The 57316-nt window shown below is 44.5% G+C and carries 59 protein-coding genes, 3 tRNA genes, 1 other RNA gene and 1 pseudogene (2 of these 64 only partly in view); 61 read left to right on the top strand and 3 right to left on the bottom strand.

The window, feature by feature from the left end; translation table 11 throughout:
* From AC5SXE_RS07615 to argF, 6 genes are all read left to right on the top strand, one after another.
* Window positions 1-152, top strand: the end of a protein-coding gene (locus AC5SXE_RS07615) for a pyruvoyl-dependent arginine decarboxylase (RefSeq protein WP_303883844.1). 334 nt of this gene lie to the left of the window's left edge; the window shows 152 of its 486 coding nt (coding positions 335-486); the start codon falls outside the window, past its left edge; it ends in the stop codon at window positions 150-152.
* A 3-nt stretch (window positions 153-155) separates the two neighbouring features.
* Window positions 156-1031 (top strand): polyamine aminopropyltransferase, encoded by an 876-nt coding sequence (gene speE / locus AC5SXE_RS07610; protein ID WP_493917073.1) that lies wholly within the window; start codon window positions 156-158, stop codon window positions 1029-1031.
* Window positions 1028-1885 carry an agmatinase gene (gene speB / locus AC5SXE_RS07605; protein ID WP_303883842.1) on the top strand — a complete coding sequence of 286 codons (858 nt, stop codon included), beginning with the start codon at window positions 1028-1030 and terminating at the stop codon, window positions 1883-1885. The genes speE and speB overlap by 4 nt, the downstream gene beginning before the upstream one ends.
* A complete protein-coding gene (speD, locus tag AC5SXE_RS07600) occupies window positions 1875-2294 on the top strand; it encodes an adenosylmethionine decarboxylase (RefSeq protein WP_303883841.1) in 420 nt (139 codons plus the stop codon). Before speB ends, speD begins: the two co-directional genes overlap by 11 nt.
* Before the next feature lie 141 nt (window positions 2295-2435).
* Window positions 2436-3668, top strand: a complete 1233-nt coding sequence (locus AC5SXE_RS07595) for an arginine deiminase (RefSeq protein WP_433912442.1) — start codon at window positions 2436-2438, stop codon at window positions 3666-3668.
* 28 nt (window positions 3669-3696) lie between these two features.
* On the top strand, window positions 3697-4641 hold the full coding sequence (gene argF / locus AC5SXE_RS07590; protein WP_433912443.1) for an ornithine carbamoyltransferase: 945 nt from the start codon (window positions 3697-3699) through the stop codon (window positions 4639-4641).
* 88 nt (window positions 4642-4729) lie between these two features.
* On the opposite strand, the gene nikR is transcribed toward argF, so the two are convergent.
* Entirely contained in the window at window positions 4730-5134 is a 405-nt protein-coding gene (nikR, locus tag AC5SXE_RS07585; RefSeq protein ID WP_303883838.1) for a nickel-responsive transcriptional regulator NikR, read from the bottom strand.
* Window positions 5135-5173: 39 nt separating this feature from the next.
* On the opposite strand from nikR, the gene AC5SXE_RS07580 reads away from it, so the two are divergent.
* Window positions 5174-5722, top strand: coding sequence for a hypothetical protein (locus AC5SXE_RS07580; RefSeq protein WP_433912444.1), 549 nt, complete (start codon window positions 5174-5176; stop codon window positions 5720-5722).
* Here the strand turns inward: AC5SXE_RS07580 and AC5SXE_RS07575 are convergent.
* Window positions 5719-7443 (bottom strand): radical SAM protein, encoded by a 1725-nt coding sequence (locus AC5SXE_RS07575; RefSeq protein WP_433912445.1) that lies wholly within the window; start codon window positions 7441-7443, stop codon window positions 5719-5721. The two genes, AC5SXE_RS07580 and AC5SXE_RS07575, sit on opposite strands and share 4 nt — an antisense overlap.
* A 112-nt stretch (window positions 7444-7555) precedes the next feature.
* On the opposite strand from AC5SXE_RS07575, the gene nadE reads away from it, so the two are divergent.
* From nadE to AC5SXE_RS07385, 38 genes and pseudogenes are all read left to right on the top strand, one after another.
* The gene (gene nadE, locus AC5SXE_RS07570; RefSeq protein WP_303883832.1) at window positions 7556-8302 is read left to right on the top strand and encodes an NAD(+) synthase; all 747 of its coding nucleotides are present in this window, start codon (window positions 7556-7558) and stop codon (window positions 8300-8302) included.
* 54 nt (window positions 8303-8356) lie between these two features.
* A complete protein-coding gene (locus tag AC5SXE_RS07565; protein ID WP_303883830.1) occupies window positions 8357-9109 on the top strand; it encodes a YebC/PmpR family DNA-binding transcriptional regulator in 753 nt (250 codons plus the stop codon).
* Window positions 9110-9115: 6 nt separating this feature from the next.
* Entirely contained in the window at window positions 9116-9610 is a 495-nt protein-coding gene (ruvC, locus tag AC5SXE_RS07560) for a crossover junction endodeoxyribonuclease RuvC (RefSeq protein WP_303883828.1), read from the top strand.
* Between the two features lie 19 nt (window positions 9611-9629).
* Window positions 9630-10226, top strand: a complete 597-nt coding sequence (gene ruvA / locus AC5SXE_RS07555) for a Holliday junction branch migration protein RuvA (protein ID WP_303883825.1) — start codon at window positions 9630-9632, stop codon at window positions 10224-10226.
* A 19-nt stretch (window positions 10227-10245) separates the two neighbouring features.
* On the top strand, window positions 10246-11286 hold the full coding sequence (gene ruvB, locus AC5SXE_RS07550; RefSeq protein WP_303883823.1) for a Holliday junction branch migration DNA helicase RuvB: 1041 nt from the start codon (window positions 10246-10248) through the stop codon (window positions 11284-11286).
* 29 nt (window positions 11287-11315) lie between these two features.
* On the top strand, window positions 11316-11540 hold the full coding sequence (locus tag AC5SXE_RS07545; RefSeq protein WP_303883821.1) for a DUF2905 domain-containing protein: 225 nt from the start codon (window positions 11316-11318) through the stop codon (window positions 11538-11540).
* Window positions 11541-11565: 25 nt separating this feature from the next.
* Window positions 11566-12972 carry a SpoIID/LytB domain-containing protein gene (locus AC5SXE_RS07540; RefSeq protein ID WP_310849982.1) on the top strand — a complete coding sequence of 469 codons (1407 nt, stop codon included), beginning with the start codon at window positions 11566-11568 and terminating at the stop codon, window positions 12970-12972.
* A complete protein-coding gene (gene queA, locus AC5SXE_RS07535; protein WP_493917295.1) occupies window positions 12935-14038 on the top strand; it encodes a tRNA preQ1(34) S-adenosylmethionine ribosyltransferase-isomerase QueA in 1104 nt (367 codons plus the stop codon). Before AC5SXE_RS07540 ends, queA begins: the two co-directional genes overlap by 38 nt.
* A gap of 18 nt (window positions 14039-14056) precedes the next feature.
* Window positions 14057-14842, top strand: coding sequence for a class III extradiol dioxygenase subunit B-like domain-containing protein (locus tag AC5SXE_RS07530; RefSeq protein ID WP_493917072.1), 786 nt, complete (start codon window positions 14057-14059; stop codon window positions 14840-14842).
* Between the two features lie 19 nt (window positions 14843-14861).
* Window positions 14862-15419, top strand: a complete 558-nt coding sequence (gene amrA, locus AC5SXE_RS07525; protein WP_323721125.1) for an AmmeMemoRadiSam system protein A — start codon at window positions 14862-14864, stop codon at window positions 15417-15419.
* On the top strand, window positions 15416-16405 hold the full coding sequence (gene amrS, locus AC5SXE_RS07520) for an AmmeMemoRadiSam system radical SAM enzyme (RefSeq protein WP_493917071.1): 990 nt from the start codon (window positions 15416-15418) through the stop codon (window positions 16403-16405). The genes amrA and amrS overlap by 4 nt, the downstream gene beginning before the upstream one ends.
* A gap of 59 nt (window positions 16406-16464) precedes the next feature.
* Window positions 16465-17991: a histidine ammonia-lyase gene (hutH, locus tag AC5SXE_RS07515; protein WP_493917070.1), complete on the top strand. Its 1527-nt coding sequence runs from the start codon at window positions 16465-16467 to the stop codon at window positions 17989-17991.
* 78 nt (window positions 17992-18069) lie between these two features.
* Window positions 18070-18981 (top strand): glutamate formimidoyltransferase, encoded by a 912-nt coding sequence (gene ftcD, locus AC5SXE_RS07510; protein WP_493917069.1) that lies wholly within the window; start codon window positions 18070-18072, stop codon window positions 18979-18981.
* Between the two features lie 5 nt (window positions 18982-18986).
* Window positions 18987-20241: pseudogene (gene hutI, locus AC5SXE_RS07505) on the top strand (imidazolonepropionase).
* The gene (locus AC5SXE_RS07500) at window positions 20232-20858 is read left to right on the top strand and encodes a cyclodeaminase/cyclohydrolase family protein (RefSeq protein ID WP_493917068.1); all 627 of its coding nucleotides are present in this window, start codon (window positions 20232-20234) and stop codon (window positions 20856-20858) included. Before hutI ends, AC5SXE_RS07500 begins: the two are co-directional and overlap by 10 nt.
* 220 nt (window positions 20859-21078) lie before the next feature.
* Window positions 21079-21153: transfer RNA gene (locus AC5SXE_RS07495), tRNA-Val, on the top strand.
* A 77-nt stretch (window positions 21154-21230) separates the two neighbouring features.
* Window positions 21231-21599 (top strand): holo-ACP synthase, encoded by a 369-nt coding sequence (acpS, locus tag AC5SXE_RS07490; protein ID WP_493917067.1) that lies wholly within the window; start codon window positions 21231-21233, stop codon window positions 21597-21599.
* A 2-nt stretch (window positions 21600-21601) separates the two neighbouring features.
* Entirely contained in the window at window positions 21602-23215 is a 1614-nt protein-coding gene (locus tag AC5SXE_RS07485) for an NAD(P)H-hydrate dehydratase (protein ID WP_493917066.1), read from the top strand.
* A gap of 166 nt (window positions 23216-23381) precedes the next feature.
* The gene (tsaE, locus tag AC5SXE_RS07480) at window positions 23382-23873 is read left to right on the top strand and encodes a tRNA (adenosine(37)-N6)-threonylcarbamoyltransferase complex ATPase subunit type 1 TsaE (protein WP_323721579.1); all 492 of its coding nucleotides are present in this window, start codon (window positions 23382-23384) and stop codon (window positions 23871-23873) included.
* The gene (gene tsaB, locus AC5SXE_RS07475) at window positions 23861-24544 is read left to right on the top strand and encodes a tRNA (adenosine(37)-N6)-threonylcarbamoyltransferase complex dimerization subunit type 1 TsaB (RefSeq protein WP_493917065.1); all 684 of its coding nucleotides are present in this window, start codon (window positions 23861-23863) and stop codon (window positions 24542-24544) included. The genes tsaE and tsaB overlap by 13 nt, the downstream gene beginning before the upstream one ends.
* Window positions 24545-24819: 275 nt before the next feature.
* On the top strand, window positions 24820-25026 hold the full coding sequence (locus AC5SXE_RS07470; RefSeq protein WP_303883567.1) for a 4Fe-4S dicluster domain-containing protein: 207 nt from the start codon (window positions 24820-24822) through the stop codon (window positions 25024-25026).
* Window positions 25019-26152, top strand: coding sequence for a 2-oxoacid:acceptor oxidoreductase subunit alpha (locus tag AC5SXE_RS07465; RefSeq protein WP_323721577.1), 1134 nt, complete (start codon window positions 25019-25021; stop codon window positions 26150-26152). The genes AC5SXE_RS07470 and AC5SXE_RS07465 overlap by 8 nt, the downstream gene beginning before the upstream one ends.
* 1 nt (window position 26153) lies before the next feature.
* Window positions 26154-26975: a 2-oxoacid:ferredoxin oxidoreductase subunit beta gene (locus AC5SXE_RS07460; RefSeq protein WP_323721576.1), complete on the top strand. Its 822-nt coding sequence runs from the start codon at window positions 26154-26156 to the stop codon at window positions 26973-26975.
* The gene (locus tag AC5SXE_RS07455; RefSeq protein ID WP_323721575.1) at window positions 26975-27535 is read left to right on the top strand and encodes a 2-oxoacid:acceptor oxidoreductase family protein; all 561 of its coding nucleotides are present in this window, start codon (window positions 26975-26977) and stop codon (window positions 27533-27535) included. The genes AC5SXE_RS07460 and AC5SXE_RS07455 overlap by 1 nt, the downstream gene beginning before the upstream one ends.
* A 23-nt stretch (window positions 27536-27558) precedes the next feature.
* Window positions 27559-27753, top strand: a complete 195-nt coding sequence (locus AC5SXE_RS07450) for a TRAM domain-containing protein (protein WP_493917064.1) — start codon at window positions 27559-27561, stop codon at window positions 27751-27753.
* 851 nt (window positions 27754-28604) lie between these two features.
* Entirely contained in the window at window positions 28605-28733 is a 129-nt protein-coding gene (locus tag AC5SXE_RS07445; RefSeq protein WP_493917063.1) for a hypothetical protein, read from the top strand.
* A 378-nt stretch (window positions 28734-29111) separates the two neighbouring features.
* Window positions 29112-29474: a radical SAM protein gene (locus AC5SXE_RS07440; RefSeq protein WP_493917062.1), complete on the top strand. Its 363-nt coding sequence runs from the start codon at window positions 29112-29114 to the stop codon at window positions 29472-29474.
* A 104-nt stretch (window positions 29475-29578) separates the two neighbouring features.
* Window positions 29579-29654: transfer RNA gene (locus tag AC5SXE_RS07435), tRNA-Gly, on the top strand.
* 149 nt (window positions 29655-29803) lie between these two features.
* Window positions 29804-29874, top strand: a tRNA-Lys gene (locus AC5SXE_RS07430).
* 159 nt (window positions 29875-30033) lie between these two features.
* Window positions 30034-30360: a hypothetical protein gene (locus AC5SXE_RS07425; protein ID WP_323721573.1), complete on the top strand. Its 327-nt coding sequence runs from the start codon at window positions 30034-30036 to the stop codon at window positions 30358-30360.
* Entirely contained in the window at window positions 30347-32380 is a 2034-nt protein-coding gene (locus AC5SXE_RS07420; protein WP_493917061.1) for a V-type ATP synthase subunit I, read from the top strand. The genes AC5SXE_RS07425 and AC5SXE_RS07420 overlap by 14 nt, the downstream gene beginning before the upstream one ends.
* Window positions 32381-32447: 67 nt before the next feature.
* Window positions 32448-32921: a V-type ATP synthase subunit K gene (locus AC5SXE_RS07415; RefSeq protein WP_303883581.1), complete on the top strand. Its 474-nt coding sequence runs from the start codon at window positions 32448-32450 to the stop codon at window positions 32919-32921.
* A gap of 11 nt (window positions 32922-32932) precedes the next feature.
* Window positions 32933-33523, top strand: coding sequence for a V-type ATP synthase subunit E (locus AC5SXE_RS07410; protein WP_332636119.1), 591 nt, complete (start codon window positions 32933-32935; stop codon window positions 33521-33523).
* Between the two features lie 86 nt (window positions 33524-33609).
* Window positions 33610-34626, top strand: coding sequence for a V-type ATPase subunit (locus AC5SXE_RS07405; protein WP_493917060.1), 1017 nt, complete (start codon window positions 33610-33612; stop codon window positions 34624-34626).
* Window positions 34616-34954, top strand: coding sequence for a V-type ATP synthase subunit F (locus AC5SXE_RS07400; RefSeq protein WP_303883548.1), 339 nt, complete (start codon window positions 34616-34618; stop codon window positions 34952-34954). The genes AC5SXE_RS07405 and AC5SXE_RS07400 overlap by 11 nt, the downstream gene beginning before the upstream one ends.
* A 33-nt stretch (window positions 34955-34987) precedes the next feature.
* The gene (locus AC5SXE_RS07395) at window positions 34988-36793 is read left to right on the top strand and encodes a V-type ATP synthase subunit A (RefSeq protein WP_493917059.1); all 1806 of its coding nucleotides are present in this window, start codon (window positions 34988-34990) and stop codon (window positions 36791-36793) included.
* Window positions 36783-38204, top strand: a complete 1422-nt coding sequence (locus AC5SXE_RS07390; RefSeq protein WP_323721567.1) for a V-type ATP synthase subunit B — start codon at window positions 36783-36785, stop codon at window positions 38202-38204. Before AC5SXE_RS07395 ends, AC5SXE_RS07390 begins: the two co-directional genes overlap by 11 nt.
* The gene (locus AC5SXE_RS07385) at window positions 38197-38829 is read left to right on the top strand and encodes a V-type ATP synthase subunit D (protein WP_323721566.1); all 633 of its coding nucleotides are present in this window, start codon (window positions 38197-38199) and stop codon (window positions 38827-38829) included. The genes AC5SXE_RS07390 and AC5SXE_RS07385 overlap by 8 nt, the downstream gene beginning before the upstream one ends.
* Before the next feature lie 186 nt (window positions 38830-39015).
* Here AC5SXE_RS07385 and AC5SXE_RS07380 read toward each other — a convergent pair whose 3' ends face one another.
* Window positions 39016-39876 (bottom strand): CheR family methyltransferase, encoded by an 861-nt coding sequence (locus AC5SXE_RS07380; RefSeq protein ID WP_493917058.1) that lies wholly within the window; start codon window positions 39874-39876, stop codon window positions 39016-39018.
* A 39-nt stretch (window positions 39877-39915) separates the two neighbouring features.
* Here AC5SXE_RS07380 and rnpB point away from each other — a divergent pair.
* From rnpB to AC5SXE_RS07300, 16 genes are all read left to right on the top strand, one after another.
* Window positions 39916-40250: RNase P RNA component class A (gene rnpB / locus AC5SXE_RS07375), an RNA gene on the top strand.
* A 121-nt stretch (window positions 40251-40371) separates the two neighbouring features.
* Window positions 40372-40800 (top strand): division/cell wall cluster transcriptional repressor MraZ, encoded by a 429-nt coding sequence (gene mraZ, locus AC5SXE_RS07370; protein ID WP_303882941.1) that lies wholly within the window; start codon window positions 40372-40374, stop codon window positions 40798-40800.
* The gene (rsmH, locus tag AC5SXE_RS07365) at window positions 40788-41693 is read left to right on the top strand and encodes a 16S rRNA (cytosine(1402)-N(4))-methyltransferase RsmH (protein ID WP_303882942.1); all 906 of its coding nucleotides are present in this window, start codon (window positions 40788-40790) and stop codon (window positions 41691-41693) included. The genes mraZ and rsmH overlap by 13 nt, the downstream gene beginning before the upstream one ends.
* A 25-nt stretch (window positions 41694-41718) precedes the next feature.
* Window positions 41719-42117, top strand: a complete 399-nt coding sequence (locus AC5SXE_RS07360; RefSeq protein ID WP_303882943.1) for a cell division protein — start codon at window positions 41719-41721, stop codon at window positions 42115-42117.
* Complete coding sequence (locus AC5SXE_RS07355; protein ID WP_303882944.1) at window positions 42114-43775, top strand: peptidoglycan D,D-transpeptidase FtsI family protein; 1662 nt, start codon at window positions 42114-42116, stop codon at window positions 43773-43775. The genes AC5SXE_RS07360 and AC5SXE_RS07355 overlap by 4 nt, the downstream gene beginning before the upstream one ends.
* 19 nt (window positions 43776-43794) lie before the next feature.
* On the top strand, window positions 43795-45312 hold the full coding sequence (locus AC5SXE_RS07350; protein ID WP_303882945.1) for a UDP-N-acetylmuramoyl-L-alanyl-D-glutamate--2,6-diaminopimelate ligase: 1518 nt from the start codon (window positions 43795-43797) through the stop codon (window positions 45310-45312).
* Entirely contained in the window at window positions 45309-46721 is a 1413-nt protein-coding gene (locus AC5SXE_RS07345; RefSeq protein WP_303882946.1) for a UDP-N-acetylmuramoyl-tripeptide--D-alanyl-D-alanine ligase, read from the top strand. Before AC5SXE_RS07350 ends, AC5SXE_RS07345 begins: the two co-directional genes overlap by 4 nt.
* Before the next feature lie 84 nt (window positions 46722-46805).
* Window positions 46806-47669, top strand: a complete 864-nt coding sequence (mraY, locus tag AC5SXE_RS07340; protein WP_493917057.1) for a phospho-N-acetylmuramoyl-pentapeptide-transferase — start codon at window positions 46806-46808, stop codon at window positions 47667-47669.
* A gap of 3 nt (window positions 47670-47672) precedes the next feature.
* Entirely contained in the window at window positions 47673-49049 is a 1377-nt protein-coding gene (gene murD / locus AC5SXE_RS07335) for a UDP-N-acetylmuramoyl-L-alanine--D-glutamate ligase (RefSeq protein ID WP_303882948.1), read from the top strand.
* Between the two features lie 19 nt (window positions 49050-49068).
* Window positions 49069-50142, top strand: a complete 1074-nt coding sequence (locus AC5SXE_RS07330) for an FtsW/RodA/SpoVE family cell cycle protein (RefSeq protein ID WP_303882949.1) — start codon at window positions 49069-49071, stop codon at window positions 50140-50142.
* A gap of 30 nt (window positions 50143-50172) precedes the next feature.
* Complete coding sequence (locus AC5SXE_RS07325; RefSeq protein ID WP_493917056.1) at window positions 50173-51273, top strand: UDP-N-acetylglucosamine--N-acetylmuramyl-(pentapeptide) pyrophosphoryl-undecaprenol N-acetylglucosamine transferase; 1101 nt, start codon at window positions 50173-50175, stop codon at window positions 51271-51273.
* Between the two features lie 7 nt (window positions 51274-51280).
* Complete coding sequence (gene murC, locus AC5SXE_RS07320) at window positions 51281-52699, top strand: UDP-N-acetylmuramate--L-alanine ligase (protein ID WP_433912456.1); 1419 nt, start codon at window positions 51281-51283, stop codon at window positions 52697-52699.
* Between the two features lie 30 nt (window positions 52700-52729).
* Window positions 52730-53515 (top strand): hypothetical protein, encoded by a 786-nt coding sequence (locus tag AC5SXE_RS07315; RefSeq protein ID WP_303882952.1) that lies wholly within the window; start codon window positions 52730-52732, stop codon window positions 53513-53515.
* A gap of 53 nt (window positions 53516-53568) precedes the next feature.
* Window positions 53569-54876 (top strand): cell division protein FtsA, encoded by a 1308-nt coding sequence (gene ftsA, locus AC5SXE_RS07310; protein WP_310849940.1) that lies wholly within the window; start codon window positions 53569-53571, stop codon window positions 54874-54876.
* Between the two features lie 24 nt (window positions 54877-54900).
* Window positions 54901-56052, top strand: coding sequence for a cell division protein FtsZ (ftsZ, locus tag AC5SXE_RS07305; RefSeq protein WP_493917055.1), 1152 nt, complete (start codon window positions 54901-54903; stop codon window positions 56050-56052).
* A 3-nt stretch (window positions 56053-56055) separates the two neighbouring features.
* Window positions 56056-57316, top strand: the 5' portion of a protein-coding gene (locus tag AC5SXE_RS07300) for a B12-binding domain-containing radical SAM protein (protein WP_493917054.1). It continues 227 nt past the right edge of the window; 1261 of the gene's 1488 nt are visible here — the first part of the coding sequence; the start codon lies at window positions 56056-56058; its stop codon lies beyond the right edge, outside the window.

Raw genomic sequence — 57316 nt, 5'->3', positions numbered from 1 at the left:
AGGTCGAAGAGATGGTTCGTGAAGCTTTCGCAATGCGCAATCTTCCACTTAAAGAAGTTAAAGTGAAATCAATAGAGCACAAGGTTGAACGCTGCGGTTCGGTAATCGCGGCTTGCCCTCTCTTTTACGAAGTTTCTGATAAGGGATGTTAAGCGATGAAGGGAATAGAACGCAGGGTCCCAGATCTTTGGTTTACCGAATATCAGACACCTAATTTGAGACTCGGTCTCAGGATAAAAGATGTCCTTTTGAATAAGCGGTCATCATATCAACATATCTTGGTTGTAGATACTATGGAATATGGCAGAGTTCTGGTTTTGGATGGCGCGATTCAACTCACCGAAAAGGATGAATTTTGTTACCATGAAATGATGGCTCATTTGCTACTGTGCGCACATCCGAATCCAGAAGAAGTGCTTGTCATAGGAGGCGGAGATGGTGGCGTTGTGCGTGAGGTGCTTAAACACGAGACCGTAAAAAAGGTGACGCTAGTCGACATAGATGAAGAGGTCATAAAAGCGTCAAAAACTTTCTTCCCGGCGGTGTCCTGTGCACTTGATGATAAATGCGTGGAGATAAGGCCAATGGATGCCCTTTTGTTCGTAAAGGGACATTTTAATGAGTTTGATGTGGTTATAATAGACAGCACTGACCCTGTGGATTTTGCCAAGGGTCTGTTTGAACCGGCCTTTTTCAAGGACGTATACGTTGCTTTGAAGGAAGAGGGCATGATGGTGGCCCAAACAGAATCACCTTTCTCAGAACCCGATTTGTTGCGCGATGCTGTTAGGGGGCTGAGAATGGCCTTTGAAAAGGTGTTTTTGGCGTGGGGTGTGGTGCCAACCTATCCAACGGGCCTTTGGACCTATGCGATTGGAAGCAAGAAATTAGATCCAAGGATGCAAAAGAGGCCGGCGCCACAGAGGACTAAATATTATAGCGATGCAATGCATTCTTTAGCCTTTGAATTGCCTCCTTTTATCAATGAAATCATAAATGGAGGCAATTTGGAGGAGGCAAAAGGGGATTGACGCGCTTTTTAAAAAGTGGTCCAAGTTTTGCAGAGGCAAGATGGGTTCTTTTTGGTGCGCCCTGTGATACCACCGTATCAAGAAAGGGTGGCACTCGTTATGCTCCTGATGCCGTAAGAAGCGAGTCCCATCATATCGAAAGCTATTCTCCTTACCTGAGTGAGGATTTGGAGAAGGTTTCCTTTTTCGATATGGGGGATCTTTTTTTTGCCCCTGGGGACGTGCGAGGTTCACTGTTGAAGATAGAAAAGATGTCGTCTTCACTTGCAAATAAGGGCAAGCGAATTTTGATGCTCGGGGGAGAACATCTGGTTAGTTTGGGCACGATCAGAGGATTGCTTTCGAGGTTCCCCGACTTGCACGTCCTTCACTTCGACGCTCATGCGGATCTACGGGACTTTTACCAAGGGAGCAAATATAGTCACGCCACGGTAATGCGAAGGGTAGCAGAAACTCTAGCGAGTAGTAAGCAATTACATCAGTATGCCATTAGATCTGGATCGCGGGAAGAGATCGAATGGGGAAGCAAGAACACCGATTTTCATCTGATCGAGTTGTTTGAGCCTTTGAGAAGGCTTTTGAACGAAATCGGGGGATGTTCCATATATGTGAGCTTAGACATCGATGTGGTAGATCCTTCCTTTGCTCCGGGTACGGGTACCCCGGAACCGGGAGGCATTAGCGTTTCAGACCTTTTTAGGGCATTGAGCTTGTTAAGAGGCTTTAATATCGTTGGGTTTGACTTGGTGGAAATATCTCCGCCTAACGATGTCAATGCCATCACATCTTTACTGGGTGCCAAAATTATACGAGAGGTTTTAATCATGTTGGGAGGTGACAGCGTTGACCAATAATCAAGCGCTCGGGAGGCACATTTTAGTGGAAGCCTACGACTGTGGGTACAATATTCTCGACAATATGAGAGGAATTCAAGGAGCTATGATCGAGGCAGCCGAACGGACTGGTGCCACTGTGGTAGACGTGGCCTTTAGAAAGTTTGAGCCCTACGGAGTTAGCGGTGTCGTAGTGATATCGGAGTCACATTTAGCCATTCATACATGGCCTGAGTATGGTTACGCTGCTATAGACCTCTTTACATGCGGAGATAAGGCGGACCCCTGGAAGGCCTTTGAGTATTTATTGGATTATTTTAAACCCAAAAGGATCACAACTATGGAGATAAAAAGGGGCAATTTAATTACGACCGAAAATAAAAATTACATAGCCATTGATTCAGCCGGGGAGGCCATCGTGGACGAGTAATTTTACGGTGTCTTTAAAAGCCTTGAATTGTTTTTGCAGAAGTTGTCGATCCGAACAGGGTATCCTTTTAAGCCATGATCAAATATGGTAAACTCATGGATAGGTTTTGTTTATTCTATCTATGCTGTGGTGGTGAGGGAAGTGGATGATGACGACAAAAAATTGTATGTAGGCTCGGAAATAGGCAAGCTTAGAAGAGTACTTCTTCATAGACCAGGGTTAGAGTTGTCCCGTTTAACCATCGATAACAAAGATGAATTGCTCTTTGACGATATTCTTTGGGTGGAAGAGGCTCAAAAAGAACATGATGCCTTTGCCGATTTGCTCAGAGATAATGGCGTAGAAGTTGTGTACTTCCGTAATTGTTTAGCGCATATATTAAAGGAAGACGAAATACGCAAGAATTTATTGGAAGAGGCGCTTGCCTTGGAAGCATTGGATCATCAGTTGAAGGATGCCCTGGCTCATGCGTTTTACGATATGCCTCCCGCTGATTTGTCGGAAGTCCTCATAGCTGGTTTGACAGCTTTGGAGGCCAAAGAACTTGTCGGCAACATCAAAAGCCTTTGTTTGCTCACTTCAGAAAGAACAGACTTTCTCATAAAGCCTCTTCCCAACATACTGTTTCAACGTGATCCCTTCTCCTTCGTAAAAGACGGAGTCATCATAAGTGTTATGCGGTTTGAAGCACGTCGCAAGGAGCCTTTATACGCAAAATATATATTTAATCATCATCCTTACTTTTCTGGTTTAAAAATTATATATGGAGAAGAAACGGCCAATGTTCATCCCTACTTTATTGAAGGCGGAGATATATTAGTCCTGTCCGATGAAGTGGTGGCCATTGGCATAAGCCAAAGAACCACGGCAGGTGCAATACAGGTGGTGGGCAGAAAGCTTGCAAAAGAATTGGGAATAAAAAAATTGCTCGCAGTTGATATTCCCAAAATGCGGGTTTATATGCATTTGGACACGGTCTTCACCATGGTAGATCGCAATTGCTTCGTAATTTACCCTGGCATAAGGGGCAGCGTTCGCCTTTGGGAGATTGCTTATGAAGAGGACGGGTCCGTGGTGGATATAACCGAATCAACCGACTTGGTTGGGACGATGAAACGTAACTTAATGCTAGACACTATCGCCTTCGTTGAAACGGGTGGAGGAGATCCCATAGCCGCTGCGAGGGAGCAATGGAACGATGGTACCAATACTTTTGCCATAGCGCCCGGAGTTGTAGTGACTTATCGTCGAAATGCGATAACAAACCAAGAACTTAGGGCCCATGGCATAAAAGTGTACGAGATCAAAGGAGCAGAGCTAGGTCGTGGGCGTGGAGGCCCCAGGTGCATGTCCATGCCACTGCTTCGGAATTAATTTAATTTTTGCGAGGGGAGAGATTAAAGTGCCTGTAAACTTGCGGGGACGTCATTTATTATGGCTAAAGGATTATAAGCCCGAGGAGATAAAATATCTTTTAAATCTGGCCATCTCGTTGAAGGCAAAAAAAAGGGCGGGCATAAAGGGGAACTTGCTGAATGGTAAAAATATCGCGTTGATATTTGAAAAACCCTCGACGCGCACCCGGTGCGCTTTTACCGTGGCTTGCCTGGACGAAGGAGGACATGCCGAGTTTTTGGGCAAAAGCGATATTCAATTGGGCCATAAAGAAGACGTCAAAGATACTGCAAGGGTGTTAGGCAGGATGTTTGACGGTATTCAATTTCGAGGTTTTAAGCAATCAGTGGTGGAAGAACTCGCTATGTATGCCGGAGTCCCCGTCTGGAACGGCCTTACAGATAGTTATCACCCTACTCAGGCGTTGGCGGATGTGATGACTATGCAGGAATGTTTTGGTGACGTAAAGGGGTTGAAGTTGGTATATGTCGGTGACGGAAGAAATAATGTGGCTAACTCACTAATGATCATTTCCTCCAAGTTGGGCATACACTACGTGACGGCAGCTCCAAAGGAATTGCATCCCGACGAGTCATTGCTCGAGGAGTGTAGGAGTGAGGGAGCCAAACACGGTGCCATTATAGAAGTCATGGAAGATCCTTATGAGGCTGTGAAGGGAGCGCAAGCGGTCTATACCGATGTATGGGCATCCATGGGCGAGGAAGAAAAACTTGCAGAACGCGTTAAGTTGTTGAAACCCTATCAGGTAAACAGATCTCTCATGAATCTTGCCGACAAGGATGCCATATTTTTACATTGCTTGCCTGCAGTAAAGGGTAACGAAGTTACAGAAGAGGTATTTGAATCGTCTCAATCCAAGGTCTTTGAAGAGGCTGAAAATAGGCTTCATACGATTAAAGCGGTGATAGTAGCTACCATAGGCAACCTGTAACGAGACCTTTATGGTAAGTAAAAATTTTTAGACGTAAGAGGACTTGCGGCCTTCTAGGAGTAGCCTAACATACCTCCCTTGCGGGTGTTTAGATATTTACTATAGAGGCCCGGGTTTCTTTAATGCCCTTTAGGGAGTTCAAGTCTATCAAGAACTTTTTTATCTCGTTTATTTCGCCCATCAAGATGATGGCTTCCAGGCAATTAAAGTGATCTATGTGAACATGGGTGGTGCAGACTATTATATCCCCGTAATTGTGTTGGATGGCAGTTATTTCGGACACTGCGTCGTGTCTGTGATGATCGTATATTATCGTAACAGTGCCGCATACCATGCCTTCTTGGGATTCCCATTTAGATTGGGCAATGAAGGATCGCATAATTTGCCTCAAGGCCTCGGAGCGATTGGCCATCCCGTGACTTCGTAGCCATTTATCGAACTCGTCTAACAGAGATTTTGGCATAGAAACGCTAAACCTTACTACCTCTTCCATGGTGATTTTGCCTCCTTCGAAAGGGTGATAACGAGAAAAATGGGGAACAACGTAAGTGTAGCATTAACGACCTTGTCTGTCGAAGAACTCGAAAAAAGAGATATGAGTTCAACAAACCTCCTTTTTTTACCTCCACAGGGCAATGAAGGCGAGCCTGTGAAAGTATTGGCCTTTGCATCACGGAATATATGCTATATTGCCAGCAGCAGAATCGACAATAAAGGAACAACGAAGTTATTTTTATGCGATGATTCCGGACAGTTAGAAAATGAAGACTTCGGTCTTTACCTTTTTTATTTATATGGAATCAGGGTTCTTTTTATCTCACGAGATGCCTTTGATGACGTCCCGGCCCGATACGAAGCTTACAGGATGCGACCCGATTTGGTATTGTTGTTTTATCCCTTAAGCCATGATGATGAAGATTCGAAGTTAAAGGTGAGGTTAAATGCCTTGTCGTTAGAAGGGAACGTTAAAGCCGCCTCCATTTATGGCATTGTTGGAAGGAAATATAATTTTGTGGCCTTTTCAGATGAGGGCGAAGAGGTATCCACTGGCGAGTCATTGTACTGGCAATGGCGAATCTAGTCATCGTGCTCAGCCCTGTTTTGGCATGTAAGGAATTTATTAAAGGGCGCAAAAAGTTCCAAAACATTCAATATAATCTCATCGTCTACTGCCTCTTTTAGTTTTTCAAGAGAGGCATAAGGTCGTTTTTGTGCTATCCTAGTAGCTCGGGCTTTACCTATGCCAGGTATAGCTGTGAGGGAGCTTAGAGGACAATTGTTGATGTCTAAGGGGAAAGGAACCCCTGTAATTGAACGCCTTCCATAGTCAGTTACGGCCACCGTTAAGATCGCGCCCACGGGCAAAGTTTCATCAACAACCCCGACTAAAAGCGGGTAAGTCGCGAGTTGTCGTCCGAAGGCTAATTTCCCTACCTTTTCCTCGATCCGCAAGTCCCTTATGACGCATCCCAATGGAGCAATACGGCGTAACATGGGTTGATCTATCTCGCTTCTCACCCATTCCTTCCATTTTCTGTAACGGCTTTCCTTTACTTTACTTGGATACATAGTTAAGAGCGTCTTTAAAGGGGTTTTTTCAAATACCATGGGCTTTCTTATATTTATTCTGCGCACGGCGAGCCCCTCTTCCAGAATGCTTCTTAGAAACTTAGCATGTATTTCCAGTGATTCATTGCTGTCTCCTGCAAGTCCAACGATAAAATTAAGACCTGGCAAAATCTTTGGGAGGCTTCTTTTGGTTGGCCGCCATCCGCCCACTTCGTTTACCAACCTTACCGCGAAAAGAGCCTCCTCAAAATCGACCTTTAAGTTGTTAATATTTCTCACCCTGGGATTAAGGTTTTCAATGCCGAAGGAAAGCACGTCCCCTTCAGTATTGTACTTGGAGATTATCTCTATGGCCTCGGCCGACTCTTCGGGAAAATCTACAATGGTTTTCGGGTTTGCGTTGTCGGTATGCAGCACCGATAATTTTGGGCATGACTCCAAGGCATTTTTATAAAGTTCCTCCAAAGCCTTTGGGTTCGGCCTTCTTCCTTTACTTGAAAGCGTGCCCTGGTAGGTCAGTATATTGGCGCATTTGCCAAACCTGAAGGCTTTGACGCCTGCTTTATATAAAGCCTTCATCTCTTCTATAACGTCTGATATCGGCCTTTCTTCAAATTCGCCGGAAGTGCCTTCAGTGCAAAAGGAGCAAGGAGCGCCCACTTGGTCGCAACCTCTGGACAATTCTATTTCAGCCATTATCCAAGGGTACCACGGGTGTAGCTTTACCACTTCGCTGCCCAGTCTGCTCCAAATGTTTACGTTGCCGTATCCGCGCCTTAAGTGCGAGATAATTTCACGTCTTGAAAGGTAATGGTACAAAACCTCATCTATGTCCCCCGTGACTAGACAGTCAACTTCATTGAGATAGATCGTAAGTGCGTCCATACCGCCTCGCAAGACATAACCGGAAGCTATGGGGCCTCCTAAAAAGAGCAGCCCCCTTCTGTTCAAATTGGCGATCTTTTGCAGTTCGCTCAACAACAAAGGAGAACCGCCCCTGTAGCGACCGGGGACAGAAAGCCCAGCTATTATTGCGATGATATCCGCTTCTGCCAGAGCCTCTTCAACGGATTTTGGATCTTTTCTCCATTGGTCGCAAGTATAGTAAGCTACATCGTAATCAAAATATCTTAAAACGCCAGCACAGTATCGAACATAGGGGGAAACGTAGGGAGGTACGCCAAGACATGCGGGCTCATCGACGTATCCGTCGAAAATGAGTCCAAGTGGCATAAATGCACCCCTTTCCCGTTTTATTTATCGATGGATTTCTCAAGGATTTTCTAAGATTATGTTAAAATTTATATCAATGCTAAGTATAGCCTAATCTTTAGGAGGTGCCAACTTGGAGAGCATTTATAGAGACCCGCTTTCTTTGAAGGAGTGCATAGTGACGTGGATCAGGGAAAAAGTGAAAGAGGCGGGTGCCAAAGGAGTGGTCTTCGGATTAAGTGGTGGTTTGGATTCCGCTGTTCTTGCTTTATTGGCTAAGGAAGCCCTCGGGTATGATAATATATTAGGTGTCATAATGCCTTGTGAAAGTCAACCTGAAGACAGCATGTATGCCCTTTTATTAGCGGACAGCTGTAATGTACCTGTTCAGGAAGTGGACTTAACATCAACTTTTCATGTCCTTTTAGATGCCTTGCCCTTCAAAAAAGATGATATGAAAGCTTTAGCTGTAGCGAACATCAAACCTAGATTAAGAATGACAACGCTTTATTTCTTCGCTCAAAATTTCGGTTTTCTCGTGTGTGGCGCCAGCAATAAAGACGAACTAGAAATTGGTTACTTTACAAAACACGGAGACAGCGGCGTCGATATGCTTCCCATGGGCGACCTTTTAAAGGGCGAGGTAAGGCTTCTTGCTGAGCACCTTGGAGTGCCAGCCTCGATAATAGAGAGGCCGCCATCCGCTGGTTTATGGCCTGGACAGACCGATGAGGAGGAAATAGGCGCGACCTATGACGAAATTGACAGGTATTTGCGTACGAGGGAGGGGGATGAGAGAGTGAGAGATATCGTCGAAGGAGCCAGAAAGCGAAGTGAGCATAAGCGAAGAATGCCTCCTATATGTGTGTGTGAAATTTAAAGAACGCAAATATTCCAAAAGAGGTAAACTTGATTTATTAGAGGTGATAATTGAATGGCTGGCCATTCGAAATGGGCAAATATAAAGTATAGAAAAGCCGCACAAGATTCAAAGCGGGGCAAGTTATTTCAAAAGTTGGTTAGGGCCATAATTATGGCTGCCAGAGAAGGAGGAGGGGATCCCTCTTATAACGTTGCCTTGAGAAATGCCATTGAAAAGGCCAAAGCAGCCAATGTACCCATGGAAAACATCCAGAAGGCCATAAAGCGTGGTACTGGAGAACTCGAGGGTGCTTCCTATGAACATGTAATATATGAAGGCTACGGTCCAGGAGGAGTTGCCATACTCGTTGAAGCAACCACCGATAACCGCAACCGTACCGCCTCAGAGATGCGTTTCATCTTCACTCGACATGGCGGATCCCTTGGAGAAGTAGGTTGTGTTTCCTGGTTATTTGAAAAGCGAGGGGCGATTTATATAACTTCTAAAGTTGACGAGGATGAGTTGCTTTTGACGGCAGCCGAGGCAGGGGCACTAGATATTGAAAACGAAGATTCTTCTTTCATAGTGTACACTGAGCCAACTGATTTGAGCAAAGTTAGTGAGTTTTTGGCACAAAAAGGATACCCAATTGATCGTTGCGAAATAGTCATGGTACCAAAGACAACCGTCCCAGTGACAAACTCAAATGAAGCTTCGAAACTCTTAAAACTTTTGGATACTTTAGAAGAACATGAGGATGTTCAAAACGTGTACGCGAACTTTGATATCCCCGATGAGATCTTTGAACAGGTTGAAAGCGCGTAAAATATCATGTTGTGCCTCGGTATAGATCCTGGCATCGGACGAGTGGGGTTTGGTTTTGTCAAAGAAGAAGATAGCGTTTTATCAAGTTTGACCTTCGGGTGTATCGATACGGATCCAGGTCTTTCCGTTCAAGACCGGTTGAATCTGATTTATGATGAGCTAAAAAGCTATATTGAAAGGACAGTGCCCGATGTTTTGGCGATGGAAAGGCTGTTTTTCGGACAGAATTTGACCACTGCCGAAAACGTTTGGCAAGCTAGGGGCGTTATCTTACTCGTTGCTGCTCAGAAAAGACTTCCTATCGTGGAGCTCACTCCATCGGAGGTAAAGATGGCCGTTTGCGGATATGGGAGAGCTAGCAAGGTTCAAGTCCAGGAGATGGTAAGATTTCTGCTATCCCTGAAGTCCGTTCCCAAACCTGACGATGCAGCTGACGCCTTGGCCGTGGCAATTGCTGGCTTATCCGTCTGGAGACTCAGGCGATTGCAGGAAAGTATCTAATGAAGGTACGTGTTAAAGGATGATCAGATTTATCTCAGGTGTAGTTGTGGATGTCAAAGGAAATGTTGTAGTACTTAACGTCGCTGGATTTGGTCTGGAGGTTACATGCTCGCGGGAAGCCCTGTCTCTGTGCAGAGTGGGAGAAAGGGTGACTTTGTCAGTTTATTTATCGGTGAGCGAAAGCGGCCCGTCGCTTTTTGGCTTTGGCAATGATGGGGAAAGAGAATTTTTTTTATTGTTGATAAATGTCAAGGGCATGGGTGCCAAGACAGCTATATCAGTATTAAGATGGTTGTCAGCGCGAGAGATGATCGAGATCATTCGGGAAAGAAATTTGGAAAAGCTCAAGAAAGTGCCTGGAATAGGCCGTAAAACAGCAGAAAGGATTTGTTTTGAGCTTAAAGACAAAGTAAAAGGGTACCCTGCGAGCAGCGAAGAAGCGGGTTGGTCTAAACTCAACGACAAGCTTCAAGTGGTTCGCTTGGCTTTGAAAGAACTTTATTTTAGCGATATGGAAATAGATAGGGCAATCAAATACCTAGAAAGTCTAAGTGATGGCGTTGAGAGGTCGGAGGAAAGATTATTGCACGAAGCCCTGAAGATCTTGAGCGGATGACGATCTGGAGTGGTGTGTTATGAAGAGGAATTCAGCTAGATTGGTGAGCGAGCAACCTCTATCCATGGAAGAGGACGTCTTCATCAGGCCTCAAAGGCTTGACGAGTTCATCGGTCAGGCCAGAGTAATAAATAAACTGAGCATGTTTATAAAGGCGGCTAAAGCTAGAGGCGAGCCCCTAGACCACACCCTTTTTTGTGGTCCTCCCGGTTTGGGAAAAACCACCCTGGCTGGGGTGGTTGCCCATGAGATGGGAGGAGAACTCAAGACTACTACGGGACCCGCTATTTCTCGAACAGGTGATCTAGCGGCGATCCTATCTTCCCTTAAACCAAAGGACGTGTTTTTTATCGACGAGATACACAGGCTTTCTCCTCAAGTTGAAGAGGTACTCTATTCGGCCATGGAAGATTTTTTCTTGAACATTATTATCGGGAAGGGGCCAATGGCTAGGAGCATTAGACTCACCTTGCCGAAATTTACATTGATAGGGGCTACTACGAAGCCAACTCTTCTTTCAGCTCCCTTAAGGGGCAGGTTTGGCATCATTGAGCAGCTGGAATATTACTCGGTGGATGAGTTAACCGAGATAGTGATTAGGGGGGCTTCAGTCTTGTCAATAGCGATTGAAGAACGAGAAGCCGCTTTAGAAATAGCCAAAAGATCGAGGGGAACTCCTCGCGTTGCATTGCGTTTATTAAAAAGAGTGAGAGACATCGCTGAAGCTCAAAAAAAAGAAAAAGTGGATTTGAGGATTGCCAAACGTGCTTTAGACATATTGGGCATCGATGACGAAGGGATAGACGAGCAGGAAAGAAGGCTTTTGAGTGTGCTAATTGAGCTTTTCGAGGGAGGTCCTGTTGGGTTATCGACCTTAGCTGCAGCCATGAGTGAGGAGGAAAGAACCATAGAGGAGATTTATGAGCCCTTTTTGTTGAGGAATGGCTTGCTCGAACGAACGAAGGTAGGTAGGATCGCGACTAAAAAGGCATACGAACGACTCGGCCTTCCTTATTTTAAAGGCGCTAGAGAGGGAGAGGAAAATTTGCGCCTCTTTTGATGATTCTTTATAAATTGGGGTGATCCCTTATGCATGATGTGGGTAAATTATTGATACTTTCGGGACTCTTGATCTTGATCATCGGAGTAGCTTTTTATTTCACCGGCAAAGGTGGAATTCCCTTTGGGCGTTTACCCGGAGACATAGTAATACGCAGGAAAAACGTCATGATCATGTTTCCCATAGTCAGTATGTTGATTTTAAGTGTGATACTTACCATTGTGCTCAATTTGCTGAGCCGATGGTTTAGATAAATGTATTAAGAAAGGAGACATGGCCATGAAGTTTTGGTTCAAGATGTCCCTTGTGTTGTTTTTGCTTTTGGTCCCTTTTTGCGTTCAGGGAATCTCAAAGGAGCCCGCCATATCCGTGGGATTGGCACAAGGTGTTTCTTCTTGTGCAATTCGCTCAAATAATATGACATTTTATGACGCTTCAGGTAAACAGGTAAACATGAAAGGGACCGTTACAGTCAAATCTGGAGGCCGTGCCAGCGTCATCGTTGGTGGCAAGTCACTCGCTCTTCCCGTGACCGTGAGATCAAAGGGATTGTTGTATTTAAACGATAAACCCTACAGAGGAGTTTTTGTGCTGGTTGCAAGCAGCGGTTCCTTTACAGTCGTAAATGAGTTACCCTTAGAAGATTACTTAAAGGGAGTCTTGAAAATGGAGGTTAATCCCAGTTGGCCAGCGGAGGTCTTAAGAGCTCAAGCTATTACGGCCAGGACTTATGCGTTAGCCGAAAAGGGCCGACATGGCAGTGCCGGCTTTGATCTCTGTGCGACGGATCATTGCATTCCCTATAGGGGCGTTAACGCCGAAGATCCAAAGCTGACGCACGCCATTGAAAGTACGAGGGGCATGGTCTTGCTCTATCAAGGCAAGCCAGCGAGGACCTTCTTCCACTCCGATAGTGGTGGCTGGACGACGGATGTACAGTCCGTGTGGGGGGCGGATATACCCTACCTCAAGCCTGTGCAAGAACCCTTCCAATATCAGTCGCCCTATTCGTCATGGTCCTTTAAAATTAGTGGAGATGAACTTGGTCGGAGGCTATCTCAGGCAGGCATCAACGTGGGATCGGTTTTTGAGATTATCCCTGTCAAGATCGGTCCTGGCGATAGGGTTGAGATGGTTGAGGTAGTTGGTACAAAGGGAAGAAAGACGATTAAATCCCACGAGCTTAGGATGGCTTTGGGCGCAAAGGAATTGAAGAGCACCGTTTTTTCTTTAGATGGCGATGGTGGCACGACGAGGCGCGATGTACTGGCCGCTTCTGAAGATTTTATAGATGAATCGCAATCCGATAGCGCGACTTTGATATCTTTGACTCAGGAGGGGGCTTTTACTTCCGAAGAACTCATGGACATGCTCCTTCATCCCGAAAAAAGGGGTGAATATCTAAAAAAAGCCTTGGCCCGCAGGGGAAAATCGACTGCCAAGACATCGAAAAAATCACAGAAAAAGGATCCGAAACTTTTATGGCCACAGTGGGATACGTCCGCTGACGATGAAGTCAAGACGAGAGGAGTGCGTGGTACGACCTTTTTATTTCAAGGGAAGGGTTGGGGTCATGGAGTAGGAATGTCTCAGTGGGGAGCTAAAGCCATGGCTGAAAATGGCTGGCCAGCCGAGAAGATTGTGAGGTATTACTATCCTGGAACTGAGTTGCGAAAACTTTATTGAGCATACATTCAAGGAGTGGTCAATTACGATCGACCTTTTTGATATTTCTGCCTACGATTACGAACTCCACGAAGGATTTATAGCCCAACATCCCGTCGAGCCTCGCGATCAATCAAGGCTCATGGTTGTAGAAAAATCTACGGGCAAGCTCGAGCATAGGCGTTTCTATGAGATACTTGACTACCTCAAACGAGGCGACGTCTTGGTATTAAATGACACAAAAGTCATACCAGCGCGTCTTTTGGGTCGGAAGGACCGAACAGGGGGCAAGGCAGAGGTCTTGTTAGTCAAACCATTGGATGCTGGATGGGAATATTGGGAGGCCATGGTGCGTCCCGGAAGAAGATTGAAGACCGGTGACAAAATAGTTATAGATTCTGAGTCTTTGGTTTTGGTGTTAGATAGGCTTACTCAGGGCATGAGGAAGGTCCAAATAATTGGCAGAGATTTGCCTCACAACATAATAAAAAAGAAGGGCCAAGTTCCCCTGCCGCCCTATATAAATGAAAATGATGTAGCTTTAAAAAGTTATCAAACGGTATATGCGCGCATTAATGGCTCGATTGCTGCTCCGACGGCTGGATTTCATTTTACTGAAGAATTACTAAAAAGGCTGGCTTCAGCAGGGATCGAGTTAGCTTATGTGACCCTTCACGTTGGACCCGGCACTTTTAGGCCCGTCAAGGCAAAAGACATAAGGAAACACGATATGCATCGAGAAGACTATCACCTTTCACCAGAAACGGCTGAATTAATAAATCGAGCCAGAGAAGAGGGCAGGCGAGTTATAGCTGTAGGAACGACAGTGGTAAGGTGCTTAGAATCTTCGGCTACAAAGAAGGGATTGGTGATGCCTAGTCAAGGGAGTACAGAACTTTTTATATTTCCAGGCTATAAATTTAGGATCATCGATGGGATGGTCACGAACTTTCATCTTCCTAAGAGTACCTTATTAATGTTGGTCTCCGCTTTTGCTGGTTATGAATTGATAATGCGGGCATATAGAGAAGCGATAAAAGAAAGATACAGGTTTTATTCCTTTGGGGATGCTATGCTGATAATTTAATCAGTGGAGGGGATAACAGTGTGGAAATGGGCCATCTTCGTGCCGCACCCGCCCATCATAATACCGGAAGTTGGAAGAGGAGAGGAAGCGGGGGCAGCTAAAACAGTGGAAGGCATGAAAAAGATAGGCGAGATGTTAAAGGATGAAATGCCCGATTCTTTAATTATATTAACGCCCCATCACGCTATGGCTAGGGGTCTAAATGTGATAAGTGCCGAGCACTTTAGCGGCGATATGGGAATGTTTCGTGCCAGAGAGTGCAAGTTGCAGGCAGATGGCGATGTTGAACTTGCCGCTGAACTTGTAAATTATTTCAAAGCTAATGGTTTGTCTGTAACTTACTCCATGAGAAAGGCTGTTGAACTGGATCACGGTTCTTTTATACCTCTTTATTATCTTAACAAAGCCTGGAGGAAGTTGCCAAAAGTTGTCTTGGCAAATCCTTTGGGGCTTAGCTACGAGGAAAGCCATACCCTAGGAAAGTTATTGAGACTCTTCGATGTAAAAGACAAGAAGGTAGGAGCGATATTTAGTGGAGATCTTTCACACAGGCTTACTCCAACAGCGCCTGCTGGCTATTATCCCCGCGCTAAGGATTTTGATGCCGCAATCGTGAGGGCCTTTAAAACCTCAAATGCCGACGTGCTCCTTTCATTATCGGAAGACGAGATTGAAAGAGCAGGGGAATGCGGATTGCGCTCCGCTCTTGCATTTCTTGGCATGGTAAGAGGAGAGGCCATTACAGTTCTTTCTTACGAGGGGCCTTTTGGAGTAGGTTATTGCACGGCCCTCTGGAGGTCCTAGATGGGGAGGTGATACGGTAGTGAACGCTGATGATTTACATCCTTATGTTAAGTTAGCAAGACGTGCCGTAGAGTATTATTTTGAGACACGAAAGATATTGGATCCCTCGGAGGCGCTTTCCTTGTCCCCCAAAAGGGAGCTTTGGGATAAAAGACTTGCGTGTTTTGTATCGATCAAGACTTTAAACGGAAATCTGAGGGGATGCATAGGCACTATTCGCCCGGTAAGGGAGAATCTAGCCTCCGAAATCATATATAATGCTTTAGCTGCAGCATTTGAGGATCCGAGATTCATGCCTTTAAAAGAGGAAGAGCTCCCAGGCGTTATATTTTCTGTGGATGTATTGAGTGAGCCGGAGCGTGTTACCTCGATAGAAGAACTTGAACCTAAAAAATATGGTGTCGTTTTAGAAAAAGGCTTCAAGAAAGGTGTTTTGCTCCCCGATTTAGAGGGCATCGACACCGTAAAAGAACAGCTTGATATCGTTGCCAGAAAAGCTGGCATAAGTTCGTTGAAAGGGGCTAGAATCTATAGATTTACAGTAAAGCGTTACGAGGAAGTGAGAAAAGATAGATGAAAGCTCTTTACTGGCATTGGGAAGATGGCAATGTGAAGTGTGAGCTATGTCCCCATAACTGTCTTGTCCCCAGTGGCAAAAGAGGGTTTTGTCGCGTACGTGAACATGTACCGGGCGAGGGATTGGTAGCTGTGACCTACGGCTTGTTTTCGAGCGTGGCGTCAGACCCCGTGGAAAAAAAGCCCCTTTATCACTTTTTGCCCGGAGATAACGTCCTCTCGCTAGGTTCTGTTGGGTGCAATATGAGTTGTCCTTTCTGTCAAAATTGGCACATCTCTACTTGGGGAACCCAAGTAGAGATGTCGCGCATCGATGTAAATGATTTACTTTCTTTGGTTAAGCGATATCGCTCTAAGGCAGTTGCCTTCACTTACAACGAGCCTTTAATATCCTATGAATATCTTTTAAACTCCGCGCCGGTCTTGGAAAAAGAGGGAATAAAGGTGGTTTTAGTGACTAACGGCCTGATAAACCCTTCGCCCTTAAGCGAGCTTGTTCCGCATATAAGCGCAGCCAATGTCGATTTAAAAACCTTTGACGAATCAACTTATAAAAAACTGGGTGGCGATCTTAGGACTGTTCAAAATACTTTAAAAACCCTAATTGGTTCCGGAGTACACGTTGAAATTACGCATCTTCTAGTTACTGGAATAAACGATAATCTAGCGGAATTTGAAGATATGTGCACCTGGATTTCTAAGACATTGGGAGAATTAATACCTTTTCACATTTCAAGATATTTCCCGGTATATAAATGGACCAAGCCTTCCACGAACATGACATTGCTCAAAAAAGCTAAAGAAGTGGCCTCGAAATATCTAAAGTTCGTCTATCTCGGCAATGTGCCTGGAGACTCTGATACAGAGTGTCCTGGTTGCGGTAGATTGGCAATAAAAAGACGCGGCTATCACGTCAGTTTATTGGATGTAACCCCCGATGGCAAGTGCCCTGCCTGTGGATTCAATTTAGGTATTGTGCTTTTTTAATTTTATGGCATACTTTAAATAGCAAATTTCTGTTTTTAGAAATTAAGGGAGGGGCAAACATGGGAACAGTTCACCTTAACGGTCATTCTTTAACGTTGGATGATGTCATCAAGGTCGCCCGTTGCGGTTACAAGGTGGACCTGGATCCGGCCGCAAAGGCCTTCGTCAAACGAGGAGCTTCCGCTGTAGAAGAGTGGGTGAAGGAAGGCAAGATAGTCTACGGGATCACCACGGGGTTTGGAGACCTGGCTTCCGTCACCATACCTCCCGAGCAAAGTGAAATCCTCCAGGAAAACTTGTTGAAAAGCCACGCTTCCGGCGTGGGCGAACCCTTCGCCGAAGACGTGGTGAGGGCCATCATGTTACTTCGCATCAATACCTTGATCAGGGGCTTTTCCGGCATCACCCTGGAGACCTTGTCCCTATTGGTGGATCTGCTAAACAACGGAATCCATCCCGTCATACCCTCTCAAGGTTCGGTGGGCGCCAGTGGAGACCTGTGTCCCCTCTCCCACCTTGCCCTTGCCCTTTTGGGCTTAAATGACGTCTTCTATAGGGGTCAAAGGATGCCTGCCGCCGAAGCCTTGGAACAAGCCTGTCTTAAACCCGTCAAATTAAAGCCCAAGGAAGGGCTTGCCCTAAACAATGGCACGGCCGCCACAACGGCCATCGCTTCGCTGGTCCTTTGCGATGCCTTAAACTTATCCAAGGTAGCCGACATAGCAGGTGCCATGTCCTTAGAGGCCCTTCACGGCGTCCCCTATGCCTTTGACTCGAGGACGCACGACTTGAGGCCCCATTTCGGCCAAAGGTCGAGCGCATCGAACATTAGGCGCCTCATCGAAGGAAGCGAGATCATAGAGGCTTTCAGGGGCTCGCGAGTGCAGGATGCCTACTCCCTTAGGTGCATCCCCCAGGTACATGGGGCAAGCCGCGATGCCTTGGACTTCGTCCGCCAGAAAATTGACATAGAGATTAACTCCGTCACCGACAACCCTCTGATCTTTCCCGCCGACGGCGAGGCCTTGAGTGGGGGCAACTTCCACGCTCAACCCATAGCCTTGGCCATGGACTTTTTGGGCATTGCAGTTGCAGAGCTTGCCTGCATATCGGAAAGGCGAGTGGCAAGGCTCATCGACCACAAATTATCCGGCCTTCCGGCCTTTTTGATGGAAAATAGCGGAGTCAACAGCGGCTTCATGATACCTCAATATGTCTGTGCCGCCCTTGTCTCCGAAAACAAGGTCCTTGCACACCCTTCCTCGGTGGATTCCATTCCTACCTCGGCAAATCAGGAAGATCACGTCTCCATGGGAGCTTACGCCGCAAGGAAGGGACGCACCATACTATCAAATACACAGAAAGTCATCGCTATAGAGCTGCTGGCGGCAGCTCAGGCCCTGGACTTCAGTTCGCCCCTCAAACCCGGCAAAGGCGTTTATGGAGCCTACAGGCTCATCAGAAAAAAGGTCCCCTTTTTAGAAGAAGATGTCTTCATGGCTCCCCTGATAGAGGAAGTAATGAGTCTCGTAGAAAGCGGTGAAATCATAAAGGCAGTGGAAGAGGAGATAGGTGAACTGGATTAAACATAAATGGCGCTTGAAAACTGCAAGTAGGCTTGTCATGAATAGCGAAAATAACTGTTACAGGAGGTATTGTAACTTATGGTCAAGTTAATAGAATGTGTTCCTAATTACAGCGAAGGCAGGCGCACTGATGTAATAGAGGCCATTGTAAGGCCATTTAAAGATGTAAAAGGTTGCTATTTGCTGGATTATAGGGCTGATCCTGATCACAACCGTTTGGTAGTTAGTTTGGTGGGGGAGCCCGAAGCACTAGAGGAGGCACTGATAAAATCAGCTAGGATTGCCATAGAAAACATAGATCTAAACAACCATCAAGGTGCTCACCCAAGGATAGGTGCGATAGATGTAATCCCCTTTGTACCTTTGAGGAATATCTCCATGGAAGAATGCGTGGAGTTTTCTCGAAAATTTGCTGATTTATTTCACAAGGAAACGGGAGTGCCGGTGTACTTTTACGAGGAATCGGCTTTAAGGGCCGAGAGACGCAATTTGGAAGTGATAAGAAGGGGACAATATGAAGCCCTAAAAAAAGAAATCACAAAACCGGAAAGGCATCCAGATATTGGTGCTCCCGAATTGCACCCGACCGCCGGTGCTACAGTAATTGGGGCAAGAAAGTTTTTGATTGCCTTCAACGTTAACCTGCGTACTAAAGACGTAAGTGTGGCTAAGGCCATCGCTAGGGCTGTCAGGGCTTCAAGCGGAGGATTTTCTGCAGTCAAAGCTATTGGGCTCGAGCTTAGGGAAAAGGGCATGACGCAAGTGAGCATGAACATCGTGGACTTTGAGAAAAATGCAATGTATCGTGTTTTGGAGTTAATCAAGGCAGAGGCAAAACGTTGGGGTGTTTTAGTGGCCGAGACTGAGGTATATGGAATAGTTCCGGCTGCTGCTTTGCTTGAAAGCACTTCTTATTACATGCAAATTGCCGAATTTGATCCAAATCAAGTCATAGAGCTGAGGCTCTTAGATCTTTTAGGAAGGGATTAGGGGTCATGACTAGAATTTTTAGAAATGCTCACATATATACACCTATTGATAAGGGCAGACCTTTGAAAGGCGAGGAGATGGGGCGTGTTTTAGTTATAGAAGATGGGGCGATAGCAACCAAGGAAGGCTATATCGTTGATATAGGCCGAGAATCTGACGTCATGAAGCGTGCTCCAAAGAAAGCCGAGGAAATAGACATGGGCGGCAGATGTGTAATTCCTGGGTTCATTGATCCTCATACGCATGCTTGTTTTATAGGAACACGGGAAAAGGAATTTATAATGCGTCTTCAAGGTGCTACCTATCTTGAAATCCTTGAAAAGGGCGGTGGAATCCTTTCTACTGTTGATAACGTAAGATCGGCCAGTAAGGAGGAACTTTACAACAACACCAAAAAGATCGTCATGAGGGCCTTAAAAAACGGTGTTACGACGATGGAGATAAAAAGTGGCTACGGACTTTCTTTGGAACATGAAGTGAAGATGTTAGAGGTCATAAAGCAATTAGATGGCAAGCCACTCGATGTAGTTCCCACCTTTATGGGAGCTCACGCCAGTTCCCCGAGAATACAAGGACAACCCACAAGCTTACGTAGATCTTATAATCGAGGAAATGATACCGTACGTTGCGACAAAAGGACTTGCCAAATATTGCGATGTCTTTTGTGAGGAAGGCGTCTTTTCCATTGAAGATTCGAGAAGGATTTTAAGCGCAGCTAAAGATCATGGGTTGGGTTTAAAGCTTCATGCTGACGAGGTTTGTGATTTAGGCGGGGCTAAGTTGGCAGCTGAATTAAAGGTGGATTCAGCTGAACACTTACTAGCAGCAAACGATGAGGGATTAAAGGCCATGGCAGAGAGCAATGTGACTGCAGTGCTTTTGCCGGCAACGGCTCTCAGTTTAAGAAAGCCTTATGCCCCTGCGAAAAAAATGATTGAGTTGGGTGTTCCAGTAGCTTTGGCCACTGATTGTAATCCCGGTTCTTGTTATTGCGAATCAATGGAGGTCGTCTTTAGGCTCGCCGTCTTGGGCATGGGTTTATCGGTAGAAGAAGCATTGGTAGCTTCGACAATTAACGCCGCTTATGCAATAGGTATGGCTTCCCTTGTCGGAAGCCTTGAAAAGGGTAAAAAAGCGGACTTTGTGGTATTGGAAGGAGAAACTCCGGGTGTCATTGCCTATCACTTAGGATGGTTTAATGTAAAGGAAGTATATAAAATGGGCCAAGAGGTTTCGTTGGGGGTGGGAACATGTCTATGATGGAAATGACCATTGAACAATTTTTAAGGGAGTTAGCCTCAGATTCTCCAGCACCGGGAGGAGGAAGCGTAGCTGCTCTGGGCGGAGCTTTAGGAGCAGCCTTAGTTTCCATGGTGGCGAGGCTTACTATGGGAAAGGAAAAATACAAAGAAGAATGGGTATTGATGGAGGAATTGGCAGAAAAGGCTGACAAGTTACGCGATGAATTTCTTGCTTTGATGGACGAAGACGTATTGGCCTTCAATGAGTTCATGCAGGCCATGCGCCTCCCAAAAGATACAGATGAAAATAAGGCCAAAAGAAGCGTTGCCATGCAGGAAGCCCTTAAAAAGGCTGCACTTGTGCCGATGGAGACGCTGAGAGACTGTCTTGAACTTTCAAAGCAAGCTGTGCTTGTGGTTGAGAAAGGAAACGTCAATGCAATTACTGATAGTGGTACAGCTCTGCTGCTTTCTTCTAGTGCTGCAAAAGCAGCTGCCTACAATGTGAGGATAAACTTAGGAGGCATCAAGGATCAAAAGTTCTGTGACGATCTAAGGGCCGATTTAAAGGATCTTCTGAAAGAAATTGATGGGCGGGTGATCGAGGGACTGAAAAAGGTTGAGAGGAATTTATGATCCGAAGACTCCGACGAAGCACGAGATCGCTCCTATTTATAAGACCATCGGCAAGCTATGTTGACAACGCTGATTGGGTTTGATAAAGTCTAATTGACGGTTGCACGATTAACGTTAAAATTGAGCTTGCGCCTCGGTGTTTTTGAGCGAGTTAGTCGCAATGGCCAAAGCAGCATTTATCTCATGTTGACAATTTAAGTCCGTGTACGTTTTGTCCCAAGGGTGGTTAGTTCAGAGGGAGAACGCTTCCTTGACGCGGAAGAGGTCGCAGGTTCGAGTCCTGCACCACCCACCAAAAGGTCATAAAGGGAGTCTGGTCAAAATGCTGGACTCCCTTTTTTATAAGTTTACGGAAAGAGAGTTGGTAATGTAGTGATAAAAGGGATCGGGGTGGATTTGTGCAACATATCCAGGATAAGTGTTCGTATGAAATCAAAAAAGTTTCTAGAAAAGATATTTGTGGAGACCGAAATAGCATTTGCCTTTTCCAAAGCCTGTCCAGAACAACATCTCGCTGGTTTTTATGCAGCTAGGGAGGCTCTCTCTAAAGCCTTGACGCTGGGTTTGTGGCGCATGGGGTTAAAAAATGCCTGGGTTGTTCACAACGAGGAAGGCGATCCGCGATTCTGTTTTAACGATAAATTGGCTAAAATACTGGAAGATAGAGGGATAAGTAAAGTTTGGCTTTCGATCAGTCACGAAAATAATATGGCTATAGCTTTTGTGATATTGGAGGCATGAGGATGATTCCACTTTATACCGCCGAGATAGCAAAAAAGATCGACAGATGGATTATGGACGAGTTTTCTCTGCCTGGACTTGTTTTGATGGAAAATGCCGGCAGAACCGTTGCATCGTACGTATCGCAATTTTTAGCCCAAGAAAAAGGAGGAAAAGGAAGGGTTTTAATATTTTCGGGCCCTGGGAATAACGGTGGAGATGGCTTTGTGGCAGGGCGACATCTCCTTAACGAAGGCCTAGACGTCAAGTTGATCAGTTCGGTGTCTATGCTTGAACGCTATAAAGGAGACGCTTTCACCAACGCTAATGCTTTCATGAAAGTTGGAGGCAAAATTGCCTTTTCCGATGAACTTTCCGACTCGCAGCTTGTAAATGAGATAAAAGAAGCCGATATATGTGTAGATGCGCTCTTGGGGGTGGGTTTTAAGGGGGTTCCGGAAGGCGAAATTGCAAGGTTGATCAAAGCGTTGCGCAAAGCTTCTTTCGTGGTTTCTGTGGATGTCCCGAGCGGGGTTGAGTCTTCGACCGGGTGTGTTCCAGGTGCGGCGGTAATGGCTGATGTGACTATAACGATGCATGTCTATAAATTAGGACTTTATATAGCTCCTGGCGCTTTTTACTCTGGAAGGGTTTTATTGGCTGATATAGGCGTACATCCCATGTTAGGGGCGTTGACCTTTGAGACGAACTGTTTTTTGTGGGACAAAGAGTCCTCACTTGATGTCTTGCCTGATAGGCCCTTAGGCTTGCATAAAGGCAATAGGGGCTGTGTAGCCATTCTGGGAGGGTCTGATCTTTATAGGGGAGCGCCGATGCTTTCTGCCCTGGGTGCCTTAAGAGCCGGGGCGGGCATAGTGTATATAATCCTTCCAGAAGATGTTTACTCACAATCAGGCCAATTTATTCCCGAAGCTATTTGCCTTCCGGTAAGGACCGATAGAAGGACGTTGTCCGCAGGCGCGCTTGAAGTGTTACTTCCTCTCAAAGAGAAAATAGATGTTTTAATAGTGGGCCCAGGCGTGGGCCGAGAAAGCGAGACAATTGAACTAGCTTTAAAGCTTTGGGAAAAATGGCCAAAAATGATGGTCTACGATGCTGACGCATTATATGCTCTTTCGGTTGCTTCGTCGATACTGAGAAGAAGAAGCGATGTAGTCTTAACTCCACATGAGGGAGAGACAGCTAGGTTATTAGGTTGTGAACCAGCGTGGGTTCGGGCGAATCGCTTGGAGGCAATACAAAAGCTTTCTCTTAGATTTGGCCCCTCCGTGCTTAAAGGGTTTCGTAGCATAATTAGTGACGGATCCCAGTTTCGAATTTGCGATGCTGGAAGCCCCGCTCTTTCTGTCCCTGGATCAGGCGATGTGTTAAGTGGTATCATTGGGACTTTCTTGGCCTCAGGTCTTGATTTAACTGATGGAGCGAGCTTGGCTGTGTGGTTACACGCAAAGGCTGGGGAAGAATTGGAGTTAAAGAAAGGTCTTGATGGAGTATTATCGAGGGAAATTGCTGATGAAATTAGGAATGTAATAGGAGATATTCGGTATGCCAAGAAAAAGGGTAGACTGGGAAGAGGAATTGAAAAAGACGGAAAGGACGCGCTTACACGGCTTTAAAATTACAGTTCTATCGCTCGCTTTTATAGGGCTTTTTTTTATGTGGTCTAAATTTCAAAGCCCTCGCTTTTCTCTTCCTTTCTACGTTATTGTGATATTATTCGGGCTTTTAGGTGTCGTTTTGCTATTTGGCCTGAGAAAAAGATGATTGGTGGTGTAATTGCTCATGGTTTTCCCTTACTCTTACGTTGTTAGATCTCCTAAGATGATGCTGGATCTTGGAAAGGAAATGGGAACTGTCGCATTTCCAGGATTGGTCATTTACCTCGATGGCGAGCTCGGAACGGGCAAGACGACCTTAGTAAGAGGAATCGCAGCGGCTTTTGATTGGCATGAAGTAAGAAGTCCTTCCTTTACATTGATCAATGAATATCCTACCGATCCGCCAATAGCTCATATTGATCTTTACCGCTTGAAAGCATCAGAGTTAGCAGAGATGGGTATTGAAGAGTATATAGATAACGGTTATTTAGTGATAATTGAATGGGGCAAGCCCGACTATTTTTCCTTTACAACCGAGTGGTGGCATGTCATGATTTTATACGACGATGATTCAGTTAAAAGTGAGCATAGAATGGTCAAAATGCGGGCTTCGGGGGTTAATGCAATCGAAGCATTAAGACGTTTAAATAGGAAGGTGTCGCCATGGGGTGCTTAGAATCCAAGGATTGCTTGATTCTGGGAATCGATTGTTCTACGAGATATACGGCCGTAGGTTACGCAAAGGGTGATAGAGTAATTGGGGAAATGGCCTTGGATATCGGTAGGTATCAATCTTCACTTCTCCCAGGCTTGGTGGAGAAACTTTTAGGCTTCGTGGGTTTTACTTTGACCGATATAGATGCCGTGGCTACCACCATTGGGCCTGGTTATTTTACCGGTGTGCGTGTGGGATTGTCTTATGCCATGACACTTGCCTTTGGTTTGGAAGTACCCGTTATCCCGATACTTTCCCTGAAAGCCTTAGCGTGCGATTTTCTTTTCGTAAAGAATGTTGTAGTTATTCCTGTGATTTGGGCCAGAGGCCATGAATATTATGCCTCAGCCTTTGAAAGTAATGGAAATGATTTCATCGAAATAATAGAACCTAAGGTCATTGACGAGAAAGAGCTTCACTCGATGATAAATGATATATCAAAGAGGAGAAGTGAGCAGATATTTGTGATTGGCGATGATGTGGTTCGGTTCCGTGCTAAGCCTGAAGGAGCATGCCTCGTGCCCAACAGTACACGAGGCAGTAACGTGGCAAAACTCGGCTTCAGGTTTAGAAGCGAGGCTAAATGTCCTTCGAAAATCAGGGCGCTGTATCTGAGAGAACCTTACAGTTGAGAAACATATTGTACATGCTGTGCAAAGGCGTGAAAGGGGGCATACTGGGGGTAGGTTCCCAAATTGTTTCAACCCCTTTGAGATGTTTACTGGATCTGTTTGGTGATACATGTTGTTTTTAGCAAATATTGGATCGTAAACATACTTGTCCTCTAATGTCAGAATATTCGCAATAGTAAAATCATGTTTATATTTGCATGATATTTCCATTATCGTCATAATTGACTTTGTAATTACTAAATAATCATTAGATTCTGTGGAGGGTGGTGTCTCCTTTGGCAAAGTTTATCGTAAGCATTGACGAAGATTGGTGTAAGGGGTGTGGGCTTTGCATAGACATATGTCCTAAAAAAGTGTTGGAATTTAACGAAAAAGTCAAGGCGGAGCCCACAAGGTTGGACGATTGCATTGGGTGTCATCAATGTGAAAATATCTGTCCTGATTTTGCAGTCACAGTTAGGGAGGCGAAATCTGATGCCTGAAATCCGATTTTGGCAGGGTAATACAGCTGTCGCAATGGGTGCAATAGCTGCGGGGTGCCGTTTTTTTGGGGGCTACCCCATAACTCCTTCATCTGAGATAGCTGAGATAATGGCAGTTGAGCTGCCCAAAGTTGGCGGAAAGTTTATTCAGATGGAGGACGAAATTGGTAGCGTTGCTGCCGTTATTGGTGCTTCCATCGCTGGGTACAAAGCGATGACGGCCACTTCTGGTCCGGGATTTTCGCTAAAACAGGAGAATATTGGATTTGCCTATATGACGGAAGTTCCAATAGTGGTGGTAAATGTTATGAGGGGGGGACCTTCCACGGGCCTACCCACTAAGGTTTCTCAACAAGACGTTATGCAAGCTAGGTGGGGTACACATGGAGATCATGAAACGATCGCGTTGGCTCCCGCCTCGGTTCAAGAGTGTTACGAACTTACGATAGATGCTTTTAACCTTTCCGAGCGCTTTCGACAACCCGTCATTTTGTTGAGCGATGAAGTCGTCGGTCATATGAGAGAAAAGGTAGTTATTCCCGAAGGGGAGTCAATTCCCATCGTAAACCGTAAAAAGCCTAAGGTGAAGCCTGAGGAATACATACCCTATAAGCCCGATCCCGAAGACGACATTCCCCCTATGGCCTCTTTTGGAGATGGTTATAGATGGCATGTTACTGGTTTGACCCATAACGAATGGGGTTTCCCAACCAACGATCCAGACGTGACTGAGAGCAAGATTTGGCGATTGGTGCGAAAGGTGGACCGCTTTAAAGGCGAGATCGTTAAATGCGATACTTATGAGACTCAAGATGCTGATATGATCGTGGTGGCTTATGGTTCCGTCTCCCGTACTGCTCTCAGTGCGGTGCGAGAGGCAAGAAGCAGGGGCATAAAAGTCGGGTTTTTCAGACCTATAACGCTTTGGCCCTTTCCTGTGGATGAACTACAAGTCCTTTTGGATGGCGTTAAGGCAGTGCTAGTCCCAGAACTTAACTGTGGACAGATGGTCCTGGAGGTGCAAAGGGCTGTGGAAGGCAAGGCCAAAGTTTTTGGGAAGGGTTTGGTTAATGGTGATCTCTTTAGGCCTTCAGAAATTTTTGAGTTTATCAAGGAGGTAGCGTAAGATGCCTAGCCCGGAAGTACTTGGTTGGTTGCGCCAGCGCTTTTTTCCTCATATTTGGTGCCCTGGGTGCGGCCATGGGATCATAATGCATGCTTTGTTAAGGGCTCTTGTAGATTTGGAGAAAAAGAAAGAAGAGACAGTTATCGCTTCTGGCATTGGTTGCTCTAGCAGGATGCCCGGTTATATTGATGCCTGTACGATGCATACAACTCACGGCAGATCTTTGGCATTTGCCACAGGGGTAAAATTGGCAAATCCTGAGTTGACCGTAGTTGATGTAATGGGTGATGGAGACTGCACTGCTATAGGGGGCAATCACTTCATACACGCTTGCAGGCGTAACATTGACATCACCGCTATCGTCATGAACAATAACATTTATGGAATGACGGGAGGGCAAGCATCTCCAACAACTCCTGTGGGCGCTTATGCCACTACGGCACCCTACGGTGTGCTCGATGTTCCTTTTGATATATGCAAGCTTGCCGTCGGGGCTGGGGCTTCTTATGTGGCAAGAGCGACGGTAGCTCACCCGTTACTTGTTGAGAAGTATATTAAGACTGCTATTTCAAAAAAGGGTTTTGCGGTGGTCGAGGTCATGACTCACTGTCATACTCAGTTTGGTCGAAAGAACAAGAGGCCGAGGCCGATTGATAATATCAATTTCTTCAAGGACAACAGCATTATGTACAACAAGGCTGCGACTATGCCACCCGAGCAATTGGAAGGAAAGATAGTGATCGGTGAGTTTGCAAACGTAGAGCTGCCTGAATATGTAGAACAATATTTGAATTTGATTGAACGCGTAGGAGGTAATAGTTGATGGGCGATCAACGCTATGAAATTCGTATAGCTGGGTCAGGTGGTCAGGGCGTTATCTTGGCGGCCGTCATAGTTGGAGAAGCCCTAGCTTTATACGAAGAAGGTTTAAATGTCGTACAGACTCAAGCTTACGGTCCTGAAGCAAGAGGAGGAGCCTCCAAGGCCGAGGTCGTCGTGTCACGGAGCAGGATAGATTATCCTAAGGTCACAAGCCCAAACTTGCAGGTTATTTTAACTCAGAAGGCTTGTGATAAATACGTTCATGATGCTCTTCCTGGCAGTGTTGTTATAGTTGACGATTTCTTCGTTACGGAGCCACCAAAAGTGGATGCAAAAGTATATTCCCTTCCAATTGTAAAGACTGCCAGGGAGGAAGTTGGAAGAGAGATAGTTACGAATATGGTTGCCTTAGGAGCTGTAGCACGGGTCTTGGAAAGTTGGGAGTTGGCTAAGCCAGAATCCATACGCAAGGCCATATTGGACCGGGTGCCGAAGGGAACAGAAGAATTAAACCTGAAAGCCTTTGAGCTTGGATATGGCCTCATGAAGGAGAAGCTGTAATTCAAGTTTGATGTTGAAATGGCATGAACCAGTTCTCTGATGAAAGGATTATCCTAACAATAGAAGGGATAGACAGCAAAGCTCGTGGCATCGCGAGAGCCGAGGGTCAGGTGATTTTTGTTCCAGGCGCATTGCTGGGCGAAGTCGTTTTAGCTGAAATTGTTGACCGTAGAAGGCATTACGCCATTGCAACGGTGAAATCCATACTCAAAGGCTAGTTCATATCGTGTGGAACCCAATATGCGAGTATTATGAGGCGTGCGGAGGGTGCGACCTTCAGCACGCCTCATATGATTATCAGCTTAGTGCGAAAGAACACTTAATTGGAGAAGCTATCACGAGGATAGGAAAATGGCCGAATGTGATCATTGAGCCGAGTAGTCCCCAGTCCGCAAGTGTGGGGGTACAGAAATAAAGCCATAATCCATGCGCGTTATCAGAAAAATCGGAAGAAGTTAGGCTATTTTGCCCGAGGCACACATGAAGTCATCGACATTAAAAGATGTCTCATCCTTGATCCCTTTGATAAACAGCGTTTATAACCGGTTGTCTTACATCATAAAGCAAGATGACATTACCTTTTATGATGAGCGCAGCAGCGAGGGTCTTCTCCGCCATATCGTTATTAGATCATCATTGGCAAATCGAAAGAGCATCTGATGGCTTGGATTTTAAGCCGTAATCCTCGAACGCTCTGAGTTAAACGAAATTAAAGCGTATATCTCAACTCAGTTTCATCGACAGAGCTATCGTCCCTTTCTGCAGGGCGTTTTGGTCAATATAAACACATCTAGCGGTAACTTTCGTGTGGGGCACATGAAACGTTTCTTTTAGCTGGAGACGATGACGAGCTTACGAGGAATTTATCGGGGCTTTTGAGTTACAGTTACGACGATTAAGCGATTTTTTTCAAGTTAATGTTAGCCTCAGGCTTACAATATATGCAAAACTGTATCAGAATGCATATAGCAGACAAGCAGGCAGGGTCTTAGAGCTTTACTGCTGGAGTAGGCAGCAATAACGTGTATTTTTGGCCTCTATACTGCGAAAACGTGGTAGCGGTGGAGGAATGGCAGCCTGCTTGCAAGTCGTTGATCGCTTGAATATTGCTAAAAACGGCCTCTCGAATGTGCTTGCTTGCTCTGTGGCAAAGGCTGAAGATGTGGTCTTTGGAACAAGAATTGACGGCGACCTTTGATGTGATAGTCCTGGATCCACCGCGAGGACGGGTTGTCATAAGGATGTTTTGACGTTTCTATAGGCACGATTAGGACCAACTAAGAATAGTATATGTGTCATGCAATCCGGTTACACTGGCAAGGGACGGCAAAGTCTTTGCTGGACATTTGGGATATCAACCCGTCAAGCCTACTGCCCTTTCGATATGTTTCCTCAGACAAGCCACGTAGAGTGCGTGACCTTGATGACGAGGACTTCGCAGACAACTGATGGTCAATCTTTGAGCTTTAAGTTATCGAGAGCACCTGGCTCAGACAATTTTTAAGGAGTTTTTGTATTCCGGGTGTTGTATGTAATCCCGCATTTGTGTTGATATTTGCTAGGTAGAAGTGAATATATGAAAATTGCCAATAGTTGCGATGAAGTTGTAGGTGAGATAAAGGGATTATCGGAAGAGGACTTTCAAAAGCTCCAAAGACCTATCGAAGGGTATACTTTAGCTGAATATATCTCAAACATGGCCACTTTTAGGAGGCAATACTCAGGGAAATTTATATTCGAAATTACCATCATCAAGGGTCGTAGCGATGATCCGGGATCAATTGATAAGTTGAAAAACATAATCCGCGAAATTTCTCCCGACAAGATTATCGTTGCAAAAGTTAACGACAAAAGATTCGAGAAAAAATTCAGCATAACTGACGAGAAGCTTGAGGAGATATCGAAGGCCCTTCTTAACAATCAGCATTACAATTGTTAGTTGTTTGCTTGCTTTAATGAAGATCTTGTGCCCATAAAAGTTACATCTTGAGGAAGATCGGATCCTTGCAAAAGGAACACCTTCCCGATATAATTTATGCGCAGGCGGACATAGCTCAGCTGGTAGAGCATCGGCTTCCCAAGCCGAGGGTCGCGGGTTCGAATCCCGTTGTCCGCTCCAGACTTTAGTTCCTGACTGGCTTTTTGGCCTGTCAGGAATTTTTTTATATCGAGTTAGGAGCGTCGGCCTCTATCGAATTTGTATGAATCTTTAAAAAAGTCATTGAATAAGAAGCCCTATCTGTGCTAATATTATTTGGAGCGCGATCGGGACATAGCTCAGAAGGTAGAGCATCGGCTTTTTAGGCCGAGGGTCGCGGGTTCTAGTCCCGGTGTCCGCTCCGTTTTTTTGTGCATATTGCATATAACCGGAGTAATTTGACATTGCTTGTCAAAATTAGTAGACTGTACTTCAATTGTGGCAATCATAACTTGTTCCTTATATATATTTTAGATATTTTAGGTGTGTTTTACATAATTTCGGCAAAGGAGTGAGTAGGATGCCATCTGATATTGCGCAAGAGTTAAAAGAAGCCGAAGAAACCGCTAAGAAGTTGGTGGATGACTCGAAAGTCAAAGCTCACAGCATTCTCGAAGAAGCCCGCGCAAAAGCAGAGGAAATACTCAGAGAAGCAAAAGCCAAAGCTCGGGCTCAGTATAGGGAAGTAATTCAAAAGGCCGAAGAGGAAGCAGAGAAGAAGGCCCTCTCATCGATAGAGGAGGGAAGAAAGAAAATCACTTCTCAAAAGGAGCTATATGCAGCCAAGGTTGATCAAGTTGCTGCTTTAGTCGTGGAAGAGGTGATGAAGAAGTATGGCTATAGCTAAGTTCTGCAAGCTCGATTTGGTGGTTCATGAGTCCGTGAGGGATGAGGTGATAAGTGATCTACAAAAGCTTGGATGTTGTGAGATCATCAAGACTCAACGGACAGAGGGAGATATGCGGCAGCTTGAGGGTTTAAAGAATCTTGATGAAAAATTGTCCGAAGCGAGGTTCGTGATAAGGTTTCTTGAACCATACTACGAGGACGAGGTAAATAAGATTGCGAAGTTACTGGGAAATAAACCAAAGGTTTCCTTGAATGAGATGGCCAAATTAGAGGAATCACTTGATTTAGTAGATTATTCTTCGAAACTCAGGGAAATGGAGAAAAAACTATCAGAAATTGGGACCGAACTTTCAAAACTTAAAGCTGCAGAAGAGATTCTTGTGAAAATAAAAGACTTTTCGTTGCCTTTGTCTTTATTGACAGAAGGCACGGAGTACATAACTGGTTTGATTGCCACTGTTCCTGTGGAACAAGTCGGTGTCCTGAAAACAGAATTAGGTGGGTTTCTCAAGCCAGATGAAGGGGAATTTCACATTTCTATGCCTGCCGAAAAAGATAAGGAAGTCTATGCGATTGCGATCTTTATTAGAAAGAAGAATGAAGAGATCAGAAGTATTTTTAACAATAGTGGAGCGTCTATAGTTGAACTCGATCGAAGGTTATCTGGGACACCTGCCGAAGAATTAGGCAAACTTGCTAATCATAAGGAAGAGTTGAAATCTCAAGAAGAGCGGTTTTTAGAGCAAATTGCCGAAGAAGCTCAAGAGAATTTCTCAAAGGTTCAGCTGCTTCACGATTATTACAATCTTACCAAAAAAAGGATTGAGGCTCTTTGCTCGGGCTTATCTACGGAGCATGCAACGTGGATGCAAATGTGGATTCCTCGGGTAGTGATAGATGTTATCAGTGAAGCGTTATCTTGCTACGATAAGTTAGTGCATATGGAAATTTCAGACCCGGAGGAGGAAGAAGAACCTCCAATTTTTTTGGTTTCCAGAAAATGGGTGTTGCCATTCGAACCATTGACTAAACTATACGGGTTGCCTGAATATGATGGCATTGATCCGACTCCCTTTTTTGCCCCATTTTATTTTCTATTTTTTGGCATGTGCTTAGGAGATGCTGGTTACGGCGGGATTTTTGCGTTAATCCTCCTTTTTGCAATCTTGAAGTATTGTCCGCGTAGAGATGCTTTGAAGTTTTTTATTTTGCTCCTCTTAGGAGGAGTCTCATCGGTTCTGGTTGGTATTCTGACGGGTTCTTTGTTTGGGGATATGATCGACGCCTTTCCCATTTTCGCAGCATTGAGAGATTTAAAAAACTCAGTGAAGATCACAGACGTGATGCACGATCCAATGCCTTTTTTGGGATTTTCGTTGTTTATAGGTTTTGTTCAAATCATCTTCGGGCTTTTCATAGCCTTTTTTGATAATCTCCGTAAGAAAGATTACATTGGAGCGATTGGAGATCAGGGAGGCTGGATAACGTTTCTTTTAGGATTGGCTATGTACATCTTGGTTCGCGCTGGAATGCTATCTCCCGTCTTCTCATCGCCAAGCGCGATTATCTCCTTAGTTGGGGCCGGCATATTAATTGCCACTCAAGGAAGAGAAAAGAAGAACATATTTTCCAAGCTGTTCTCTGGCGTGATGAGTTTGTATTCTATCACTTCATATTTGGGTGATGTTTTAAGTTACAGCAGACTCTTAGCGCTGGGTCTAGCAACCTCAGCTATCGCCATGATTATTAACACCCTAACGATGCAGTTATTTAGTATTCCTTACATAGGATGGCTTTTGGGTTTCGTTTTATTTACAGGGGGTCATGGATTTAGCATTGCGGTAAACATTTTAGGCGCCTTTGTGCACTCATTGCGTTTGCAGTACGTTGAATTCTTTAGTAAATTTTACAAAACCGGCGGCAGGTCCTTTGAGCCCTTTAATATGGACGCGCGATATATCAATGTTACCGATGCCCGTGATTATGAAGTGTTAATTCGGGCCAAAGCTTTCAGTTAATCTCATGTTTGAAGATGGAGTAGTTTAACGCTGATTTATATTTTTTGAAAGGAGCGTGTTGTTGATAATGGAATGGGGACTTGCTTTAGCAATATTAGGTGCTGCTTTAGCTGCAGGGTGTGCTGGTTCCGGTTCTGCTTTGGGAGTAGGTGTTGCTGGTGAATCCGGAGCAGGAGTAATGACGGAAGACCCTGGAAAGTTTGGATTAATCCTGCTTCTTCAGGCGATACCGGGGACTCAGGGAATATATGGATTGTTGACCGGGTTTTTTACCATCATGAAAGTGGGTTTGTTGGGCGGCTCTCCGGTTCCTGTTAGCTTAGAACAGGGGATGGCGATACTTTTCGCTTGCCTACCAATTGCCATTGTGGGCTATATATCAGGATTTTCCCAGGGTAAGACCTCTGCTGCTTGCATCCAGCTTATCGCCAAACGACCGGAAGAGACGGGTAAAGCTGTCATACTTCCGGCTATGGTTGAAACCTACGCTGTTTTAGCCTTATTGATGAGCATTATATTGCTAAATGGCATTAGCCTATAGAGGTGTATGCAATGGCTCTAGCTGATGTGAAATTAAAGATAGAGGAAGATGCCAAGAGACAGGCTGAGGAGATACTGAAAAAGGCTAAAGCAGAAGCAGATGATATCATCTTAAAAGCTGAAGAAGAGGCTCAAAAAATACAAAAAGAATGGATGCAACGTGCAAAGGAAGAAAGAGAAAACGTCTTCAAAAGAAGGGAGATAGTGGCGAATCTAGATCTTAGGAAGTTGGAACTAGCCATGAAGAGATCCCTGATCGAGGGAGTACTGAATGAGGCTCGCGAGAAACTATGTCAACTTGACTCGAAGACGCATGTTGCCTTCGTGGCAAAACTTTTAAAAACGGCCGTCAAAGAATCAGAGTCGGTGGAAGGCGTATTGTACGTTGGTGAGGATGAAAAGGTCATTACCAACGAGTGGATTGCCAGTTTTAATGAGGAAAACGGTACGAAGCTTGTTTTGGCACATGAGCGTTTGCCACACAAAGGTGGCTTTGTGCTTAATCTGGGAGATATAGATATTAATTGTTCTTTTGACATGCTAATAACCAACATTCAAGATGATCTGGAATTGACCATTGCGGAGGAACTTTTTGTGAACTAACCCTTTAAGATAGCAGAATAACGTGGTGGCTATTTCGTTGAAATTGGCAACTTTTAGGTGACGAATCATGAAATATTTTAGGGTTGGTGAGGCTGTTGAAAGCTGAATGTGATTATACATATGCTGTGTCTCGTATCAAGGCCATGGAAAATCGGATGGTCGATTCGACCATTCTGCAGCAAATGGCTGATGCGGACGGCTTTGATAGTGCATGGAAGTTGCTTATGGAGACTTGTTATGGACAGTGGGTAGCCGAGACTGGTGCTTCTTCGTATGATAAGTTACTAGAAGCAGAACTTGCCTATCTTTACAACGAGCTTAGAAAATTTGTTCCTGATCCCTCGATAGTTTCCTTGTTCCAAGTTCCCTATGACTTTCACAATATGAAGGTTGTGTTGAAAAGCTTGTTTGCACAAAGAGGTGGAGGAGAGAGCCGGTGGGATCTTTTGGTTTCTATGGGATCTTATCCGGCTGATGAAATGATATTGGCCATAGAAAGCGAAGATTATCGCCTCCTTCCTTATCAGTTGCATAGGGTTATACCTTCTTGTGTCATGATATGGGAGCAGACCAAGAATATCTTGGAAATTGAAAACATTTTGGATCGTCATATGTTTTACGCCATGCGCCTTATTGCCGATGATATTTCCTTTCCTGGCGTGAAGGAATACGTTCGTCTTCGCATAGATGGAGAAAATATTAGGACGATGTTGCGCCTGAAAAGGTTGAATGTCGATGTTTCTGAGGTTTTAGATCACCTTCACCCTGGCGGGATTTTTTCTTCAGATCTCTTAACCCAGCTTTATCCCGAACCTCGAGAGTCGTGGTCGAGGGCGCTTTCTTTTGGTTATATGGGCGACGCGTTAAGCGGTATAGAAGAGGTAGAAGACTTTCAGGTCTTGCCCGAGGTAGAGCGACGTTCGGATAGATTAATAAGTAGTTATTTGGACCAATATCAGTACGATCCATTTGCACCAGAACAAGTAGTGCGCTACCTATGGTTTAAAGAGATGGAAGTTCGTAACCTCAGAATAATTCTGGTTGGCAAAGCAAGCGGAGTGGAGAAAGACATGATAAAGGGGTTGTTACGTCATGCAGCATAGAGGTCACCGAATTGCAGCTGTAGGTGATTATGATAGCATTTTACCTTTTCAAGCCATTGGGCTAAGACAATTCGCAATAGATGACCCTGATGATGAAAACAGGTTAAGAGAGATTCTCCTTGATTTGATAAACAAGAGATTCGCTATTTGCTTCATGACGGAAGATCTTTGCCGGAGATATGAGCAAATGATAGATGATTTAACATGTGATAACATGTTAAGCGTAATTTCCATACCAACTTTAAAGTATTCGACCGGTTACGGCACATCACAGATAAGAAATTGGGTGGAAAAGGCGGTCGGCATCGATATATTTGCCAATAAATGATTAGGAAAATTTTTGGATTTGGGGGGAACTTTCATGGGCGAAGAAGCTCGTAAGCAGCAGATAAAGGGATCAATTTCTAGAATATCGGGGCCCTTAGTAGTAGCTAGCGGTATGGCTGGCGCGTCTATGTACGACGTAGTTCGCGTAGGCGATTTAGGTCTTGTGGGAGAAATCATAGAGCTTAAAGGGGATAATGCGTTCATTCAGGTTTACGAGGAGACCTCAGGCTTAAAACCAAAAGAACCGGTGATCAGTACAGGTGCCCCCTTGAGCGTTGAGTTAGGGCCTGGGCTTATCGAACAATTTTTCGATGGCGTTCAAAGGCCGCTTAATATTATTGAAAGTGAAGCACAAAGTCCTTACATTACTAGAGGTATAGACGTACCCTCTTTGGACAGAAGGAAACAATGGGAATTCATTCCTAAAGTTCAAGTTGGAGAATTGGTAAGTTCAGGGGATGTGCTTGGAGTAGTACAAGAGACCGTTTTGGTGGAACACCGCATAATGGTTCCGATTGGCATTGAAGGCAGGATAAAATCCATCAAAGAAGGAAAGAACACAATAGAAGAAGTTATCGCCGAAGTTGAAGGAAAAGAGGGCAACGTCTATAAAATTACGATGATGCAACGTTGGCCAGTAAGATTTCCCAAGCCAGTGGCAAAGAGGCTAAACCCCGAAGTACCTCTACTAACAGGTCAACGCGTCTTAGACATGTTTTTCCCCGTCTCAAGAGGCGGAACTGCCTGTGTTCCAGGACCCTTCGGTAGCGGTAAAACCGTCATTCAGCATCAACTCGCCAAATGGGCTGACGCCGAGATAGTTGTATATGTAGGATGTGGTGAAAGGGGTAACGAGATGACCGACGTCTTGCTTGAGTTCCCACAATTGCCAGATCCGCGTTCTGGGCAACCGCTGATGAAAAGAACGGTGCTAATAGCCAATACTTCCAATATGCCTGTGGCAGCGCGCGAAGCCAGCGTTTATACGGCTATTACGATCGCAGAATACTATAGAGATATGGGATACTCGGTTGCCCTGATGGCTGACTCCACAAGTCGGTGGGCAGAGGCTCTGCGCGAGATATCAGGACGACTCGAGGAGATGCCAGGTGAGGAAGGCTATCCTGCTTATCTGGGTACGAGGCTAGCCTCCTTCTACGAGCGTGCCGGACGGTGTGTGTGTTTAGGAAAAGACGGGAGAGAAGGAGCCATAAGTGTCATTGGAGCAGTTTCTCCTCCTGGTGGAGATCTTTCGGAACCTGTCAGCCAAAATACCCTCAGGGTGACAAAAGTGTTTTGGGGTCTTGATGCTTCATTGGCTTATCAACGTCACTTTCCAGCGATTAACTGGCTTAACAGTTATTCCCTTTATACCGATGTGCTTGGAGAATACTGGGATGAAAGATATGATGGCGAATGGAGCTTACAACGAACGGAAGCCATGTCGCTTCTGGAGGAGGAAGCTCAACTCTTAGAGATTGTCAGGCTGGTCGGTATAGATGCTCTTTCCAGGGAGGAACGTTTAATCCTCGAGACTGCAAAATCTATTAGGGAGGATTTTTTGCATCAAAATGCCTTTCATGAGATAGATACCTATGCTTCAATGGATAAACAATTTAAGATGTTGCGAAATATTTTGACTTTTCATCGTACGGCAATGGATGCATTAAAGCGAGGGGCGGACATAAAGAAACTCTTTGAACTTCCTGTTAGAGAAGAGATAGCGAGGATGCGATATATTGCTGAAGAAAACCTTGAGTTCTTAGATCAGCTTGAAGCAGAGATCCGTTCTCAGATAAACAAGATCATACCTACAGGAGGCGACAACTATGCTGCCTAAGGAATATAGAACAATAAGCGACCTTTCCGGTCCGCTAATGGTGGTTGAAAAGACAACTGACGTTCAATACGATGAGCTGGTCGAAATATCCTTGAGCAACGGGGAAAAAAGGCGGGGCCGCGTTTTGGAGATATCGACGGATCGGGCGTTGGTACAGGTTTTTGAGGGAACGACGGGAATCGACCTCGAGAGTACCAAGGTTCGTTTTATGGGCAAGGTATTGATGATACCAGTCTCCAAAGGCATTTTGGGAAGAATATTTAATGGCCGGGGAGAGCCCATAGACGATGGTCCTGGGATAATTCCAGAGAAACATCTCGATATAAACGGTTACCCCATAAATCCCTATTCAAGGGACTATCCGTCAGAGTTTATACAAACGGGAATATCGACAATCGATGGCATGAATCCTATAGTAAGAGGCCAGAAGTTGCCCATCTTTTCGGGCAGCGGGATGCCTCACAATAAAATAGCTGCTCAGATTGCACGTCAAGCTGCTGTCTTGGGAACCGGGGAAGCTTTTGCTGTCGTGTTTGCCGCTATGGGGATTACCTTCGAGGAGGCCTCTTTCTTCATGGATGACCTTAGAAGGACGGGAGCCATTGATCGAGCTGTTATGTTTCTGAATTTAGCTGATGACCCTGCTATAGAACGTATAACCACGCCCAGGCTAGCTCTTACTTGTGCTGAATATCTAGCCTTTGAGCTTGACATGCACGTATTAGTTATACTGACTGATATGACCAATTATTGTGAGGCTCTGCGCGAGATATCAGCTGCACGAAAGGAGGTCCCCGGAAGAAGGGGCTATCCGGGATATCTTTATACTGACCTTGCTACAATGTATGAGCGAGCAGGACGTTTGCGCGGTTATAAAGGATCAATTACTCAGCTGCCCATACTTACAATGCCCGAGGATGACATAACCCACCCAATACCTGATTTGACCGGTTATATCACAGAAGGACAAATAATATTAAACAGGGGCTTGCATCGCCGGGGCATCTATCCACCGGTTGACGTGTTGCCTTCCCTTTCTCGCTTGAAGGATAAAGGCATAGGAAGAGGCAAAACACGAGAAGACCATGCCGATTTGCTTAACCAGTTATTTGCCGCTTACGCGAGGGGCAAAGAAGCCAAGGAGTTAGCCACAATCCTTGGCGAAGGAGCCCTGACTGAAAACGATAAGGCCTTTGCAGACTTTGCCGATAAATTTGAAGATAAATATGTAAGACAGGGAGAGTATGAAGACAGAAGCATCTTAGAAACCTTAGAGCTAGGATGGGAGCTTTTGGCCCCATTGCCACTAACCGAACTTAAGCGCGTTAGGGATGAATACATTGAAAAATACCTCAAGCCTAAACGACAAGATAGCCAATCACAGGATGAGAGAGTGATCGAAGTTGGCTAATAAGTTAAACGTAAATCCCAACAGGATGATGCTAAATGTCATAAAAAAGCGTCTTGTTACCGCAAAAAGAGGCCACAAACTGCTTAAAGACAAACAAGATGCTTTGATAAAAGAGTTCTTGCAAAAAGCTAGAGAAGTAATGAAATTGCGGGAAAAAGTTGAGCCAGCACTCACTACCTGTTATCGAAGTTTCTTGATGGCACGGGCACAAATGGTGCCGGCAATATTGGAACAGTCGCTATTAATGGCCAGTGGCGGCGAGGCCATGGTTGATGTAAAAAAACGCAATCTCATGAGCGTAGTTGTGCCTGAATTTGCCATTGAAGAGACTGAGGAACAAGTAATAGGTTATGGTTTTGCAATGACCTCAGGTAGTTTAGATCTGGCTTTAGAGCAATTTGCAGCACTACTTCCGGATTTAGTACGCTTGGCCAGCGAGGAAAAGGCACTTCGTCTTATGGCTTGCGAGATTGAGCGAACGCGGAGGAGGGTGAATGCCCTCGAATACGTTTTAATCCCTGCCTTTGAGGAGACCATAAGGGATATAACTATGAAATTAGACGAGATGGAGCGATCTAATTTAAGTCGATTAATGCGCATAAAGGAAATTGTCAGATCTCACTAAACTGCTTTACAAATAAATATAGCCGTTTCTGTATGTGTATCTAGGCTTAAGGGCAAATAGCATGCACCTTTCCCATGGAATCTGCGATGTTATTGCTAGGGTTCCATGGGAAGGGGTGTTTATATCGGTTAATTTCATTGCGGGGAAAGAAAACAGACAAAGAGTTAATGATTAGGATTTTGCGAACTATACTAACTTCTTGTACAAAAATTGATCAAGGGGCTCTAATCCTAGATCCCGGTAATTGTATATATGTTCAGTAGCACCTACCATCAAAACACCACCGGGTCTTAGAGCCTGAACAAACTTCGGATAAAGTTCTTTTTTCGTTTCTGAGGAAAAGTATATCATGACGTTGCGACATAGTATTAGATCATATAAATTTTGTGGAAATGTCGTACTTAATAAATTAACTATCTTAAATTGCACGCGCCTTTTAATTTCATCTTTTACTCTAATGTGTTCATCTTGAACTTTAGTGAAGTATTTTTCTAACCATTCCTTGGGGACATTTGTAATTTGTCGCTGGTGATAGACTCCTTTCAAAGCTATATTTGTTGCTTCTTCATCTATATCCCAAGCTTCGATAAAAGGAGGGCATAGCAAGTTTAGTTCATAAGCTAGTATTGCCAAGGAATATGCTTCTTCACCGGTGGCTGAACCAGCACTCCATATTTTCATTCTTTTACCCCTGTCTTTTATAATGTCTGGCAAAACTTTGTCTCGCAGGGACCACCATATGGAAGGGTTTCTGAAGAACTCTGAAACGTTAATTGCAAGATAATCAAGGAACTCTTTGCGTTTTTCAGGATCTTTTCTCAGTATCTTATAGTATTCATCATAGTTTGCGCATTTCCAACGCTGCATTAGCATGTGAGCCCGCCTATGTATTTGATATTTATAGGCATCTAAATCAATATCGATCAATGCTCGTATTTTCTTCTTGAATTCTTCGTATCCCGGCATGGGGGAAAATTGTGTTTCCATTCTATACCTGTCTAAACCTCCCTGAATATCTTTTGGACGGCGGGGTTGCATGAAGGCCATGATGATGATATCTTTAAAACAGAATTAGGGCAAGATGTCCGAGTATCCCAGATGGCCGCGTTCCGTATAGGAATGAGGAAAGTCCGGGCTCCATAGGGCAAAGCGCTGGATAACGTCCAGCAGGCGCGAGCCTCGGGAAAGTGCCACAGAAACATACCGCTCCTTTTAGGAGTAAGGGTGAAAAGGTGGGGTAAGAGCCCACCGGTCATCGGGCGACCGATGAGCCAGGCAAACCCCGCTTGGAGCAAGATCAAATAGGGAGGGATGAGGTGGCCCGCTGACCTCCGGGTTGATCGCTTAAGAAAGGGCGTGAGTCCTTTCTGAGAGAAATGGCCATCGTTGTCACAGAACCCGGCTTATGGGATGCTCGAAAGAGTAACATATTAAGCCCCGAGACCTTAAAGTTTTTGAAATTTTTAGGTCTCGGGGCTTGCATTATGGATTGACTTGATGGTAAAGTGGTAGAAAGTGGCATAAAGTGGGATGAAGTGAAAGATGATGATAGGCACCTATGAGCATCGCTTGGACAAGAAAGGGCGTTTAGTATTACCTTCTAAATTCCGGCAAGAGCTCGGAGATGAACTTGTTGCCTCCGTTGGAGTTGAACAATGCGTCTCTTTGTACTCGAAAGACGGATGGGAGAAGCTGCTCGAGCGATTGCAACGAATGCCTTTCTCACGAAGCAAGGCAAGAGATTTCTTGCGCGTCTTTTTGGCAACTGCACACGAGCTTTCAGTTGATTCCGCTGGCAGGATATTACTTCCGCAGATGCTCAAATCCCATGCTTCTTTAAACTCTGAAGTAAGCGTTATCGGTGTAGGTGATCATTTAGAGATATGGGATCGCGACAAATGGAACGAATACAGGCAAGACATTTTGGCGAACTTTCCTTCCATAGTTGAGGGCGTAGAATGGGAGAAGTAAAACATATTCCCGTGATGTCGGAGGAAATTATAGCTATATTATCGAAAATTGATAATTTGAGCTATGTGATAGATGCAACGGTTGGGTTAGGGGGACATGCTTTCGAGATTCTTTCTTCGTTTCCCAGAGTTAGGCTTTTAGGTATTGATCAAGATGATCAAGCACTAGTTATGGCTGCTCAAAGACTGGAATGTTTTGGAGAAAGAGTTTTGTTACTCAAGTCTAATTTTAAGCATATCGATGAGATCGTAAAAACTTACCTACTAAAAGAAGAGAATGCAGATGCAATTTTGTTTGACTTAGGGGTTTCCTCTTTGCAACTTGACGATGAAGAGAGGGGTTTTTCCTTTAACAAAGAAGGCCCTATCGATATGCGAATGGATAAAGATGCGACAGTAACTGCTTGCGATCTTATTAATAAGTTAACCTATGATGAGTTAGCGAAGATTTTTTATGAGTATGGAGAGGAGCGTTTTTCGCGCCTATTGGCAAGGGCAATTGTGCGTCATCGTGATCGCTACGGCCAAATTTCATCAACGTCAGAGCTGGTTGATATTATTCGTGGTGCCCTGCCGGCGAAAGTTCAAAGGCGCATGGGAAAGCATCCGGCCAGAAGGGTTTTTCAAGCGCTTCGAATTGCCGTGAACGACGAGTTAAATGCGTTAAAAATGGGATTGGAGAAAAGCGCAGGATGCGTGCGAAGCGGAGGCATTATCGTGGTCCTTAGTTATCATTCTTTGGAGGATCGTCTAGTTAAACATACATTTAAACGGTGGGAAACTGATGGCTTAGGAAGTTTATATACAAAAAAACCGATATCGCCGAAGGCGGAAGAAATTAAAAGTAATCCTAGATCCAGGAGTGCTAAGCTGAGAGCATTTGCAAAGTTTTAATCTTGGCAGTGAGGGGGCGAAGAAATTGGCAGCAAGGATGGGGAAAAAGGGGGTGTACTGCTATATCATATTAATTTCCTTGGCTCTCCTCGGGCTTGCTGGACTTCGTTTTTATAGTTTGTATCTTGAGCACGAGTTAATCGTACTAAATCAACAAATCGATGAATTGCAGCAAAAGAATTTGCTCCTATCTCAACGCCTCCTCTCTTTAATGGCGCCCGATCGTGTGGTATATTACGCAAGTGGTAGCTTAGGCATGACAAAAGATTTAGGGATTGACACAACTATCCGAGTCGCTGCTGTATCTCGAGATGAAAAATCGCCGTTCACAGCCTCAATACCTCTGATTACAGAGAAGAGGGGGATCTTAAAATTGCTTAATCCCTTTGCTAGCGCCAGGGAGGAGCGAAAGGATCAATTTTGAGGGAGTCTAAGGGCATTTGGCATATAATTTTTTTAGTTTTCGCTGTCATAACCGCTAGGGTTTTTCAGCTATGCCTTGTTCCCGATTCTAAGGTCGTTTTTTGGTCACAAAGCCAGTACTGGCAACAAATTTTGGCGACATCGTCAAGAGGCGTCGTAGCCGACAGAAATGGCGTTACGCTTACCTTGTCGGTGCCAAGATGGAGTTTGTTCGTTGATCCTGTCTTTTGGGATACGGATCAATTGTCGATTTTGTCAAGATACTTGCCGAAAAACGTAATTGAAAGATTACATAAACCCCTTGCGGGAAGGTTTATTTGGCTGACTCGCAAATTGCCTTTACCCAAGGGAGAAGAAATTTTGTCGTTAAACTTAAAAGGGATTTATGGCGTCAAAGAAATGGAACGTTCCTATCCCTTTGGAAAGTACATGGCTCATTTGCTTGGTTTCGTTGATATAGACGAAAAAGGGCTCGCCGGCGTCGAGAGGCAATGGGATGTTTTTCTGTATACTCCTCCGGAAGTCAGGACCTTAGTAAGAGACGCGGCAGGGAACTATTTTGAAATGGCCTCTACTTTGTCCGACAAAGGGTCAGTTTTTCCTAAGAGCAAAGTAATTCTTACTATCGATTGGAGGCTACAATATATCGTTGACAGCGCCTTGCAAAAAGGTGCTGAGATAAATCAAGCGGAGTGGGGTGCTGCCATGTGTATGGACCCCATGACGGGCGAAATACTGGCGATGTCAAGCTACCCTTCTTTTGATCCGGAGGATAGGGGTACATTTACAGATGAAAGACTTCGCAACAATGTTATAGGAAGAGTATATGAACCTGGTTCTGTTCTCAAGCCCATAATGATGGGCATCGCCATGGATGGTGGATATGTTAATGCAAAAAGCGCCTTCCGCTGTGGTGGGTCTATAAGAATAGCAGATCATGTCATTCGCGAAGTAGGGGGCCGCGCTCACGGATCGCAGGACATTTACAAGATACTTATAAATTCTTGCAATGTAGGAATGGCTCAAGTAGGAATGAAGATGCCCCCGAACTTTACTTATAACGCGTTAAAAGGCTGGGGCTTTGGCATTCCCACAGGCGTAGAATTGCCGGGAGAAGAAGAAGGATTGCTTCCACTCCCATCGCAATGGTGGGGAGTTGTGCCGGCTAATATTTCCTTAGGTCAGGGCATTGCGATTACGCCCATACAGTTAGCTCAAGCTTTTTCGGCAATTGCCAATGGAGGCGTTTTAATCCGTCCTTATGTAACAAGAGAAGTTTTCGATGGAAAAGGTAACAGAGTTTATTGCGGTCAAAGGCGCGAGATTGCACGAGTGCTTTCGTCAAGCACGTCAAAATCACTTCGAACGGCTTTAAGGCGTGCAGTAGTGGAGGGCACTGGCAAGCAAGCAGATGTAGGAGCAGCAAAGGTGGCAGGCAAGACCGGGACGGCGCAGGTGGCGTACAAGGGTCAATATTTAAAAGATGCCCATGTGGCGACCTTTGCGGGTTTTTGGCCTCATGAGAGCCCGCATTATGTTTTGGTCATAGTGATAGGTAATCCACGTTCGAAAGGTTACCTTGCGAGTCTTGTCGCAGCTCCCATTTTCAAATCTATAGTGGAAGAGATTATGACAAGCGGATTTGAGATTAATAACTAGAATGGACAGGTGACGGCTAATGGAAGTATCGCTCAAAAGTCTAGCAGAATTTCTCTTTCAACGACGATGTCTAAAGGAAATAAAAGCTCCGAATTTAGATAGTTTATCACAAAATGTTTCCAACATTTGTATAGATAGCAGGCACGTACAAAGAGGTGCCCTTTTTTGTTGCCTTGATGGCACTAAAAGAAGAGGAATAGAATTTGCTCACGACGCTGAGCAGAATGGTGCTATAGCTGTGCTTGCGACTGAAAGGATTGAAAATCTTAACATACCTCAGTTGATAGTTACAAATGCAAGAGATGCTTGCGGATATGCTTCAGCATACTTTAATGGATTACCGGCGAGCAGGTTGCTCTTGATTGGCGTGACCGGTACCAACGGTAAAAGCACGACAACCTATTTAATTAAAAGTATTTTAGATGCTGGCGAAATGAGGTGCGGTTTAATAGGTACTATTATTTATTATGATGGCGAAAAGGAAGAAGAAGCTGAAAGAACAACTCCACAGGCGCCCTTGATTCAAAACTTGTTAAGCCGGATGGTGAAAAATTGCTGTCATGCTTGCGTTATGGAGGCTTCTTCTCATGGTATCGAGCAGGGGCGCATCGTTGGATGTTTTTACGATAGAGCAATTTTTACAAACTTAACACCAGAGCATCTCGATTATCATGGCGATATGGATAAGTATTTTGCAGCAAAGAAAAAATTGCTTGAAAAATACATGCGCGGGGGCTGGAAAGTATCGACGAATGTTGACGATGTTTATGGCAAGATGATACAAGAAACATTTGAGCCTTATGCCCTAAGTTTTTCGATTCGGCAAAGGAAAAAAGGGAGGTTTTATGGTTCAATAGTTAGTAGCTCTCTTGAGGGCATTGTCATGGACATCGTCTTACCTGATGGGATAACGCTGGCAAACGTTGTCTTACCTTTAATTGGCGAGCATAATGCATATAATGCTTTGGCCGCTTGTAGCACAGCTTGGTCGCTTAATTTTTCGCCAGATGTAATTAGAAGGGGTCTTGAGACGTGTCCTCCTGTGCCGGGAAGGCTCGAAAGATACTTTATAGAGGATGGTTCGATTTGTGTAATAGATTACGCTCATACTCCAGATGCTTTAGAGAAAGCCCTTTCGACAATCAGGCCTTTATGTGGTGGAAAGTTGTGGCTAGTTTTTGGACATGGCGGCGATCGCTTTAGGGAAAATAGACCATTGCTTGGTAGCGTGGCGGCCAGTTTGGCAGATCATATTGTCGTTACCATGGATAATCCCAGAAGCGAAGATCCAGGGGAAATCGCGCTTCAGATAGTGGAGGGCATAAAATCAAGTTCTCGGGATCCGGACTACAAAATAATCATCGATAGAAAAGAAGCTGTACATTTTGCCTTAGATCATGCTCGTGCAAACGACGTGGTCTTGATTACAGGCAAAGGGCCAGAACGTCAGATAATCTTTAAGGATCACGTGGTGGCTTACAGTGATTTTGACGCGTTGAAGGAATGGTGTGATTCAAGGGGGAAGAAGTTTTTATGAGTTTTTTGAAAGATCCTTCTTCAATTACCATAGGAAAGACGTTCAATTGTTCTAGCCTTTGTGGAGCGGATATTTCGCTGCCTATCTCAATAAAAACCGATAGCAGAAATGTAAAGGAAGGCGACATTTTTATTGCTCTGAAGGGAAGCAGGGTGGATGGGCATAATTTCATAGGAGATGCTGTACATCGAGGTGCAAGAGGAATAATCTTAAGGGACGAGGAAGTGCCAAAGTACCTTGCTATTTCGCGTGATCAGGATGTTTCTTTGTTTGGAGTGCCTTCCCCGGAGCACGCGATAGTTGAAGCTGCTGTTAAGTACCTTGTTTGCCTTCCATCGCTGAAGAAAATCATAGCAGTCACCGGAAGCGTCGGAAAGACAACCACTAAAGATGTCATCGGTGCTGTCTTGCGGGGAAAATATAAAGCTCATATATCAAGGGGAAATCATAACACTCTTTTGGGTTGTTCGTTAACGATATTGTCTGCCCCCAGGGATTCGGAGTTTCTCGTGTTAGAGATGGGAGCTAATGCCAAGAGGGAAATTGCAGAGATGGTCAGTTATTTTACGCCCAACATTGCAGTTATAACGTCCATCGATCCAGTTCATCTGGAGGGATTTGGTGATATCAACGGTATACTTCAGGCCAAGTTGGAAATTGTCACTGACTGTTGCGATGTTTTATTAATAAATGGCGATTCTTCGATCTTGAGGGAAGGGCTTGTAGAGCTTCCATATAAGCCTTCAAAAGTAATCAGCGTTGGAAGAAATCCGTCGTGCCCTTTCAGGATTTTAGATACTTCTTTGCGGTGGGACGGTCTAAATTATTCTAGAAGGGTGTCTATAGCTACTCCCCTTGGAGTAAAAGAAGTTGAAAGCAAATTATGGGGAGAGCAAAACGTCAATGCGATGGCCGTAGCTTTGGCCGTTGGCCTAGAGATGGGCGTTGGTTTTGATGAAATAGCCTCAAGCTTGCGTCACATGAAATCTCCGCGGGGTAGGGGCGCTTTGTTGCAAAGCAAAGAAGGTATTTTATTCATCGATGAGTCATATAACGCTAGCCCTGTTTCGGTCAAGGCAGCCATAAATAATTTAAAGGCCATGCCTTGGCGAGGGCGTAAAGTGGCGGTCTTGGGCGGCATGAGGGAATTGGGTGGTTGCGAAAAGCAATTTCATGAAGAAGTCTTAGGAGTCGTTACATCTGTTGCGGATATCACTGTTTTATATGGACAGGAATGGGACGACTTGCACGCTAATTCAACAAAAACTGTTCTTCTGTTTGAAGAAATAGAAGAGGTTAGCAGTTATTTAAAAGACATCCTGCTATCTGGCGACGTCGTTTTAGTTAAAGGTTCAAGATTTTATGAGATGGAGCGCATTTACGATCGGTGGTCCTTAGATGAGTTATAAATATTTGATGCTTTATTTTTGTTTGTTGATGATATTAGGAATCGTTTTGCAAAGGTTATGGATAGAGCTTTTTAGCAGATTTAAATGGGGGAAACGCCTAAAAGCTACGGACCGAAGCGTCACGTGGTTTTAAAAGCAGGCATACCCACCATGGGTGGGGTCATTTTTATAGCGTTGTCTTTGATTGCTTTAGCATTTGTAAGCAATGATAAGTCAAGTATAATCGACAAGTTCATTTTATGGTGGTTGCCCTTTGGGGGGGCTGCCGTAGGGTTAACGGATGATGTCATAAAGATTGTTAGAAGGTCAAGTGAGGGTTTAACATCAAGACAAAAGTTGCTGGGACAATTTATGGTTGTTTTGCCTTGGGCATGGATTACTGCTAAGGAGGTTCCTTTTTATTTAATTTCAGATTCGTCCTCTGTTTACTTTATTTTGACTTTCGTCCTTCTTTGTTTTTTCGCAGTAGGCTTGTATAATGCATTGAACATAACTGATGGCCTTGACGGGCTTGCAGCAGGAGCCTCAGTAATATCTTTGGTAGCACTTCTTTTCGTTCTAGAAATCGAACCCTGCCGACTGTCCCTAGTTGTCGGCTTAGCGTGTGTTTTATCGTTTTTGTGGTACAATTCCTATCCGGCAAGGGTGTTTATGGGAGATGTGGGAGCGCATTTTATCGCTGGTCTTTTAATGGGTAACGTAGCAATGTCGGGAGATCTTTTGCTGATATTTCCCATATCCTTTATTTTCGGTATTGAAATAGTCTCCGTGATACTTCAGGTGATATCTTTTAAGTGCTTTAGAAAAAGGATCTTCAAGATGAGTCCATTGCATCATCATTTTGAATTATGCGGATGGCCTGAGGAACACATAGTTGTCAGATTCTGGTTGATACACCTTATGGGGATTTCTCTTTTAGGGGCCTTATGGACCTGGCAGGTGATCTAGGGGATGAAGGTTACTGTTGTAGGAAGCGGCATTAGTGGGAAATCCTTGGCATTGATGGCAAAGAGTGCGAATTTTGATGTATTTGTGACGGAGCAAGGAAAGTTAGATGAAAACACTAAAGCCCTGTTTCGCGAAAAGGATATACAATGGGAAGAGGGTGAACACACAAAGGCATTACTCGACTGCGACTTGGTAGTATTAAGCTCAGGGATATCAGATAAAACTCTTCCGGTACAAATGGCCCGCAAAACAGGTACGCCATTGCAAGGCGAGCTGGATTTCATTTACCCCTACTTGTCAGGTAAAATCGTAGGCGTTACTGGCACCAACGGCAAGAGCACTACAGCGGCTTTGATAAACCATTTGTTGTCAAAAATGGGATATAACGTCGCTCTAGCTGGCAATTTTGGCATCCCCTTGGCCGATTTTGCGATGATGCCCCTTGATTTTATTGTAGTAGAGTTAAGTAGCTTCCAACTTCACTGGACAAAGCGCTTTAGTTGTGATGTTGCGATTATTACCAACATCTATCCCGATCACCTCGACTGGCATGGCAGTTTTGAAGCATACGTTAACGCTAAAAGACGCATAATAGAGCTTCTTTCTCCCAAAGGGTGTTTGGTTTACCGCGCACAAGATGAAGAAATCCTACAAGTTCGTGAGGGCAGGGGAGCCCGTTTGTATTGGTCTTTCGAAAAATTCATGCATGACGCAGAAAGAGTGCAAGATGAGCTCATTCTAAACGATTCAGAAGCCCTTTTAAGGACAGAAGGTGGACATATAAGGCTTTTCCCACTCAAGTCGCTATCCTTATTCGGGTACCATAACGTTGAAAATGCTGCTATGGCCATGGCTGCAATATATTATCTCGGGTGTGAAGTGGAAAGAGCACGCGAATTTCTCCCTGATTTTAAGAACCTTCCTCATCGTTGTGAAAAGGTGGGCGAAAAAGATGGGGTAGTATTTATAGATGATTCAAAGGGAACAAACGTGGCTTCAAGCGTTACTGCCATTGCCTCGATTCCGGGTGTCAAAGTGGTGATACTGGGAGGTAGGGGAAAGGGAGAGAAATATGATAAACTTGCTGGGGCGATAAAAAAACATGTACGGGCAGCGGTATTGTTGGGTGAAGAAAAAGAGGTCATAGCAAAAAGCTTGAGAAGCGCAGGCTTTAGTAATTTTTATTTGGCGGCTTCAATGAAAGAGGCAGTCTATAAAGCCTTTGAAATGGCTTGTCCAGGGGATATAGTCCTGCTTTCCCCGGCTTGCACTAGTTGGGATATGTATAGAAACTATCACGAGAGGGGAAAAGATTTTCAAGAAATCGTAAAAAATTTAATTGAGGCTTGTGTAGTAAAAAATGGACGAGAGAGTAACTGAAACCCCAAGATGTGAAAATATGTACTCTTTTGATATGTTGTTGTTAGTGGTCCCTCTGGTTTTATCGATATTTGGGATCATAATGATCATTTCTGCCTCTGGTTACTTTTCTTTAAAATTCTTTGGTTCGCCATGGACATACGGAATAAAGCAAATAAAGTGGTTATTGATTTCTTTGGTTGGCATGGCAATAACATACTCTATCCCGACTAAGCTGTGGAGGAGCTGTTCTGGCCTTTTATGGATTATCGCTATAGCTCTCACATTTGCCACGATAATTCCTTTTTTGGGCATGTCGGTAAGTGGATCGTCCAGGTGGATAAGGCTGGGTCCTTTTTCGTTTCAACCCTCGGAGATGCTGATATTTTCAGTAGTTATTCATCTATCTGATATTATTTCTAGAGAAGGGGGGAGTTCTGAAAAAGCCTTTGTCCGCACAATCGGAATTTTAATGATAAGCACTATTCCGCTTCTTCTTCAGCCAGATATAGGTTCTGCTTTAATCCTTCTGATTTTGGGATTCGGGATTTTTATAGCGAAGTATGGATGGAAATACCCTTTGTTTTTGGCTTTTATAGCCGCAGTGCCGATAATTGTTTTAACATTTAGTGCCGCCTATAGATTAAGACGTTTAAAGGCATGGCTTGATCCTTGGCAAGACCCCTTAAACGAAGGATTTCAGATCATCCAGGGATTAATTGCCTTTGCGAACGGTGGCTTCTGGGGGGTTGGACTTGGGAGGAGCTTGCAAAAACTTCAATATTTACCGGCTGCTCACACCGATTTCATTTTTGCTATATGTGCTGAGGAGCTTGGTGTCATAGGCTCGCTATTGGTGATTGGTGGTTTTGCCTTAATGACAAGGAGGATTTATCTTCTTTGGCGCGATGCGGATGAAGAATATTTAAGATTTTTAGTCCTAGGTCTTTGGCTTTCTATTTTGATACCCTTCTTTATCAACGCTGGTGGAGTGACCACCTTGATTCCTCTTACGGGGAAGGCGATGCCTTTTATGAGTTATGGTGGTAGTGCTCTTTCTGCGACATGGGTGAAGATTGGTTTGCTATTGCGTTGTTCAGCCGATGTTAAGTAGTAATAATAATTAAGGAGCGCTTTTGGATAAATGAGCAATACATTGAAAATCATGTTTGTTGCTGGTGGTACGGGAGGACACATATTGCCAGCTGTCTCATTAGGTGATTGGATAAGGGAAAATAATTTACCTGCTGAAGTCGGTTATCTTTGTGGAAGCAGAGAACTAGAGCGCAAAATTTACAAAGCTTTGCACGTGGATCACGCAATATTGCCCTTATCAGGTTCTCCCTTTGGAGTGAAGGGGGTGCGCTCTATTTTGCGTTGGAAAGAATTTATCTTTTCTTTGGTAAAAGCACATAAGTTAATCAAGGAATTCAAACCTAATGTAATCGTTCTTTTTGGTGGTTACTTATCGGTTCCCTTTGCTTTGCTATCTTTTCTAAATGTCCCCATGATCGCACATGAGCAAAATGCCATTGCTGGAAAAGCTACACGATTGTGCTCGAAACGAAGGATTCCAATCATTACGGGTTGGAATGAATGTCTTTATTTAGATAAAAAAAGTTTTATGCCCGTTGGTGTTCCCGTACGAAGAATAAACCTTATGGACAGACAAAAAGCCTGGGAATTGCTTGGAGGCAAGGGTATAGTTCCGTCTAAGATATTTGCATTGGTGATGGGAGGCTCAATTGGGGGCAAGCCGCTAATGCAAACTATTACTGAAGTTGCAAAGCACGATTCTTTAAAAGATCACATTTTCATGTTGGTTGGAACTAACGAAAAGAGCGGTTTGCAGTGGCTTTCGAGCAACGTCGTAGCTATCCCTCCCTCCTGGGATTTATCGGCTCATTTTTCATTGGCTCACTATGCTGTTACAAGATGTGGGGCATCGACACTATCGGAACTTATCTGCTATGATGTACCGGGTGTATTGATACCTTGGGAAGGAGCTTCAGACGATCATCAGTTAGCAAATGCCAAACTCTTCTTGCGCTCAGGAAAGGGTAGAATATGGCGCGAGAGCGAAAATATCGAGCTTTTGGAAGCTGCTCTTTTAGAGGTATCCGATATGCGCAAGCTTTGTAATAATGGTGGGTGTGATATTAAAAGAAACGATATATGTGCCCGTTTCTGGAATGCGATATTGTCTTTTTCTACGAAAGGGGAGGGCTCTATTGAATGTGCTTAGGAAATCGATGATTTTCGGGGACAATACAAGATCTCTTCATTTAATGGGGGTTGGAGGCGCCGGCATGAGCGGATTGGCTCACTTGCTTAAAGGGCTGGGCTATGAAGTATCCGGTTGTGATGTTGCAAGGACGAATTATGTATCCAATTTAGAGAAACTTGGCATAAAAGTTTTAAGCGGCCACTGTGCATCCCACATTGATATTTTTAAACCAGATTTGTTAATTTACAGCAGTGCGATTGCGTGGAACAACATCGAGCTTGATTACGCAAGAAAAGCTGGCGTATGCGTAGCCAGAAGGGGCGATATTTTAAGCGCTTTGTTTAATCAGTTAAAAGGCATCGGTGTAGCAGGGGCTCATGGCAAAACCACTACCTCGTCCATGATTGCGACCGTGTTGGATGCTGCAGGTCTCGATCCGACCGTGGCGATAGGAGGAGAGGTGTCTGATATAGGAGGCAATGCGAGGTTGGGCCAGGGAGCATATATGGTATCGGAATTGGACGAAAGCGATGGTTCCTTTGAATTGTTTGCCTGCCATATACCGGTAATTACAAATATAGACTGGGATCATGTCAATTTCTATCCCACTTTTCAATCCGTTCAAGACGCCTTTATTCGCTTTTTATCGAATCGAAAAAGTGATGGGAAAATTGTGATATGCGGGGAAGATATTGGATGTCAGGCTGTGTCAAAGCTTTTTTCTCCCTTTTGTGTTACCTATGGTTGGGGGAAACGATGGGATTGGGGCGCTATCGATGTAAAACATAGACCGGGTGGGGGCGTTTTGTTTACCGCTGTAAAAGAAGGTAATGAAATGGGTAGCGTCAAGCTTAGAGTCTCAGGTGAACATAACGTCCTGAACGCCTTGGCTGCCTGTGCTGTTGGAGATTTGCTAAACATAGACTTTGGTACGATCCAAAAAGCACTTTATAATTTTAAGGGAACTAAAAGAAGATTGCAGTGTCTAGGGGCAAGTAACGATATATATATCTACGATGACTATGGACATCATCCAAGAGAAATTCGCGCTACTTTAGATGCTATGCGCAATATATTTCCGTCACGCAGGTTAATCGTGATATTTCAACCCCACAGATACACGCGCACAAAAGCCATGTACAGAAAGTTTGCTGAGGCTTTGATGAATGCTGATATAGTGTATATTCTACCTGTATATCCGGCTGACGAGAAACTAGAGGAATGTATTAGTTCAGATCTAATAACAAACTGCCTGATTAATGATTACGCTCATGAGTATTGCCTTACCGTTGCCGAGGAAGAGGTCGTCTCCAAGGTCGTTGAAGATTTGCTACCTGGGGACGTTCTTTTGACGTTGGGAGCAGGTGACGTTGATGTGTTTGGGAGTCAAATATTAAACGTGATTATCTCGAATTTCAATAAGCAAGAAACAGCATCCATGTGATGGTGGACGCTGTATGGTGGACGTGATATATTGAGTAAAGTTTGGACAGCCAAGATGAGGATAATATCCCTCTTAATGGTGATGTCCGTTGCTTGTGGTTTTTTTTATGGCGTTGAAGAGAAACTTTATCTTTTTAGACTGAGAAATATAGATGTTGTTCCGGAAAACGTCTTGATAGAGAAAGAAACAGCCAGCTTGATAAGTAGATCATCTGCTAGATTTTGGCCTTTACTTTTTATAGGCTACCCGTCATGGAAGATGGAGATGGAGAAGAAATACCCGGTTCGCTTCTTAATTAGAGTTGATGGATGGGGAGAAGTGGTGATTGAATGGCTTTGTCTGCAACCAATCTTTATCGTTAATTGGCATAACGAAAGATGGTTTATTACTTCCAACGGCATGACGTGGCATGAGAGCAACCCTTTGTGGAGTGAAGCCAATCCGGATGTCCACAATTTACTGACTTTAAAATGGCATAATTCCATGCCTCCCTTAGTGCCGGATGAAGCAAATCCCAATGGAGTACGCCAAAGCATTTTCCCGGTAGTACGTACGATTGAACTCGTTGAAGCAATACGAAAAACGCCATGGATTCAAAAAATAAAGGCCTTAGAGTTGATAAAAATAGCAGGAGAATTAGCCGTTATGGTTGAGGTTGCATCCTTGGATAAAGATGTTAGTATATTATTTGAATTTTCTGAAAGCAAGTGGAACGATTTGGCGCCGGCAATGGAAACAATCGTTAAATCTTCGGATGCAAAGGCTTTATACCTTGATGCAACATATAAAGACAAAATCGTCATTAGAAACAAGTAAGCCTCTTATTGAACATCTTCGTTGGGTTAATATCGAGGGATGGAGGCATTTAAATGTATGAGAAGATAGATTTAATTGCGGGACTTGATATAGGCACGACAAAAACCTCGGTAATTGTGGCAGAGAGGGATCGATATACTGGAGAAGCGCAAATTATTGGGGTTGGATCCGTTCCCTCCGCCGGATTGCGTAAAGGCTTAATCGTTAACTTTGAACAAGTTGTCCGATCCGTTTCTTATGCCTTAGAAGATGCCGAAAGTATGACAGGCATACGTGCCGATAGTGTATTTGTTTGTTTTAGTGGAGCTCTCACAACTAGTATTACCTCAAAAGGCATGGTTTCTTTGGGCAGCACTCCAAGACAGGTTACCGAAATAGATATTCAAAGGGTTATAGAGGCTTCTTTGTCCGAGATAAGTATGCCCAATAATTATTGCACTGTACACACTATACCAGTGACCTATTCTATCGATGGGCAAAGAGGAATAGACGATCCTTTGGGTATGACGGGCGTGCGCTTGGAGGTTGAGGTCCAATCCATCATGTCACCTACCGCGACTGTTCAAAATGTGGTTAATTGTGCTGAACGAGCCGGGGTGAGCGTAGCGGGGCTTGTTATAAAACCGCTAGCAAGCGCCTTAGGCGTCTTATCCCCGGGGGAGATATCATCGGGTGTAGCTGTCATAGACATTGGCGGTGGCACAACAGGAATCTCCATCTACGTCGATGGAGCGCTCAAAAGGCTTACCGTCATACAAATTGGGGGAGATCACATTACTAACGATATCGCGAGGGTTTTGAAGGTGCCAATAGAGGTGGCTGAGGAATTAAAAAGATACGTTTCCCTAGGTGAAGATTTTGATGCCTACGATGAAGAGCTGGAGTTCATGGTGCAGGGCAAGCGAGGATTTTGCAGTGCAGGGCAAGTGCACGAGGTGGCATACAATCGCTTAGAGGAATTATTTGATGATTTCATTAAAAAAGAACTTCGCGATGTAGGCTCAATACTTCTCCCAAGCGGCATTGTTTTAACTGGTGGCGTAGCGAAAATGAAAGGCATTGCTGAAATGGTTTCCGAAGTTTTAAATATGCCCGTTAGAGTGGCCAATCCATTGGACAGTGCTAAAATGCCCCCCGGGAGGAACGGGTCTGAATATGCATCCCTAGCTGGAATTATTAAATATATGAATATAATAGAGAAATGCCCCTTCAAGTTTATCGGGCCATCTATAACCCTCACATCGACAATCTCATCTAAAAGGGGCAGATCTTACGGAGAGGATGTCCATGGTTTACGTGCGATAGACTTTTTCAAGTCGGTTTTAAATGCTATAAAGAGAACCTTTAAGGAACTTTTTTAAGTGAATTTTTGGGGGAGTTGCGAGATGGCTGACAGGGACAAGGAAAGGATATTTGAAATTGATAACTTGGATGATCGCAAATACAAAGAGATCATCAAAGTCGTTGGCGTTGGAGGTGGTGGAAATAATGCGCTAAATCACATCATATCCAATGGTCTTAAGGGTGTCGAATTTATCGCTGCAAATACAGATATTGCTCACTTAAATCAGAATCTGGCTGACGTCAAGATAATCCTTGGAGAGCAGTTAACCAGGGGGTTAGGTGCAGGTTCGGATCCTGAAATTGGTTTTAAAGCTGCGAAAGAGTCGATCGATATCATTAAAGAGGTTTTGCAGGGAGCCGATATGGTTTTTCTTACGGCTGGCATGGGAGGAGGTACTGGTACGGGAGCATCTCCTGTCATAGCTGAGGTTGCCAAGGAAGTTGGCGCTCTCGTTGTCGCTGTCGTGACAAAGCCTTTTATATTTGAGGGTAGAATGAGGACTGATCAAGCGCTAGAAGGAATTAAAAATTTACAGGGCAAGGTCGATGCCCTCATCGTGATCCCAAACGATAAGCTACTCGAGATATCGGATAAAAAGATGGACTTTCAGGAATCTTTAAAGTTGGCTGATGAGGTTTTGCGGCAGGCAGTTCAGGGCGTGACCGATCTTATTTTACGACCGGGTTTAATCAATGTAGATTTTGCCGATGTTCGGGCTGTAATGAGTAATGCCGGATCTGCGATAATGGGCATAGGCGAAGCTACAGGCGAAGATCGGGCTATTGTCGCCGCAAAGGCCGCCATTAACAGCCCGTTGATGGAAACTCCTATGCAAGGCGCGAAGGGGATTTTGTTTAACATCACCGGCGGCAATAATGTTGGCATTCACGAAATCAAAGAGGCAGCTCAGGTTATCACAGAAACAGCTGCTGAGGATGCGATCATCATATGGGGTCATGTTTTGGATCCCGAGATGGATGACAAACTGCAGATTACCGTGATAGCCTCCGGTTTTTCTTCGATTCCTGGAAAGTTAGGTCGCGATAAAGCTCTTTCGGGAAAGCGAAGATCGCGCATAGACTTGGAAGAAGCCGAGATCAAGGTGCCTGAAGAAGATCTGTTTAGGATTAGCGGTGTTCAAGTTGATACATTCGATCTTCCAACCGTGGTGAGGAGGAAAAAGAAGGAATAACAAGTGTCGCAAATTATGCCAGATGAAACGATCCTCTTGAACTTGCCCAAAGGTGGGGCTCCTCCGTGGGCGTTATTATATCCAAACACTTACGGAGTGGGCATGGCGAATTTGGGCTATCATTATATTTATGCAGCGTTAAAAAGCAGAGGCGTAGGCGCAGAGAGGATATTTGCCGATACTGAAGATAAATCACTTGAGGAAGGACGTTTCTTATCGGAATTTCCCGTAATCACGGCATCGGTATCTTACGAGCCCGATTATATCATATTGCTAAAGATATTGCTTAATAATAAGGTGTCGCTTCATTGGCATAGGAGGGCACTTGTTAATGGCCCAGTGGTCGGCGTGGGGGGAGCTGTTAGCTACATAAATCCCCTCCTTTTTTCATCTATGGTCGATTTTGTCTGTTTAGGAGACGGAGAGGTAGTTGTAGATCACCTGATAGCCTGCCTTCGTTCCTATATGAAGCATGGGAATAGAAGAAAGTTGTGGGAGGATTTATCGGCTTCGAAGCATGTATACGTGCCTCCACTTCATAATGAACTTGTCATTTCAAAAAAAGCGAACCTTGGTAGAAAAAGGGGGAATCTGGAAAATCTCTCTGCATCATTGGGTCATAGCGTGTGGATGACTCCCAAGGCTGCCTTTGGGAGAACGTTGCTTTTGGAGTTACAGCGAGGTTGTTTTAGGCGATGTCCCTATTGTGTCATGCCAAGTAATTTCGGGAAAGCTAGATTTCGGCCCGTTGATGAACTAATTTCTCTGTTATATAAATTTAAGGCATATAATAACTTCAATGTTGGTTTAGTCACGCCGGAAGCGGGGGATCATCCGGAGCTAGATCGCCTTTTGGATGCCATTAATGACTGTGAAAGGAGAGTAAGTTTTGCCTCGCTTCGTATCGATGCTTTAAGCGAAAAAATGCTGGAAACCATGGCCATTGGAGGTAAAAAAAGTATAACGATTGCTCCTGAAACAGGCAGTGATTCTTTGAGACGATCATTAAATAAACACTTCACTAATGAAACTATCATAAAAAAACTCGCCTTAGCGAAGGACTTTGGAATACGATCAGTGAAGATGTATTTTATGATAGGTCTCCCTGGAGAAAATGATGACGATGTTAGATCCATAGCTGAATTGTCGAAACAGGTATGGGAGCTGCTAAAATTGAAGTCAGTTATTTCTGTAAGCATTTTTGTGCCAAAGCCGGGCACTCCATTTTCAAATGAGCCTTTCGTAGGGATATCCGAGGGCCGAC

Source organism: Acetomicrobium sp., from assembly GCF_059026225.1.
The sequence above is the reverse complement of the archived record's forward strand: the minus strand, read 5'-3'. Positions and strand labels throughout refer to the sequence as shown.

Excerpts from the sequence above, each read along its gene's own strand:
- AC5SXE_RS07420 (WP_493917061.1), top strand. The coding sequence starts at position 30,347 with ATGGCTATAGCTAAGTTCTGCAAGCTCGATTTGGTGGTTCATGAGTCC.
- AC5SXE_RS07380 (WP_493917058.1), bottom strand. The coding sequence starts at position 39,876 with ATGGCCTTCATGCAACCCCGCCGTCCAAAAGATATTCAGGGAGGTTTA.
- tsaE (WP_323721579.1), top strand. The coding sequence starts at position 23,382 with ATGGTTTTCCCTTACTCTTACGTTGTTAGATCTCCTAAGATGATGCTG.
- AC5SXE_RS07580 (WP_433912444.1), top strand. The coding sequence starts at position 5,174 with ATGGGGAACAACGTAAGTGTAGCATTAACGACCTTGTCTGTCGAAGAA.
- AC5SXE_RS07460 (WP_323721576.1), top strand. The coding sequence starts at position 26,154 with ATGCCTAGCCCGGAAGTACTTGGTTGGTTGCGCCAGCGCTTTTTTCCT.
- AC5SXE_RS07425 (WP_323721573.1), top strand. The coding sequence starts at position 30,034 with ATGCCATCTGATATTGCGCAAGAGTTAAAAGAAGCCGAAGAAACCGCT.
- AC5SXE_RS07445 (WP_493917063.1), top strand. The coding sequence starts at position 28,605 with ATGGCAGCCTGCTTGCAAGTCGTTGATCGCTTGAATATTGCTAAAAAC.
- speE (WP_493917073.1), top strand. The coding sequence starts at position 156 with ATGAAGGGAATAGAACGCAGGGTCCCAGATCTTTGGTTTACCGAATAT.
- mraZ (WP_303882941.1), top strand. The coding sequence starts at position 40,372 with ATGATGATAGGCACCTATGAGCATCGCTTGGACAAGAAAGGGCGTTTA.
- AC5SXE_RS07400 (WP_303883548.1), top strand. The coding sequence starts at position 34,616 with ATGCAGCATAGAGGTCACCGAATTGCAGCTGTAGGTGATTATGATAGC.
- AC5SXE_RS07455 (WP_323721575.1), top strand. The coding sequence starts at position 26,975 with ATGGGCGATCAACGCTATGAAATTCGTATAGCTGGGTCAGGTGGTCAG.
- AC5SXE_RS07330 (WP_303882949.1), top strand. The coding sequence starts at position 49,069 with ATGTACTCTTTTGATATGTTGTTGTTAGTGGTCCCTCTGGTTTTATCG.
- AC5SXE_RS07500 (WP_493917068.1), top strand. The coding sequence starts at position 20,232 with ATGTCTATGATGGAAATGACCATTGAACAATTTTTAAGGGAGTTAGCC.
- AC5SXE_RS07545 (WP_303883821.1), top strand. The coding sequence starts at position 11,316 with ATGCATGATGTGGGTAAATTATTGATACTTTCGGGACTCTTGATCTTG.
- ruvB (WP_303883823.1), top strand. The coding sequence starts at position 10,246 with ATGAAGAGGAATTCAGCTAGATTGGTGAGCGAGCAACCTCTATCCATG.
- AC5SXE_RS07395 (WP_493917059.1), top strand. The coding sequence starts at position 34,988 with ATGGGCGAAGAAGCTCGTAAGCAGCAGATAAAGGGATCAATTTCTAGA.
- AC5SXE_RS07485 (WP_493917066.1), top strand. The coding sequence starts at position 21,602 with ATGATTCCACTTTATACCGCCGAGATAGCAAAAAAGATCGACAGATGG.
- AC5SXE_RS07465 (WP_323721577.1), top strand. The coding sequence starts at position 25,019 with ATGCCTGAAATCCGATTTTGGCAGGGTAATACAGCTGTCGCAATGGGT.
- AC5SXE_RS07410 (WP_332636119.1), top strand. The coding sequence starts at position 32,933 with ATGGCTCTAGCTGATGTGAAATTAAAGATAGAGGAAGATGCCAAGAGA.
- AC5SXE_RS07325 (WP_493917056.1), top strand. The coding sequence starts at position 50,173 with ATGAGCAATACATTGAAAATCATGTTTGTTGCTGGTGGTACGGGAGGA.
- ruvA (WP_303883825.1), top strand. The coding sequence starts at position 9,630 with ATGATCAGATTTATCTCAGGTGTAGTTGTGGATGTCAAAGGAAATGTT.
- ftsZ (WP_493917055.1), top strand. The coding sequence starts at position 54,901 with ATGGCTGACAGGGACAAGGAAAGGATATTTGAAATTGATAACTTGGAT.
- murD (WP_303882948.1), top strand. The coding sequence starts at position 47,673 with ATGAAGGTTACTGTTGTAGGAAGCGGCATTAGTGGGAAATCCTTGGCA.
- AC5SXE_RS07440 (WP_493917062.1), top strand. The coding sequence starts at position 29,112 with ATGAAAATTGCCAATAGTTGCGATGAAGTTGTAGGTGAGATAAAGGGA.
- ruvC (WP_303883828.1), top strand. The coding sequence starts at position 9,116 with ATGTTGTGCCTCGGTATAGATCCTGGCATCGGACGAGTGGGGTTTGGT.
- AC5SXE_RS07415 (WP_303883581.1), top strand. The coding sequence starts at position 32,448 with ATGGAATGGGGACTTGCTTTAGCAATATTAGGTGCTGCTTTAGCTGCA.
- AC5SXE_RS07540 (WP_310849982.1), top strand. The coding sequence starts at position 11,566 with ATGAAGTTTTGGTTCAAGATGTCCCTTGTGTTGTTTTTGCTTTTGGTC.
- ftcD (WP_493917069.1), top strand. The coding sequence starts at position 18,070 with ATGGTCAAGTTAATAGAATGTGTTCCTAATTACAGCGAAGGCAGGCGC.
- AC5SXE_RS07565 (WP_303883830.1), top strand. The coding sequence starts at position 8,357 with ATGGCTGGCCATTCGAAATGGGCAAATATAAAGTATAGAAAAGCCGCA.
- tsaB (WP_493917065.1), top strand. The coding sequence starts at position 23,861 with ATGGGGTGCTTAGAATCCAAGGATTGCTTGATTCTGGGAATCGATTGT.
- mraY (WP_493917057.1), top strand. The coding sequence starts at position 46,806 with ATGGGGGAAACGCCTAAAAGCTACGGACCGAAGCGTCACGTGGTTTTA.
- AC5SXE_RS07345 (WP_303882946.1), top strand. The coding sequence starts at position 45,309 with ATGAGTTTTTTGAAAGATCCTTCTTCAATTACCATAGGAAAGACGTTC.
- nikR (WP_303883838.1), bottom strand. The coding sequence starts at position 5,134 with ATGGAAGAGGTAGTAAGGTTTAGCGTTTCTATGCCAAAATCTCTGTTA.
- murC (WP_433912456.1), top strand. The coding sequence starts at position 51,281 with ATGATTTTCGGGGACAATACAAGATCTCTTCATTTAATGGGGGTTGGA.
- ftsA (WP_310849940.1), top strand. The coding sequence starts at position 53,569 with ATGTATGAGAAGATAGATTTAATTGCGGGACTTGATATAGGCACGACA.
- AC5SXE_RS07390 (WP_323721567.1), top strand. The coding sequence starts at position 36,783 with ATGCTGCCTAAGGAATATAGAACAATAAGCGACCTTTCCGGTCCGCTA.
- rsmH (WP_303882942.1), top strand. The coding sequence starts at position 40,788 with ATGGGAGAAGTAAAACATATTCCCGTGATGTCGGAGGAAATTATAGCT.
- amrS (WP_493917071.1), top strand. The coding sequence starts at position 15,416 with ATGAAAGCTCTTTACTGGCATTGGGAAGATGGCAATGTGAAGTGTGAG.
- hutH (WP_493917070.1), top strand. The coding sequence starts at position 16,465 with ATGGGAACAGTTCACCTTAACGGTCATTCTTTAACGTTGGATGATGTC.
- AC5SXE_RS07450 (WP_493917064.1), top strand. The coding sequence starts at position 27,559 with ATGAACCAGTTCTCTGATGAAAGGATTATCCTAACAATAGAAGGGATA.
- AC5SXE_RS07350 (WP_303882945.1), top strand. The coding sequence starts at position 43,795 with ATGGAAGTATCGCTCAAAAGTCTAGCAGAATTTCTCTTTCAACGACGA.
- AC5SXE_RS07575 (WP_433912445.1), bottom strand. The coding sequence starts at position 7,443 with ATGCCACTTGGACTCATTTTCGACGGATACGTCGATGAGCCCGCATGT.